Annotated in this window: 48 protein-coding genes, 1 tRNA gene and 3 pseudogenes (2 of these 52 only partly in view); 39 read left to right on the top strand and 13 right to left on the bottom strand. The window is 57.5% G+C overall.

What is annotated here, in order from left to right:
• The 13 genes from plsX to BFR47_RS16740 all read left to right on the top strand — a co-directional run.
• Positions 1–195, top strand: partial view of a phosphate acyltransferase PlsX gene (gene plsX / locus BFR47_RS16800; RefSeq protein WP_071474134.1) — the 3' portion only. The gene continues 816 nt to the left of window position 1, outside the view; the window shows 195 of its 1011 coding nt (coding positions 817–1011); its start codon lies beyond the left edge, outside the window; the stop codon is at positions 193–195.
• A 5-nt stretch (positions 196–200) separates the two neighbouring features.
• Positions 201–1160, top strand: coding sequence for a beta-ketoacyl-ACP synthase III (locus BFR47_RS16795; RefSeq protein ID WP_071474133.1), 960 nt, complete (start codon positions 201–203; stop codon positions 1158–1160).
• A 49-nt stretch (positions 1161–1209) separates the two neighbouring features.
• A complete protein-coding gene (gene fabD, locus BFR47_RS16790) occupies positions 1210–2145 on the top strand; it encodes an ACP S-malonyltransferase (RefSeq protein ID WP_071474132.1) in 936 nt (311 codons plus the stop codon).
• A 151-nt stretch (positions 2146–2296) separates the two neighbouring features.
• Positions 2297–3031 carry a 3-oxoacyl-ACP reductase FabG gene (gene fabG, locus BFR47_RS16785; protein WP_071474131.1) on the top strand — a complete coding sequence of 245 codons (735 nt, stop codon included), beginning with the start codon at positions 2297–2299 and terminating at the stop codon, positions 3029–3031.
• Positions 3032–3189: 158 nt separating this feature from the next.
• Entirely contained in the window at positions 3190–3426 is a 237-nt protein-coding gene (acpP, locus tag BFR47_RS16780; protein ID WP_071474130.1) for an acyl carrier protein, read from the top strand.
• Positions 3427–3498: 72 nt separating this feature from the next.
• On the top strand, positions 3499–4740 hold the full coding sequence (gene fabF, locus BFR47_RS16775) for a beta-ketoacyl-ACP synthase II (RefSeq protein ID WP_071474129.1): 1242 nt from the start codon (positions 3499–3501) through the stop codon (positions 4738–4740).
• 57 nt (positions 4741–4797) lie between these two features.
• Entirely contained in the window at positions 4798–5610 is an 813-nt protein-coding gene (gene pabC / locus BFR47_RS16770; protein ID WP_071474128.1) for an aminodeoxychorismate lyase, read from the top strand.
• Complete coding sequence (mltG, locus tag BFR47_RS16765; protein ID WP_071474127.1) at positions 5594–6601, top strand: endolytic transglycosylase MltG; 1008 nt, start codon at positions 5594–5596, stop codon at positions 6599–6601. The genes pabC and mltG overlap by 17 nt, the downstream gene beginning before the upstream one ends.
• Before the next feature lie 3 nt (positions 6602–6604).
• Positions 6605–7228, top strand: a complete 624-nt coding sequence (gene tmk, locus BFR47_RS16760; protein WP_071474126.1) for a dTMP kinase — start codon at positions 6605–6607, stop codon at positions 7226–7228.
• Positions 7213–8187 (top strand): DNA polymerase III subunit delta', encoded by a 975-nt coding sequence (gene holB / locus BFR47_RS16755; protein WP_071474125.1) that lies wholly within the window; start codon positions 7213–7215, stop codon positions 8185–8187. The genes tmk and holB overlap by 16 nt, the downstream gene beginning before the upstream one ends.
• Before the next feature lie 81 nt (positions 8188–8268).
• Positions 8269–9057, top strand: coding sequence for a TatD family hydrolase (locus BFR47_RS16750; RefSeq protein WP_071474124.1), 789 nt, complete (start codon positions 8269–8271; stop codon positions 9055–9057).
• A gap of 166 nt (positions 9058–9223) precedes the next feature.
• Positions 9224–9637 carry an NfeD family protein gene (locus BFR47_RS16745; RefSeq protein ID WP_071474123.1) on the top strand — a complete coding sequence of 138 codons (414 nt, stop codon included), beginning with the start codon at positions 9224–9226 and terminating at the stop codon, positions 9635–9637.
• A 13-nt stretch (positions 9638–9650) separates the two neighbouring features.
• Entirely contained in the window at positions 9651–10604 is a 954-nt protein-coding gene (locus tag BFR47_RS16740) for an SPFH domain-containing protein (RefSeq protein WP_071474122.1), read from the top strand.
• Positions 10605–10937: 333 nt separating this feature from the next.
• Here BFR47_RS16740 and BFR47_RS16735 read toward each other — a convergent pair whose 3' ends face one another.
• Positions 10938–12116, bottom strand: coding sequence for a Bcr/CflA family multidrug efflux MFS transporter (locus tag BFR47_RS16735; protein WP_071474121.1), 1179 nt, complete (start codon positions 12114–12116; stop codon positions 10938–10940).
• A 456-nt stretch (positions 12117–12572) separates the two neighbouring features.
• On the opposite strand from BFR47_RS16735, the gene BFR47_RS16730 reads away from it, so the two are divergent.
• Positions 12573–12893, top strand: coding sequence for a YebG family protein (locus BFR47_RS16730; RefSeq protein ID WP_071474120.1), 321 nt, complete (start codon positions 12573–12575; stop codon positions 12891–12893).
• A 28-nt stretch (positions 12894–12921) separates the two neighbouring features.
• Here BFR47_RS16730 and BFR47_RS16725 read toward each other — a convergent pair whose 3' ends face one another.
• Positions 12922–14709 (bottom strand): ABC transporter ATP-binding protein, encoded by a 1788-nt coding sequence (locus BFR47_RS16725; protein WP_071474119.1) that lies wholly within the window; start codon positions 14707–14709, stop codon positions 12922–12924.
• A gap of 74 nt (positions 14710–14783) precedes the next feature.
• On the opposite strand from BFR47_RS16725, the gene BFR47_RS16720 reads away from it, so the two are divergent.
• The 8 genes and pseudogenes from BFR47_RS16720 to BFR47_RS16685 all read left to right on the top strand — a co-directional run bounded on the left by BFR47_RS16720 (position 14784) and on the right by BFR47_RS16685 (position 27765).
• Positions 14784–15242 carry a GAF domain-containing protein gene (locus tag BFR47_RS16720; RefSeq protein ID WP_071474118.1) on the top strand — a complete coding sequence of 153 codons (459 nt, stop codon included), beginning with the start codon at positions 14784–14786 and terminating at the stop codon, positions 15240–15242.
• Between the two features lie 87 nt (positions 15243–15329).
• Positions 15330–15874: pseudogene (gene proQ, locus BFR47_RS16715) on the top strand (RNA chaperone ProQ).
• 10 nt (positions 15875–15884) lie between these two features.
• On the top strand, positions 15885–17891 hold the full coding sequence (gene prc / locus BFR47_RS16710) for a carboxy terminal-processing peptidase (RefSeq protein WP_083399199.1): 2007 nt from the start codon (positions 15885–15887) through the stop codon (positions 17889–17891).
• An 80-nt stretch (positions 17892–17971) separates the two neighbouring features.
• On the top strand, positions 17972–20578 hold the full coding sequence (pepN, locus tag BFR47_RS16705) for an aminopeptidase N (protein ID WP_071474117.1): 2607 nt from the start codon (positions 17972–17974) through the stop codon (positions 20576–20578).
• The gene (locus tag BFR47_RS16700) at positions 20578–20799 is read left to right on the top strand and encodes a DUF2835 family protein (protein WP_071474116.1); all 222 of its coding nucleotides are present in this window, start codon (positions 20578–20580) and stop codon (positions 20797–20799) included. The genes pepN and BFR47_RS16700 overlap by 1 nt, the downstream gene beginning before the upstream one ends.
• A 423-nt stretch (positions 20800–21222) precedes the next feature.
• Entirely contained in the window at positions 21223–26058 is a 4836-nt protein-coding gene (locus BFR47_RS16695) for an NAD-glutamate dehydrogenase (protein ID WP_071474115.1), read from the top strand.
• Positions 26059–26120: 62 nt separating this feature from the next.
• Positions 26121–27128: a quinone-dependent dihydroorotate dehydrogenase gene (pyrD, locus tag BFR47_RS16690; protein WP_071474114.1), complete on the top strand. Its 1008-nt coding sequence runs from the start codon at positions 26121–26123 to the stop codon at positions 27126–27128.
• 100 nt (positions 27129–27228) lie between these two features.
• Complete coding sequence (locus tag BFR47_RS16685; protein ID WP_071474113.1) at positions 27229–27765, top strand: cell division protein ZapC; 537 nt, start codon at positions 27229–27231, stop codon at positions 27763–27765.
• Between the two features lie 144 nt (positions 27766–27909).
• On the opposite strand, the gene BFR47_RS16680 is transcribed toward BFR47_RS16685, so the two are convergent.
• Positions 27910–27986: transfer RNA gene (locus tag BFR47_RS16680), tRNA-Met, on the bottom strand.
• 180 nt (positions 27987–28166) lie between these two features.
• Here BFR47_RS16680 and rlmKL point away from each other — a divergent pair.
• The 4 genes and pseudogenes from rlmKL (at position 28167) to rmf (ending at position 32907) form a co-directional block, all read left to right on the top strand.
• Positions 28167–30265, top strand: a pseudogene (gene rlmKL, locus BFR47_RS16675) (bifunctional 23S rRNA (guanine(2069)-N(7))-methyltransferase RlmK/23S rRNA (guanine(2445)-N(2))-methyltransferase RlmL).
• The gene (locus BFR47_RS16670) at positions 30265–30498 is read left to right on the top strand and encodes a glutaredoxin family protein (protein WP_071474112.1); all 234 of its coding nucleotides are present in this window, start codon (positions 30265–30267) and stop codon (positions 30496–30498) included. Before rlmKL ends, BFR47_RS16670 begins: the two are co-directional and overlap by 1 nt.
• Positions 30495–32396 (top strand): ATP-binding cassette ATPase Uup, encoded by a 1902-nt coding sequence (gene uup, locus BFR47_RS16665; RefSeq protein WP_071474111.1) that lies wholly within the window; start codon positions 30495–30497, stop codon positions 32394–32396. Before BFR47_RS16670 ends, uup begins: the two co-directional genes overlap by 4 nt.
• Positions 32397–32730: 334 nt before the next feature.
• Entirely contained in the window at positions 32731–32907 is a 177-nt protein-coding gene (gene rmf / locus BFR47_RS16660) for a ribosome modulation factor (protein ID WP_071474110.1), read from the top strand.
• Between the two features lie 74 nt (positions 32908–32981).
• Here rmf and fabA read toward each other — a convergent pair whose 3' ends face one another.
• The 3 genes from fabA to BFR47_RS16645 all read right to left on the bottom strand — a co-directional run bounded on the left by fabA (position 32982) and on the right by BFR47_RS16645 (position 36460).
• On the bottom strand, positions 32982–33512 hold the full coding sequence (gene fabA, locus BFR47_RS16655) for a 3-hydroxyacyl-[acyl-carrier-protein] dehydratase FabA (protein ID WP_071474109.1): 531 nt from the start codon (positions 33510–33512) through the stop codon (positions 32982–32984).
• Between the two features lie 88 nt (positions 33513–33600).
• Positions 33601–35556: a Lon protease family protein gene (locus BFR47_RS16650; protein ID WP_071474108.1), complete on the bottom strand. Its 1956-nt coding sequence runs from the start codon at positions 35554–35556 to the stop codon at positions 33601–33603.
• A 178-nt stretch (positions 35557–35734) separates the two neighbouring features.
• A complete protein-coding gene (locus BFR47_RS16645; RefSeq protein WP_071474107.1) occupies positions 35735–36460 on the bottom strand; it encodes a hypothetical protein in 726 nt (241 codons plus the stop codon).
• A gap of 300 nt (positions 36461–36760) precedes the next feature.
• Here BFR47_RS16645 and BFR47_RS16640 point away from each other — a divergent pair, with 300 nt between their 5' ends.
• On the top strand, positions 36761–37351 hold the full coding sequence (locus BFR47_RS16640; protein ID WP_071474106.1) for a biliverdin-producing heme oxygenase: 591 nt from the start codon (positions 36761–36763) through the stop codon (positions 37349–37351).
• A 27-nt stretch (positions 37352–37378) separates the two neighbouring features.
• Positions 37379–39445, top strand: a complete 2067-nt coding sequence (locus BFR47_RS16635; RefSeq protein WP_083399197.1) for a sensor domain-containing diguanylate cyclase — start codon at positions 37379–37381, stop codon at positions 39443–39445.
• 14 nt (positions 39446–39459) lie between these two features.
• On the opposite strand, the gene BFR47_RS16630 is transcribed toward BFR47_RS16635, so the two are convergent.
• The 5 genes from BFR47_RS16630 to BFR47_RS16610 all read right to left on the bottom strand — a co-directional run bounded on the left by BFR47_RS16630 (position 39460) and on the right by BFR47_RS16610 (position 44195).
• Positions 39460–40416, bottom strand: a complete 957-nt coding sequence (locus BFR47_RS16630; RefSeq protein ID WP_071474105.1) for a class I SAM-dependent methyltransferase — start codon at positions 40414–40416, stop codon at positions 39460–39462.
• A gap of 29 nt (positions 40417–40445) precedes the next feature.
• The gene (locus BFR47_RS16625; RefSeq protein ID WP_071474104.1) at positions 40446–41315 is read right to left on the bottom strand and encodes a substrate-binding domain-containing protein; all 870 of its coding nucleotides are present in this window, start codon (positions 41313–41315) and stop codon (positions 40446–40448) included.
• 34 nt (positions 41316–41349) lie between these two features.
• Positions 41350–42579 (bottom strand): DEAD/DEAH box helicase, encoded by a 1230-nt coding sequence (locus BFR47_RS16620; protein ID WP_071474103.1) that lies wholly within the window; start codon positions 42577–42579, stop codon positions 41350–41352.
• Positions 42580–42834: 255 nt separating this feature from the next.
• Entirely contained in the window at positions 42835–43743 is a 909-nt protein-coding gene (locus BFR47_RS16615) for a homocysteine S-methyltransferase family protein (RefSeq protein WP_071474102.1), read from the bottom strand.
• A 146-nt stretch (positions 43744–43889) separates the two neighbouring features.
• Positions 43890–44195 carry an MTH1187 family thiamine-binding protein gene (locus tag BFR47_RS16610; protein ID WP_071474101.1) on the bottom strand — a complete coding sequence of 102 codons (306 nt, stop codon included), beginning with the start codon at positions 44193–44195 and terminating at the stop codon, positions 43890–43892.
• 836 nt (positions 44196–45031) lie between these two features.
• On the opposite strand from BFR47_RS16610, the gene BFR47_RS16605 reads away from it, so the two are divergent.
• Positions 45032–45235 (top strand): cold-shock protein, encoded by a 204-nt coding sequence (locus BFR47_RS16605; protein ID WP_071474100.1) that lies wholly within the window; start codon positions 45032–45034, stop codon positions 45233–45235.
• 1716 nt (positions 45236–46951) lie between these two features.
• Here the strand turns inward: BFR47_RS16605 and BFR47_RS16600 are convergent.
• Positions 46952–48244 carry a tyrosine-type recombinase/integrase gene (locus tag BFR47_RS16600; RefSeq protein WP_071474099.1) on the bottom strand — a complete coding sequence of 431 codons (1293 nt, stop codon included), beginning with the start codon at positions 48242–48244 and terminating at the stop codon, positions 46952–46954.
• 157 nt (positions 48245–48401) lie between these two features.
• Between BFR47_RS16600 and BFR47_RS16595 the strand changes: the two genes are divergently transcribed.
• Positions 48402–49184 carry a dienelactone hydrolase family protein gene (locus tag BFR47_RS16595; protein ID WP_071474098.1) on the top strand — a complete coding sequence of 261 codons (783 nt, stop codon included), beginning with the start codon at positions 48402–48404 and terminating at the stop codon, positions 49182–49184.
• A gap of 46 nt (positions 49185–49230) precedes the next feature.
• Here the strand turns inward: BFR47_RS16595 and BFR47_RS18880 are convergent, their stop codons facing one another.
• The gene (locus BFR47_RS18880; RefSeq protein ID WP_245748976.1) at positions 49231–49467 is read right to left on the bottom strand and encodes a hypothetical protein; all 237 of its coding nucleotides are present in this window, start codon (positions 49465–49467) and stop codon (positions 49231–49233) included.
• 543 nt (positions 49468–50010) lie between these two features.
• Here BFR47_RS18880 and ccoN point away from each other — a divergent pair.
• The 9 genes and pseudogenes from ccoN to BFR47_RS16545 form a co-directional block, all read left to right on the top strand.
• Positions 50011–51435: a cytochrome-c oxidase, cbb3-type subunit I gene (gene ccoN, locus BFR47_RS16585; RefSeq protein ID WP_071474096.1), complete on the top strand. Its 1425-nt coding sequence runs from the start codon at positions 50011–50013 to the stop codon at positions 51433–51435.
• Positions 51436–51447: 12 nt separating this feature from the next.
• Entirely contained in the window at positions 51448–52056 is a 609-nt protein-coding gene (ccoO, locus tag BFR47_RS16580; protein WP_071474095.1) for a cytochrome-c oxidase, cbb3-type subunit II, read from the top strand.
• A 12-nt stretch (positions 52057–52068) separates the two neighbouring features.
• Complete coding sequence (locus BFR47_RS16575; RefSeq protein WP_071474094.1) at positions 52069–52284, top strand: cbb3-type cytochrome oxidase subunit 3; 216 nt, start codon at positions 52069–52071, stop codon at positions 52282–52284.
• On the top strand, positions 52281–53255 hold the full coding sequence (ccoP, locus tag BFR47_RS16570; protein WP_071474093.1) for a cytochrome-c oxidase, cbb3-type subunit III: 975 nt from the start codon (positions 52281–52283) through the stop codon (positions 53253–53255). The genes BFR47_RS16575 and ccoP overlap by 4 nt, the downstream gene beginning before the upstream one ends.
• 115 nt (positions 53256–53370) lie before the next feature.
• A complete protein-coding gene (locus tag BFR47_RS16565; RefSeq protein ID WP_071474092.1) occupies positions 53371–53856 on the top strand; it encodes a FixH family protein in 486 nt (161 codons plus the stop codon).
• 2 nt (positions 53857–53858) lie between these two features.
• Complete coding sequence (locus BFR47_RS16560; RefSeq protein WP_071474091.1) at positions 53859–56228, top strand: heavy metal translocating P-type ATPase; 2370 nt, start codon at positions 53859–53861, stop codon at positions 56226–56228.
• 5 nt (positions 56229–56233) lie between these two features.
• Positions 56234–56434, top strand: a complete 201-nt coding sequence (gene ccoS, locus BFR47_RS16555; RefSeq protein ID WP_071474143.1) for a cbb3-type cytochrome oxidase assembly protein CcoS — start codon at positions 56234–56236, stop codon at positions 56432–56434.
• A pseudogene (locus BFR47_RS16550) lies at positions 56418–57097 on the top strand (sulfite exporter TauE/SafE family protein). The gene ccoS and the pseudogene BFR47_RS16550 overlap by 17 nt, the downstream one beginning before the upstream one ends.
• A gap of 64 nt (positions 57098–57161) precedes the next feature.
• On the top strand, positions 57162–57671 hold the 5' portion of the coding sequence (locus BFR47_RS16545) for an FNR family transcription factor (protein WP_071474090.1). The gene runs 237 nt beyond the window's last position; only the first 510 of its 747 coding nucleotides appear in the window; it begins with the start codon at positions 57162–57164; its stop codon lies beyond the right edge, outside the window.

Here is a 57671-nt window from a genome sequence, read left to right as displayed (position 1 = left end):
CATCTGAACCCCGACCAGTATAACGGCGCAAGTCTGATAGGATTGCGCGCCAGTGTGGTCAAAAGCCACGGGAGTGCCGGCTCACCTGCCTTCTTAAATGCGATCTTGCAGGCCGTTTCCGAAATTGAACATGACCTGCCCGCGAGCATCGCGCATCGTTTTGACACTGCCCCACGGGACAGTCACGCAAGATAACGCCTATGAACAGTAGAATATTGGGAACTGGCAGCTACCTGCCTGAAGCGGTACGTACCAATGCCGACCTGGAACAAATGGTAGAAACCAGCAATGACTGGATTGTCGAGCGTACCGGTATCCGGGAGCGCCGTATCGCCGGGGCGGGAGAAACCGTCGCCACCATGTCTTATGGCGCCGCCCTGCGTGCGCTGGAAGCTGCCGGTATCGACGCGCAGCAGCTGGACATGATAGTACTGGCTACCACCAGTGGCGATAACGCCTTTCCGGCCGCCGCCTGTGAAGTACAGGCCATGCTCGATGTGCCCGGGATCCCGGCGTTCGATATCGCCGCCGCCTGTGCGGGTTTCAGCTACGCGCTGAGCGTGGCGGATCAGTTTATCCGCGGCGGCCAGGCCCGCCATGTGCTGGTGATTGGCGCCGACGCGCTGTCACGCATGTGCGAACCGGGCGACAGATCCACCATCATCCTCTTCGGTGACGGTGCCGGTGCCGTGGTACTGGGGGCCAGCGAGCAGCCGGGCATTCTGTCCACCCATCTGCATGCCGACGGCCGTTACGGCGAGCTGCTCAAGCTGCCCCAGCGTCAGCGCGGAGTCAGCGGTGGCGAGATGGATGCCTACATGAGCATGAAGGGGAACGAGGTGTTCAAGGTGGCGGTTTCGCGCCTGAGTGAAATCGTGACCCAGACACTGGACGCCAATGGTATCGACAAGTCCGAACTGGACTGGCTGGTGCCGCACCAGGCAAATTACCGTATTATCAATGCCACCGCGCGCAAGCTGAATATGCCAATGGAACGGGTGATCCTGACGCTGGACCGGCACGGCAACACCTCGGCGGCCAGCGTGCCCATCGCCCTCGACGAAGGCGTTCGTGACGGGCGCATTCAGCGCGGTCAGCTGGTGCTGCTGGAGGCCTTCGGTGGCGGTTTCGCCTGGGGCTCGGCCCTGGTTCGCTTCTGAAGACAGTTTCGTTTTTAAAGACTGATACGTTTTTAAACAAGGACAAACAATGACATTTGCCATTACCTTTCCCGGACAGGGATCTCAGGCGGTGGGCATGCTTGCGGGCGTGCTGACCGAGCATGATATTGTGAAACAGGCCTTTGCCGAGGCGTCCTCCGCGCTGGGTTACGACCTGGCCGAACTGGTGCTCAATGGTCCGGCCGAAGAGCTGAACAAGACCTGGCGTACTCAACCCGCCCTGCTGACCGCCTCGGTTGCCCTGTGGCGCCTGTGGCAGCAACAGGGTGGCGCTGCGCCTGCGGTGATGGCCGGACACAGCCTGGGCGAATACTCGGCGCTGGTCTGTGCCGGTGTGCTGAGCCTGGCCGACGGCGTCAAGCTGGTCGAGCTGCGTGGTCAGCTGATGCAGGAAGCCGTACCCGAGGGTACCGGTGCCATGTCCGCCATCATCGGTCTGGACAACGACACCATTATCGCCAACTGCGCCAAGGCAGAAGAGGGGGAAGTGGTGTCGGCGGTGAATTTCAATTCACCCGGACAGGTGGTGATCGCCGGTAACAAGGCGGCGGTAGAGCGGGCCAATGTGCTGATGAAAGCAAGCGGCGCCAAGCGTGCCTTGCCGCTGCCGGTCAGCGTCCCCTCTCACTGTGCGCTGATGCGCCCTGCGGCGGAGCAGCTGGAGCAGACCCTGGCCGGCATGACGTTCAACGAGCCGGTGGTTCCGGTGATCAACAATGTGGACGTCAGGATGGAAACTTCGGCGGCGGCCATCAAGGATGCGCTGGTACGCCAGCTCTACAGTCCGGTACGCTGGACCGAAACCGTGGAAGCCATGGTCGAGCAGGGCGTGACCCTGGCGCTGGAAGTGGGTCCGGGCAAGGTGTTGTCCGGCCTGGCCAAGCGTATCGACAAGCGGGTTGAAGGCCTGGCCGTCAACGATGACGCCAGCCTGCAGCAGGCACTGGCGGCAGTACAGGCTTAACTATACAACGCAGAATTGATGAGGGATGGCAGAGTGACAGCTAAGCCGACCGTGACATGCCAGGAACGGCATGTCCGAGCCCCCAGGGAGGGTTTATGGCGTGTCGGCGTGCTGCACTCTGCCAGCCCTTTGCACAATCGAAGGAGTCATTATGAGTTTTTCCGGTAAAGTGGTACTGGTCACCGGCGCCAGCCGGGGCATCGGTCGGGCGACCGCCGAGCTGTTCGCCAGCCGTGGGGCGACCGTTATCGGTACCGCCACCAGCGAAAAGGGTGCAGAGGCGATCAGCGCTTATCTGGGCGACAATGGTGCCGGTCTGGTACTGAACGTGACCGATACCGAGTCCATGAATCAGCTGCTTGATACCATCAAACAGCGTTATGGCGACATCGATGTTCTGGTCAACAATGCCGGCATCACCCGCGATAACTTGATGATGCGCATGAAAGACGACGAATGGCAGGATATTCTCGATACCAACCTGACCTCGGTGTTCCGCCTGTCCAAGGCGGTACTGCGTGCCATGATGAAGAAACGTCACGGTCGCATCGTGACCATCGGCTCCGTGGTAGGTACCATGGGCAATGCCGGTCAGGCCAACTATGCTGCTGCCAAGGCGGGATTGATTGGTTTCAGCAAGTCTCTGGGCCGGGAAGTGGCTTCTCGTGGCATTACCGTTAATGTGGTGGCACCCGGATTTATTGAAACCGATATGACACGCGCATTGAATGAAGAACAACGAGCCGCTATCTTGTCACAGGTTCCGGCACAACGTTTGGGCGACCCGAAAGAAATTGCTTCTGCCGTGGCCTTTTTGGCGTCGGAAGAGGCAGGTTATATCACTGGTGAAACGCTGCACGTAAATGGCGGCATGTACATGGTGTGATGAAAATCTCCGCAGTTAGTGGCTGTTTGACGGAAATTGCTGCATTTTTGGCATTTTTTCTGGTTAGACCAGACTCAAATAGTCTTGCAAACTACGGTTAATTTAATACACTACCGCAACGACACGCACTTGCGTATTTCTAAAGGAAAATACTGGTCATGAGCAACATCGAAGAACGCGTAAAGAAAATCATTATCGAGCAACTGGGTGTGAAGGAAGACGAAGTCAAATCCGAAGCCTCTTTCGTTGATGATCTGGGCGCTGACTCCCTGGACACTGTTGAGCTGGTAATGGCTCTGGAAGAAGAATTCGACACCGAGATTCCTGACGAAGAAGCGGAAAAGATCACTACCGTTAAAGCTGCGATTGATTACATCAACGCCAATCAGGAATAATAAACCTGTACCGAAGTGGCAATCGCCACTTCGGTTCTTTCCCCGTTTTAACCCCCATTCGGAGACGCTCCTGTGTCCAAACGCAGAGTCGTGGTGACTGGCCTCGGTATGCTCTCTCCTGTCGGTAACTCGGTCGATGCCAGTTGGCAAGCCCTGTTGGCAGGCCAAAGCGGCATCAGTAACATTGAGCACTTTGATACTACCGATTACAGCACCAAATTCGCAGGCCTGATCAAGGACTTCGATCCCGAAGCTCATGGTATCGCCAAGAAAGAAGCCCGTAAGATGGATTTGTTCATCCAGTACGGGGTGGCTGCCGGCTTGCAGGCGATGGCTGATTCCGGCCTTGATATCACCGAGGCTAATGCCGACCGTGTTGGTGTGTCCATTGGCTCCGGGATCGGTGGTCTGGGACTGATCGAACAGAATCACACCAACCTGATGGCCAGTGGTCCTCGCAAGCTCAGCCCGTTTTTTGTGCCGTCCACCATCATCAACATGGTGTCCGGTCATCTTTCGATCATGAGAGGCTTGCGCGGCCCCAACATTGCTGCAACCACCGCCTGCACCACCGGTACTCACAGCATCGGCCTGGCGGCGCGGATGATTGCCTATGGTGACGCCGATGCCATGCTGGCAGGCGGCACCGAAAAAGCCTCTACTACCATGGGGATGGGTGGCTTTGCCGCCGCCCGTGCATTGTCAACGCGCAATGACGAGCCGCAAAAGGCGAGTCGTCCCTGGGACAAAGAGCGCGATGGTTTTGTGCTGGGCGACGGTGCCGGCGTGATGATGCTCGAAGAGTACGAACACGCCAAGGCCCGTGGCGCCACCATCTATGCCGAGCTGGTTGGTTTCGGCATGAGCGGCGATGCCCATCACATGACGGCACCGCCCGCCGATGGCAGCGGTGCAGCCAAGTCGATGGCCAATGCCATCAAGGATGCGGACATCGCGCCCGAGCTTATCGGTTACGTCAACGCACACGGCACCTCGACCCCGCTGGGTGATGTGGCCGAGCTGCGCGGCGTAAAACAGGTGTTCGGCGATCACGCCCACAAGCTGATGGTCAGCTCCACCAAATCCATGACCGGTCACCTGCTGGGTGCCGCCGGCGCGGTGGAAGCCATTATCAGCGTGCTGGCACTGCGTGATCAGATAGCCCCGCCCACCATCAACCTGGATAACCCGGATGATGAGTGTGATCTGGATCTGGTGCCACACCAGGCCAAAAAGGGTCAGTTCGAGTATGCCCTGTCCAACTCCTTCGGTTTTGGCGGCACCAATGGCTCATTGATTTTCAAACGCATATAATGGCCTTTTGGCCAATCCAAGCCCGGCCCTAGCGCCGGGCTTTTTTATTGGGTGATCATGCAGACCATTATCACAGACCCCATTACTGCAGACGCGGCATCGCCGGCGGCCCTGAGCCGGGGCTGGCAGTTGGGTGATGCGCACTTTAGCACCCTGCACGCCAGAGCCGGCCGCTTGTGCCACTGGCCCTATCACCAGGCGCGTCTGGCGAATGCCTGCAGTCGGTTGCAGATGCCGGCGCCGGACTGGAATCGGCTTTATGCCGACGCGCAGGCGGCGCTGGATGGCAGCGATCAGGTGCTGCGCATCACCCTGATACGGGGCCCCGGCGCCCGCGGCTACGGCATCGCCGGTTGCGGGAACACCACAGTGGTGCTGAACAGCTCGCCTTTTCCCGCGCATTACTATCAATGGCGGGAGCAGGGCATCGCCATCGGCGTGTGCACCGGTCGTCTGGGGCTGAGTCCCTTGCTGGCGGGGTTGAAAACCGTGAACCGTCTGGAGCAGGTGCTGCTCAAGGCGGAGCTGGAGGCGAACGGCTGGCCCGAGGGCGTGGTACTCGACGGCGAGGGGCGGGTGATGGAGGCGGTGACCGCCAATCTGTTCTGGCGCGAAGGCGATCGGGTCTGTACCCCGGATTTGTCGAGCGGTGGCGTTTGCGGTACCTTGCGCGCCTGGTGTCTTGATTATCTGGGCACAGGGCTGGCGATGGTCGATGCCGATTTACCCCGGTTGCTGGCGGCCGATGAAGTCTGGCTGACCAATGCCCTGATGGGCGTGGTACCGGTGACGGCAATCGGCGAGCGATGTTTTGCATCCGACTTTAACATGGCGAGGGAATTACAGCGGGCTTATGAAGAGAAAGACTAAATGGTTGGGCCGGGTGTTGCTGGTCGCGGCGCTGAGCCTGGGTGGGCTGGCCACATACGGCTATCAGCAATGGCAGCAACTGGAGCAGATGACAATCGCTCCTTCCGATGAACCGCTGTTTGTGGTGGCGCGGGGAGAAACGACTTTCCGTCTGATCAATCGCCTGAGCGAGAAGCCGGTACCCGAGTTGTACCGTCGATTATGGCTGCGTTTTCATCCCGAACTGGCGGCGGTACGTCAGGGCACCTACAAATTCGAGCCGGGTACCCGGCTGCGGGAGGCGCTGATGACCATGGTGAACGGTGATGTCTATCGGTTGCAGGTGACCCTGGTGGAAGGGCTGCGGCTGAGTGACTGGCTGCAGCGCTTGGCCGAGGCCGAATATCTCGATGTGCAGCTGGCAGAAACCGACACCTCGGGACTCGCCGAGCGGCTGGGGCTGGAACCGGGCAAGCTGGAAGGGCTGTTGTTGCCGGAAACCTACAGCTATACCCCGGGCGACACCGATATTTCCATCCTGCAGCGGGCCCATCAGGAGATGGAGCGTTTTCTGGAAAATGCCTGGGCATCGCGGGATGACAACCTGCCCATCGATACGCCCTACGAGGCATTGATCCTGGCGTCCATTATCGAAAAGGAAACCGGTATCGCCGAAGAGCGACCATTGATTGCCTCGGTGTTTGTCAACCGTTTGCGCCGGGGCATGCGGTTGCAGACCGATCCCACCGTGATCTATGGCATGGGGGATGACTATGACGGCAACATCCGCAAGCGGGATTTGCAGACTCACACCCCCTATAACACCTATGTGATCCAGGGGCTGCCGCCGACCCCGATTGCCATGCCGAGCAAGGAGGCCATCATGGCCACGTTGCAACCGGCCGACAGTAAGTATTATTACTTTGTGGCCTCGGGCGAGGGCCGTCATCATTTTTCCAAGACACTGCGCGAACACAACAACGCCGTTCGTCGTTATATTCTGAATAGGTAACCCATGAGCCAGTTTATTGTGATTGAAGGACTCGAGGGCGCGGGCAAGAGCACGGTACAGCGCCATGTGGTGGCCTGGCTCGAAGCCCGGGGACTGCCGGTGGTGATGACCAGAGAGCCGGGGGGAACACCTTTGGCCGAAAAGATGCGTAGCCTGGTGAAGGAAGTGCACGAAGAGCCGCTGACCATGGAAGCCGAGTTGCTGTTGATGTATGCGGCCCGGGTGCAGCTGGTCAGGAATCGTATCGAGCCGGCACTGGCGGCCGGTACCTGGGTGGTGGGCGACCGGCACGACTGGTCCTCCCAGGCCTACCAGGGCGGTGGCCGGGGTATCGATACCGCCTTGATCACGCAGATCAAGCAGGCGGTACTGGGTGATTTCAAGCCCGATCTCATTCTGTACCTGGATATCGATCCGGCTCAGGGGCTGGACCGGGCCCGGGCCCGGGGGGAGCTGGACAGGATCGAGCTGGAGCAGCTTGGTTTTTTTGAGCGTACCCGAGCCCGTTATCTTGAGCTGGCCCGCCAGGATGCTCATTGTGAGCTGATCGAGGCCGGCCGGAGCGAAGCCGAGGTAAAGGCCGCAGTACTGAGTTGTCTGGAGCGTCGTCTGTGTATCCCTGGCTAAAGACCCACTGGCAGCAACTGCTGACCCTGGTACGGCAGGATCAGTTGGGACATGGTCTGTTGCTGAAAGGCGTGGAAGGGATTGGCAAAGGTGAGTTGGCGGCAGCACTGGCGAAGGCTTTATTATGCCAACATGCAAATGTGGCAGAAAACGAACAGGGTGCCCCCTGCGAACACTGTCATTCCTGTCAGCTGATCAAAGCCGGCAATCATCCGGATCTGCATGTCATCACCGGCAGTCAGCGCAGCATCGGGGTGGATGCCATCCGCCAGCTCATACAGGTTCTCAATGAAAGCGCCCGTTTGGGGCATGGCAAGGTGGCGGTGATCGAACAGGCGGAAAAGATGACCGAAGCCGCCGCCAATGCGCTGCTGAAAACGCTGGAAGAACCGGCGGGAGAGGCGACGTTGTTGCTGATCAGCGCTCATCCCGAACGGTTGCTGCCGACCATTCGCAGTCGTTGCCAGCAATGGCTGCTGCCGGTGCCCGAGCCGGACCTCGTCTTGCCGTGGCTGGCCGGTCAGGGGCTGGAGCCCAGCCTGGCGGCCCTGAATGTGAACCAGGGCTCGCCGCTGAACACCCGGGATTATCTGACCGCCGGCACCGATCAGCGGCGTCGTGACTTGCTGCAGCAGTTTGTCGAACTGGCTCGTCAACCGCGGACCCTGACCGAGGTGCAGAGTGGCCTGCTGGAGCAGCCGGTGCATCTGCTCTGGCTGCAGTTGCTGCTGCAGGATGCCCTGCAACTGGCGTTGGGCTTGTCCCCGGCCGGACTGCGCCTGAGCGACAGCGAAACCCTGAGTCGAACCCTGAGCCAACTTGGCCCGGATCGGCTCCATCAGGCGCAAAATCGCCTGCTGCAATTGCGCCAGACCCTGCAGTCCGGAACCGGCAGGCCGGTGAACGCCGGTCTGCAACTGGGCCAGTGGCTCAACGACTGGTTGATTAACATAAGGTGAGGGGTGAGGCGGAAGTACCATCCCCCTTAACGCCTCGCCCCTCAGGCTTCACCTTTCACGTTCTATTCAAAGGAGACGGTTTTGCTGGTTGATTCCCATTGCCATCTGGACAAGCTCGAATACGGAAAAAAACATCGCGACATGGCCGAGGTCATTCGCAAGGCTGCCAACCGCGGCGTCGATCACATGATGTGTATCAGCGTCGGCTTGTCATCCTTTCCCGCCATGCTGGAGGCGATCACGCCTTTTCCTCAGGTGTTCGCCTCCTGTGGCGTGCATCCCTTGCATCAGGATGACGAGCAGAATGATCCGGCGCTGTTGCAGCAGCTGGCGGCGCATCCCCGGGTGGTGGCCATCGGTGAGACCGGCCTCGACTATTTCTATGCGCCGGAAACCGCCGAGCTGCAGCGGCGCTCGTTCGAGCAGCATGTGGCAACGGCGGTGGCACTGAACAAACCCTTGGTGATCCATACCCGTAATGCCCAGGAAGATACTCTGAACATTCTGCGCCGGGGCGGGGCCGACAAGGTTGGCGGTGTGCTGCACTGTTTTACCGAATCGCTGGAAATGGCCGAGGCGGCCATCGAGCTGGGGTTCTATATCTCCATCTCTGGTATCGTCACCTTCCGTAGTGCCGAGGCCCTGCGGGACGTGGTGAAGGCGCTGCCGCTGGAGCGACTGCTGGTGGAAACCGACTCGCCCTGGCTGGCTCCGGTACCCTTTCGCGGCGAAGAAAACGAACCTGCCTATACCCGCACCGTGGCGGAGTTTATCGCCGAGCTGAAAGGCGTATCGGTCGAACGGGTTGCCGAGCAGACCACCGCCAACTTCTTCGAGCTGTTCAAACTGGCCAGGCCGGTCAACAGCTGAAAGTAAGGGGAGAGGAGTGAGGCGGGAAGCATCAATACGCCCGGCCTCGCTCCTCACCTTCACGCTTCCCCCTCAGCCCTCACATCGCATCCCTGTTTCCTTTCTGTCCGTCCGTCCTCTATAGTAACTTTGTTTCATTTGTGTCTTGTCTTCGGGAGGTCATACCTTGCTTGCCTGGCATTACTGGCTGATAGCCGCCTTGTTGTTGTTGTTACTGGAGCTGTTGGGTACCGGTTTCTTCGCCTTTGCGCTGGGACTGGCGGCGCTGGCCGCCATGGTGGCCGCCTGGCTGGACATGAGCCTCACCTGGCAGTGGTTTGTTTTTGCCCTGGCGGCAGCGGTGCTGGCTCCGTTACTCAAGCGGTTGTTTCGTCGTTTTGCGCCGTCGCGCCGGACCAGCTTTCTGGCCGGAGAGAGCCGTCAGCAACAGGGAGATATTGTGCAACTGGCGTCCGGTGAGTTTCGCCTGAAGCTGGAAGGCGACTTGTTTCTGGTTCGCAGTGCTTCGGGGGCGACATTGACGCCCGGCACTCGGGTCGACATCCGCCGTTTCGATGGTATTACCGCCATTATCGATTGAATAGGGGAAAGTTATGGATGCGATGTTAGTGATAGCACTGGTGTTTACCGTATTGATCCTGGTGCTGATCATCAAGGGGCTGATGATCATTCAGCAGTCGGAAGCGGTGGTGATCGAGCGCCTCGGTAGTTATAACAAGACCCTGACTCCGGGCGTGAACTGGATTATTCCCTTCGTGGACAAGCCCCGTTCGATCAAGGTGCGGCGCTATCAGGCTATCGGTGGAGAAAATGTCGCCGTGGTCCAGGAAGAAACCCGCATCGACCGGCGTGAAACGGTGCTCGACTTTCCCGGTCAATCGGTGATCACCGCCGACAACGTCAGCGTGACCGTCAACGGCGCCCTTTATTTTCAGGTCATCGATCCGGAGCGGGCCGTCTACCAGACCGAGAACCTGATTCAGGCGATCGAAATTCTGGCCAAGACGTCGCTGCGTTCGGAAATGGGCAAGATGGAGCTGGACAAGCTGTTCGAGTCCCGTCAGGAAATCAACGACAAGCTGCAGCTGGTGATGGACGAAGCGGGTAACAAATGGGGCGTCAAGGTCACCCGGGTCGAGATACAGGACATCCTCATTCCGACCGAAGTCGAAGACGCGATGCGCAAGCAGATGGCGGCCGAACGGGAGCGCCGGGCGCTGGTTTTGCGCGCCAGTGGTGAGCGGGAAGCCGCCATCGCCAAGGCTGAAGGTGAAAAACGTTCCAGCATCTTGGTGGCCGAAGGCAACAAGGAAGCGGCCATCCTGATGGCCGAAGGTCAGCGGCAGGCCATCGATCAGGTACTGGCCGCCGGTAACGAGAAACTGGAACCGCAACTGGTGGTCGGCTATTTGCTGGGGCTGGAATACCTGAAGACGCTGCCGGAAATCGGCAAGGAAGGGGACCGTATCTTTCTGCCTTATGAGGCCAGCAGCGTGCTGGGGGCGGTGGGCAGCATCGAAGCGCTGCTCAAGGGGCCGTCAAAATAAATCATGGTCGAAACAAACGATGATGAACGGGAAGCGCAGGCTTCCCGTTTTTTGATTGCTCCATTCATATCGGACAAAGGGCCCGCTCCTCCGACTTTCTCAAGCACATCCTTGTGACGCTCAGCATATGACATCCCTGTCATATGACGGTCGGTGGAGCAGATCCCTTTCTCCTCCTTGATGCATCGGTGTCGCCTGTTGGCACCGTTCGCGGGTAACTCGGAGCTCAAGAAGAGGCAAGCTCTGTTGCCTATGGGTTCAGGGCCCACATGATGATCAAAAAACGCTGAACGGATACTTCATCAATTTTACATAATCATGTCAGTGGCGTAATCAATCACTCTCGCACAGCAGACGATAGGCCAGCATTGATAGCAGGGCACAACCGCTCATGGTCAGCAGCATGTACAGCGGCGAGCTGTCGGGCAGGGCCGCGACCAGCGCCCCGATCAGGGCGGCGGTACCAAAGCGCAGGGTACCGGCCAGCGACGAGGCGGTACCCGCCAGATTCGGCAGGCTGCTGAGCAGGCTGGCCATGGTATTGCTGCCGATGGTGGAAATCAGACCCACATAGAGCATGATGGGTACCACCACCGACCAAAGTCCCCAACCCAGCAAGGGCCCGATGGGCATCAGCAGTCCGGCCAGCAGTTGCAGGCCAAGCGCCAGCCGTAGCATGGTTTTAGACCCCAGTCGTCGAACCCATTTGCCGTTGAGGGTGGTAAACAGCATCAGACTCAGCACGTTGAGACCGAACAGGTAGCCGGTATGCTGGGGGGAGACGCCGTATATTTCGATATAGATAAAGGAAGCCCCGGTGAGAAAGGCAAACATGCCGGCAAAGGAAAAGGCACCGCAGAGCATGAAGCCAAGGGCCTGTGGAGTGGAGAGCAGACGCAGGTAGCTGCGCAGGATAGACATCAGATGCAGCGGCTGACGGCGTTCTGCGGGCAGGGTTTCCGGCAGTCGCAGGCTGCATATCAGTGCCACCAGGGCGGTGAAGCCGGCCAGCACCCAAAAAATGGAACGCCAGCCAAACCAGTGGGCCAGATGGCCACCGAGCATGGGGGCGATCAAGGGAGCCAGTGTCATCACCAGGGTGATATAGGCCATGGTGCGGGCGAAGTCTTCCCGATCGAACAGATCCCGCACCAGCGCCTGTACCACTACCGCCGAGGCGGCGCCTGCAAAGCCCTGGGCTGCGCGCAGCCAGGTCAGGCTCTCGACGCTGGAAGCCAGGGCGCAGAGCAGGGCTGCCAGGGCAAAGACCAGCATGCCGCCGAGCAGGACCGGGCGCCGTCCGCGGGCGTCAGACAGCGGGCCGAACAACAGCTGGCCGAGGGCAAAGCCGCCGGTGTAGGCCGCGAGGGTGGCCTGTACCCGATGGGAATTACTGTTCAGAGCCTCGGCGATGGCCGGCATGGCCGGGAGGTACATATCGATGGCAAGTGGGGTGAGAGCAGAAACGGCGCCCAGCAGAATAATCAGCGGTAGGGTGGCACTGGATGGCATAACGCAGCAGGTTCCTCCGAGGTAACAACGTGGCTCCGAGCCTCCTGTTGTTGCAAAAGAAAGTTACCAAAAGTAACCAACAAAAAAAGCCAGGTACGAAATCCTTGTACCTGGCCTAGGGGAATGGCTCATATGCTGAGCCGTGCGCTAGTGTGAAGGCACCAAAAGGCACACTTCGATTAAACTATCGGCCAGAATGCGTCGGCTCGCCAGCAAGAGGCCAAAAAAGTTCCTGTTCCCATCGGCAGAGTCGTGGTCGATGGCCAGAGGTCGGCAGGGCACTCCCCCGGTTTCGGCTGGAGACTTTACACTAAATCGGCGGCGTTGGCTGCATGACTGGATTCATTCAGGTTTCTCATTCCGGTGCCATGGCAAGCAGCCGTTTTCAGACCAGATGCCTCTTGCAACCAGGGTGACATAATATTACTGTATATATATACAGAATAGGAGTCAGATATGGCAGTCACAATACAGTACCTGGTGGTAAGAAACGGAATCGATAAAATGACGTTTACCAATAAAAAAGACGCAGACGCCTACGACCGTCTGCTCGACCTGGCCGAGCATCTCGATGATTTGCTGGCCGATGGCCCGGTCAGCCTGAATGAAGCGGACCGGGAGGCACTGGCCCTGTACCTGGCTCAACATCAGGACCAGTTGAGCGGTCCCAAAAAGAAGCCGGCCAAAAAAGCCGGCAAGGCGGCGGACAAGACCGGGGCCACCCCATCTGCTCCGGCATCCACCGAGGATGACGACAAAATTCAGGCGGTGGCCTGAATTTCGCCATGGCACCCGTCATGCGGCCTCAGTAATAGAGGGTGCGGTATAAACCGGGTTGTTCCAACAGCTCGTGATGGGTGCCTGACTGGGTGATCTTGCCGTCTTCGAATACCAGTACCCGATCCGCCTGGCGCACCGAGCTTAAGCGGTGCGCCACAATCAGGGTGGTTCTGCCCCGCAAGAAGCCGGCCAGTGCCTGATGCAGCTTCTGCTCGGTTTCGGTATCCAGCGCCGAAGTCGCTTCATCCAGGATCACGATGGCCGGGTTCTTGAGTACCATGCGGGCGATGGCCAGGCGTTGTTGCTGGCCGCCAGAGAGTTTGACGCCTCGCCTTCCCACCTGAGTATCCAGCCCCTGCTCCATGGTTGCGATCACCTCGTCCAGCTGCGCTACCCGCAGCGCCTGCCATAGCGCCTCATCATCGTGCATGTCACCCAGGCTCAGGTTGGAGCGTACCGTGTCGTTGAACAGAATGGGCTGTTGCAAGACTGTGGCCACATGTTCGCGGATGGTCGGAAAGCCGATTTTTTCGCTACTGACGCCGCCGAAGCAGATATCACCGGCATCGGCCGGATACAGGCCCAGCAGCAGCTGAATGAAGGTAGACTTGCCGCCGCCACTGGCGCCGACCAGCGCTACCTTTTCACCGGCCCGGATCTGCAGACTGACATCATCCAGTACCTTGCGCTCGCCGTTATAGGAAAAACTGAGGTCATGCACCGTTATCGGCAGGGTAGTGACGCCGTTGAACGGGTTGATGCTGCCCTGTGGCTCGGGCTTGCCCCCGAGCGATAACATCCGGTTGATGCGCTTGAGCGCGGCGGTAGCGGCATAGTAGGAATACTGCATGTTGAGCAGATCCTGCACCGGTCCCATCATGAACCACAGGTAACTGAACACCGCGAAGATCTGGCCTACGGTCAGATCGGTATAAAGCACCATGATCATGCCGGTAGCCCTGAACAGCTCGACTCCGGACAGAAACAGCAGAAAACTGGCGCGGCCGGCCGCCTCGCTCTTCCAGGCGTAGTCGATGGCGGTATCGCGCACGCCGCGGGCCCTGTCGATGACCCGCAACATATAATGTCGTTCCCGGTTGGCGGCCCGAATTTCGTGGATGCCGTCCAGCGTTTCCACCAGCGCCTGCTGGAATACCTCGAAGGCACTGTTCTCGTTGCGCTTCAGGTGCTTGACCCTGGCTCCCAGACGACTGGAGAAATACACCACCACCGGATTCAGCAGCAGAATAAAGAGCCCCAGCTGCCAGTTGAGCAGCAGCAACACCACTGCCGTGCCTACCACACTCAGTATGCTGATCAGCAGTCGGCTGAGGGTTTCACCCAGAAATTTATCCAGGGTTTCCACGTCGGTGACAAAATGCGAGCTGACGCTGCCGGCGCCGATGCTCTCGAAAGTGCGCAGAGGAGTGCTGGTCAGCTGGCGAGCCAGACGTCGCCGGATCTGAAAGGTCAGGTGCTTGGCCACCCTGGCAAACTGCCGACCTTGAATGATATTGAACACCAGTGACAATGAGCGCAGCAGCAGGGTAATGACCAGTACCGCCAGAATATAGCCGACCCCGCTCTGCCAGTGCTCCGGCAGCAGCCAGTCCAGGCCGCTCAGCAGGCGACCGGGGCTGTCCAGCAGTACTTCGTCGACCAGCAGCGGCATCAGCAGGGGCACCGGCACGGCCAGCAGGGTACCGCACAAGGCAAACAGATGAGCATGGATCAGCAGGGTTCGATGGCGTTTCATCATCCGGATCAGGGTCGGCCACTGCAAAAGCGGGGCATTCAGCGTTTTTTTATCCATCAATCACCATCATCGGGTTTTCATTTGGAGAAAGGGCAGGTAAGTTAAGCAAAAATTAACGGTACTCTCTTTTTATGTCTGAAAAATCTGCATTTTACCAAAGCCTCACCGCCCAGGCACTGGCCCTCTGCGAAGGGGAACCCAATCGTATTGCCAAGCTTTCCAACCTTTCTGCCTTGCTCAATCTGGCGCTGGAAGAGATCAACTGGGTCGGTTTTTACCTGCGTGAGCAGGACAGTCTGGTACTGGGCCCCTTCCAGGGCAAGCCGGCCTGTGTACGGATCCCGGTAGGCAAGGGGGTCTGCGGTACCGCCGTTTCCACCGCCAGCGTGCAACGCGTTGCCAATGTACATGAATTTTCCGGCCATATCGCCTGTGACAGTGCCAGCAATTCTGAGATTGTGTTGCCGCTGGGTCAGGGCGATGATGTCTGGGGCGTGCTGGATATCGACAGCCCGCTGTACGGACGTTTTGATGAGGAAGATGAAGCCGGTTTGCGGCAGTGGGTCGCCGCGGTGTTGCCACTGCTGTAACGCCGGGGTCGCTTTTGTCTGTGTGCGCTTTATAATATGCATGTTTCAATGGGCGGTGCGCCCTCAGGTCTTACACCAAGGTATTTCATGGAAAACTCGGAAAAATTGAAAAACAGTAAAGAAGTCATCGCCTATCTGGCCGAATGCTTCCCTCAGTGCTTTGTCGCGACCGGTGAAGCCAAGCCGCTGAAAATTGGCATCTTCAAGGATCTGGCCGAGCGTCTGGCGGAAGACCCCAAGGTATCCAAGACCTTGTTGCGCACGGCGTTGCGCCAGTACACCTCCAGCTGGCGTTATCTGCATGGCCTCAAGGCCGGCATGAGCCGGGTGGATCTGGATGGCGAGCCTGTGGCGAACTGACCCAGGAGCATGTCGACCATGCCAAGGGTGCACTCAAGGAAAGCAAAGAGAAGGTGTTTGGCCCGCGCAAGGAAAAGCCCGCCGCCAAGAAGCCCCGTCCCAAGCCGCGCAAGGTGGATCCGGCCAGCCTGACCGTAGAGCAGAATGTGAAAGTATTGCTGGGCAAGTCACCGGTTCCCGCTACCATTAAAGAAGTGACCCGCGATGATGTTCAGGTGGAACTGAGAACCGGGATGTCGATGCGCGTCAAGTTTGAGCATCTTATTCTTTAAGGAGTAGGGTTTGACCAGTCACGTAACTCGTTTGTCTCTGGTAGCCGCCGGCATCATGGCTGCAGGGATGGCCTGGGCTGTGCCCCCGGCCATCGATGCTTCCGCCATTCCTGTCCTGGCACCGGAAAGTCAGCATGCGGCTGCCAGCAAGCGGGTTACCGCGCTGTTCACCCGTTCTCATTACCAGCAATTTCAGCTCGACGATGCCTTTTCGGAGGCCATCTTCGATCGCTTTATTGAAAGTCTGGATTACGGAAAAAACATCTTCACTCAGGCCGATATCGCCCGCTTCGAACGTCATCGCCACAGCTTTGACGATCTGTTGAGAGTGGGCCGGCTCGATACGGCGTTCGAGATGTATAACGACAGCCTGCAACGGCGCTACCAGCGCCTTAGCTATGCACTGACGTTGCTTGATACACCGATGACCTTTGATGGTCAGGAACAGTATCAGTTCGACCGTAGCAAGGCCGACTGGGCCAAGGATCAGCGTGAGCTTGACGAGCTCTGGTATCGGCGCGTCAAGTATGACGCCCTGAGTCTGGCGCTGGCCGATAAAGACTGGAATGAAATCCGCGATACCCTGGGCAAGCGCTACAATAACGCCATCAAGCGTCTGGCCCAGAGCGAAAGTGAAGATGCCTTCCAGAGTTTTGCCAATGCCTTTGCCCGGGCCATAGAGCCGCACACCAGTTATCTGAGCCCCCGCAATGCCGAACGGTTCGAGACCGAGATGAATCTGTCTCTCGAAGGTATCGGTGCCGTGCTGCAGGCCGAAGACGACTATACGGTGATTCGCTCTCTGGTGCCGGGTGGCCCCGCTGCCAAGTCCGGCGAGTTGCAGCCCGAGGATCGTATTATCGGGGTGGGACAGAGCGCGGACAAAGTCACCGACGTGATCGGCTGGCGGCTGGACGAGGTGGTGGACCTGATCAAGGGCCCCAAAGGCACTCGGGTCTGGTTGCAGATTCAGCGTGGCAAGGCGGTGACGGTTACCCCCAAGATCATCGAACTGACCCGTGATACGGTGCGGCTCGAAGACAGGGCGGCGAGCGGCAAGGTGTTGAAGGTGGACGGCGACAACATCGGCGTGATCGAGATTCCGAGCTTCTATGTCAATCTCAGCGTGGACGTGGCCGAGGAAATCAGCAAGCTGAAAGAGCGGGGCATTAAGGGACTGGTCATCGACCTTAGAGCCAATGGTGGGGGGGCCCTGACCGAGGCGTCAGCCTTGACCGGGCTCTTCATCGACAGCGGTCCCGTGGTGCAGATCCGTGATGGCCTGGGTCGTATTTCGGTGAATGGCGATGAGGACGACCAGCTGGCTTTCGATGGTCCCATGGCGGTGCTGGTCGACCGTTATTCGGCCTCGGCGTCGGAAATTTTTGCCGCCGCCATGAAAGACTACGGCCGAGCGGTGATCCTGGGTGAAAACACCTTTGGCAAAGGCACGGTGCAGCAGCATCGCAGCCTGTCGCGTATTTACGATCTGTATGAAAACCCCATGGGCTTTGTCCAGTTCACCATTGCCAAGTTCTACCGCATCAATGGTGGCAGTACCCAGAACAAGGGAGTACAGCCGGACATTCCGTTCCCGACACCGATTGAACCAGATGAAACCGGTGAAAGCATGGAGAAAAACGCGCTGCCCTGGGATCAGATTGCCAGTCTCGACTTCAAACAGCTTGGGGATCTGAAACCCCTGCTGGGCAAGCTTCGTCAGCGCCATCAGGCCAGAATCGAGCAGGATCCGGAGTTTACTTATATCTTTGAAGACATCAAAGAATACAAGAAACTGAAAAACAAGGATGCGATCTCACTTAACCTCGCCGAGCGCAAAGCGGAGATGGAGGAGCAGGACGCCAAATCCCTAGCTCGCCTGAACGACCGTCTGCGTCGTGCCGACAGAGAGCCGGTTGCTTCGCTCGACGAAGCCCCCAGCGATTTTGAGCCGGATGACGGCTATCTTAAAGAAGCGGCGCGTATTACCGCCGACCTGGCCAGATTACTCGGCTGATCCCCCGCCCGGGCCCGGTTTGACCGGTTCCGGGCTTTTTCATTAAAGTCCCCTCCGATGATGTTAACGAGATCTCCGCTATGACCCAAATAAAACCCCAAGTGCAATATCGCGAAGATTATCAGCCGCCCCATTACTGGATTGATACCCTGGATCTGGACATTCAGCTGGATGAGCATGCCACCGAGGTGGTGGCCATCAGCCGGGTGCGCCGTAATGGCGAACACGGCGAGCCGCTGGTGCTGGATGGCGAACAACTTGAACTGCTGCAAGTTGCCATCAATGGAGTGGACACCACGCAGTACCAGCAGACCGATACGGCGCTTATCCTGTCCCAGTTGCCGGAAGAGTTCGTGCTGACCATCAAAACCCGACTCGACCCGGCCGCCAACACCGCGCTGGAGGGCTTGTACAAGTCGGGTTCCGCGTTCTGCACCCAGTGCGAAGCACAAGGGTTTCGCCGTATTACCTATTATCTGGACCGGCCCGATGTGCTGGCGCGATTCACCACTCGGGTCACCGCCGAGGCGGCGAGTTATCCCTATTTGCTGTCCAACGGTAATCGTATTGATCAGGGCGTGCTCGATGACGGCCGACATTGGGTGCAATGGCAGGATCCCTTTCCCAAGCCGGCCTATCTGTTCGCCCTGGTGGCAGGCGATTTCGATGTGCTGCGCGACAGCTACACGACCCAGAGCGGACGCGAGGTGGCACTGGAAATCTATGTGGACAAGGGCAACCTGCATCGGGCCGGACACGCGATGGACAGCCTCAAGGCCTCCATGGCCTGGGACGAGCAGCGCTGTCATCTGGAATATGATCTCGACGTCTACATGATAGTGGCGGTGGATTTTTTCAACATGGGCGCCATGGAAAACAAGGGCCTCAACGTCTTCAATGCCAAGTTTGTGCTGGCCGATGCCAACACCGCCACCGACAGCGATTATCTGGATGTGGAGCGGGTGATCGGTCACGAATATTTCCATAACTGGACCGGTAACCGGGTCACCTGTCGCGACTGGTTTCAGCTGTCGCTGAAAGAGGGGCTGACCGTATTCCGAGATCAGGAGTTTTCTTCCGATTTGGGTTCGCGAACCGTTAACCGAATTCAGAATGTACGTCTTATCCGCGGCCCCCAATTTGCGGAAGACGCCGGTCCCATGGCGCACCCTATTCGTCCGGATGCGGTGATCGAGATGAACAATTTCTACACCCTGACCGTGTACGAGAAGGGCTCGGAAGTGATCCGCATGCTGCATACCCTGCTCGGCGAGCAGGCGTTTCAGCGTGGGCTGGCGCTGTACCTGCAACGCCACGATGGCCAGGCGGCCACCTGTGACGATTTTGTGGCGGCGATGAGCGAGGCCAGCGATCGGGATCTGAGCCGCTTCAAGCGTTGGTACAGCCAGTCCGGGACTCCGGTGCTGACCGTCACCGATGACTATGATGCCGAGCAGCACACCTATACCCTGACCGTGCATCAGCACACACCGGCCACCGGAGATCAGCCGCAAAAACTGCCGCTGCATATTCCGCTCAGCCTGGCACTCTACAGCGACCAGGGGGAGCCGCTGTCATTGCTGGCAGAGGGCGAGGCGATTGGCCCGGTACTGGATGTGCTCGAAAGCGAGCAACGGTTTGTGTTCGAGCAAATCCCTTCCCGGCCCACGCCGGCACTGCTGCAAGGGTTCTCTGCACCGGTCAAACTGAACTACCCCTACAGTGATGACCAGCTGACATTGCTGGCCAAGAGCAGCATCGACGAGTTTGTGCGCTGGGACGCGGTGCAGATGCTGATCAACAAGGCGGTGGTGGACAACCTGTCTCGGCTGCAGCGTGGTGACGCCGTGGTGGTGCCGCGTACGCTGATAGATGTGTTTCGCACTACCCTGGAAGATGCCGCCCTGGATCGGGCCCTGCAGGCGCAAATGCTGAGTTTGCCGGATCTGGGCAGCCTGCTCGAGCTGTTCGAACAGGTGGATATCGGCTTGCTGGGCCAGGTGCACGAGCAGTTGCACGCCGGCCTGTCCGAAGCGCTGCAACCGCTGTGGCAGCAGGCCTATGAGCAGAACCTGACCCCCGAATACCGTATAGATCATCAGGATATCGCGCGGCGGGCGATGAAAAATGTCGCCCTGGGATATCTGGCGCAGGCCGGCGATGCCGAGCGGGTACAACGGCAATATCAACAGGCCGACAACATGACCGACACCCTGGCGGCGATGAAGGCTGCGGTGCGGGCGGGCCTGCAAGGGGCCGAGACCATGCTGGCCGACTTCGAAGCCAAATGGCGGCATGATGGTCTGGTGCTTGATAACTGGTTCCGTCTGCAGGCAACGGCGCCGGGCGAGGGGACGCTGGCGCAGGTACAGCAGCTGATGGGTCACCCTACCTTCAGCCTCAATAACCCTAATCGGGTACGAGCACTGATTGGGGCATTCGCCGGGGCGAATCCGGTACAGTTTCATCGTCTGGATGGTGCCGGCTATGACCTGCTGGTCTCGGTGCTTGAACAGTTGAACAAGAGTAATCCTCAGGTGGCCTCCCGGTTGATCACGCCCTTGATCCAGTTTTCCCGGCTGGACGATGCTCGTCAGGCCATGATCAAGGCACGGCTGCAGCAGCTGATGGCATTGCCGGCACTGTCGCGGGATCTGTTCGAGAAAATCAGCAAGGCCCTGGCCTGATGCAGCGGCTGCGTTTTCGTCTTGCCATCACCAGAACGCAGCTGCTGCAGTACTATCAGGGCCGCACTGCGGCCCTGTCGGTCACCACCGAACAGGGACTGCGCCTGCAGGTGGCCCTGCATCATTTTCGCGCTTTTGTCGGCCACGATGGTCTGAACGGACGCTTTGAAATCGAGCTGACCGAGCAGCACCGGCTGCATCGACTGAGCCGGTTATCCTGACGGCAGGGTACTAAACAGCTTGTTATCCCTGTTGTCACGCGGGTGACGGCGAGGGTGACGCCTGGACAGGATCTGCGCTTTTCACCCCTTCAGTGACGGTGCCGTAAATCAAGCCGGCGATAGTTATGCAACCCTCCGATATGCGTCTTTGCTGCGTTATTCGTTAATCACTCATACTCAATAAATAACTCGCCTAATTATTCAAAATAACTTTGAAACAATTCATTTACGTTTAGATGATTATCTCGTGAATGTTTTTTTATACTTTGTATATATTCTGCACACTAGTGATCGGGTCGATATTTTGAGACCTTTTTACGCTGCTTTGCTCGCATTCGAAATATACCAGGCTTACACTGTCTCGGTCCCGTTGGGGCTCCACTTCCCCCATGGTCATTGCCTGTATCCGAGGAACACGACGCCATGATATTTAAAGACGCAGCAACGTCTGTTTTGCTTGAAAACGTCAATCAACTGGTAGAAAACAAATTTCCTGAGCATACCGCCCCCCTGGTGAAAACTTTCGTCAGCAAGCTCTATAGCGGTATGACCCATGATGATCTGAATCATCGTAACGATAGCGATCTGTACGGTGCTGCGGTCAGCCTATGGGGTTCTTTTGAGGCCCGCCCCGATCAGGCTTCTTATGTCCGGGTCTACAACCCCGAGCTGTCTCGCCACGGTTGGCAGTCACCTCACACCATTGTCGAGCTGATCATCAAGGATGTGCCGTTTCTGGTGGACTCCATCCGGATGGCGCTGACCCGCCTGGGCATTACGTCACACCTGATGCTGCACCAGCCGATGCATCTGGTACGTGACGAGCAGGGTAAACTGCAGCAGATCCTGACCGGCGATGAACAGAAAAAGCAAAACCGGGTAGAAACGGCCTTCCTGATCGAGATCGACAGGCAGTCTGATCCCGATGCCCGTGAGCGGCTGCGTGACGAGCTGTTGTCGGTGGTTGAAGAAGTGGCGCTGGCGGTGGGTGACTGGCAGCCGATGGTGACCCGGCTGGCCGACATCATCAAGGAACTGCCCAAGCAGGCCAAGGCGTTGAACCCGGACTCCCTGAAAGAAACCCTGGCCTTTCTGAGCTGGGTGGCCGACCACAACTTCACTCTGATAGGCTACCGTCGCTACCATATTTCCGCCATCGAAGGTGACTATGAGCTGGTGCCCGATCTGGACTCCAGCCTGGGTTTGCTGCGTCGTATACAGCAGGGCGATGGCCTCAAACTCAGCAGTCTGACGACCACGGCGCGCGAAGCGGCGCTGAGCAAAGACATGCTGGTACTGACCAAGAGCAATCACAAGTCCCGGGTACACAGACCGGCCTACATCGATTATATCGGCGTCAAGCGTTTCGATGAAAAAGGCAATGTAGTCGGTGAAGATCGTTTTATCGGTCTGTACGCTTCCAGCATCTACAACACCAGTGCCATGCAGATACCGTTGATCGGTGCCAAGCTCAAGCGCATCATCGATGCCTCCGGTCTGGACCGCGGTTCTCATGCCTACAAGGCGCTGCTCAATATTCTGGAAACCTACCCGCGGGATGAACTGATCCAGGCCACTGAAAAAGAGCTGCTCGAGATCGGCCTGGGCGTACTGGGCATGCAGGAACGGGACATGACCCGGCTGTTTGTGCGCCGGGATCTGTTCGGCCGTTATTTCTCCTGCATGGTGTATGTCACCAAAGAGCGTTACAACACCGCCCTGCGGGAAAAAACCCAGCGTATTCTTCAACGTTACTTCGGCTCCGAGGAAGAGGTGGAGTTCACCACCTATTTCTCGGAAGGCGTACTGGCCCGCACCCATTACCTGATCCGGGTGCAGAATAACTCTATGGACATTGATGTGAACGAAATCCAGGCAAACCTGATTGAAGCGGCCCGCAGCTGGGACGACAAGCTGGAACAGTCGTTGTCCGCCAGTTTCGGCGAGGCCGAGGGCAATCGTCTCAAGAATAAATACCACAATGCCTTCCCCCGGGCCTACACCGAAGAGGTGATGCCCGGCTCCGCGGTGGCCGATATCGAGAAACTGGAAGCGCTGAGCGACAACAACCCGCTGGGCATGCTGTTCTATCGAGCTCAGGAAGAAGAGCGTGATTCCAACCGGGTGCGTCTCAAGTTGTATCACCGTGCCGAGCCGATTCACCTGTCCGACGTCTTGCCGATGCTGGAAAACATGGGTCTGCGGGTGATCGGTGAAACGCCACATGAAATCGAGTGTACCGATGAAACCTTCTGGATCCTCGACTTCTCCATGTATTACACCGGCGCCCCCCTCGATCTGGACAACAGTCAGGAGCGTTTCCAGAAAGCCTTTGCCCAGGTATGGAACAACGAGCTGGAAAGCGATGGCTTCAACCGCCTGGTACTGGCTGCGGGACTGACCGGTCGTGAAGTGACCATACTGCGTGCCTATGCCAAGTACATGCGCCAGACCGGTGTGACGTTCAGCCAGAGTTATATCGAAGAAACTCTGTCCCGTTATCCGGAACTGGCCAGTCTGTTGTTCAGCCTGTTCCAGCGTCGGTTCTCACCCAAACTCAAGCAGGATCCCAAGCTGCAGCAAAAACTGCATCAGCAGCTGATCGACGAGCTGGACAAGGTTGCCAACCTGGACGACGACCGTATCATTCGCCGTTACATGGAGATGATAGAAGCGACCCTGAGAACCAACTTCTACCAGCCCGCCAAAGACGGTAGTGACAAGGCCTACATCTCGCTCAAGATGGCGCCGGAAACCATCAGCGACATGCCGTTGCCGTTGCCGAAATTTGAAATTTTCGTCTATTCACCGCGGGTGGAAGGGGTGCACCTGCGCTGGGGCAAGGTCGCCCGGGGCGGCCTGCGCTGGTCCGATCGCCGGGAAGACTTCCGTACCGAAGTGCTCGGCCTGGTCAAGGCGCAGCAGGTGAAGAACACCGTTATCGTGCCGGTCGGCGCCAAGGGCGGTTTCGTCTGCAAACAACTGCCGGTCGGTGACCGTGCCGCTTTCCTGACAGAAGGCCAGAATTGTTACCGCATCTTTATTCGTGCCCTGCTGGACGTAACCGACAACATCATTCAGGGTGAGGTGATTCCGCCCAAGAATGTGGTACGTCACGACGAAGACGACTACTACCTGGTGGTGGCGGCTGACAAGGGCACCGCGACCTTCTCCGATATTGCCAACGAAATCAGCGCCGAATACGGTCACTGGCTGGGCGATGCCTTCGCCTCCGGCGGCTCTGTCGGTTACGATCACAAGAAAATGGGCATTACTGCCCGTGGTGCCTGGGAGTCGGTCAAACGTCACTTCCGTGAAATCGGCATCGACTGCCAGAAGACCGACTTTACCGCCGTGGGTGTCGGTGACATGGCCGGCGATGTGTTCGGCAACGGCATGCTGTTGTCCGAACATACCCGCCTGATCGGCGCCTTCAACCATCTGCACATCTTCATCGATCCGGAGCCAGATGCTGCCAGCACCTACAAGGAGCGGGTACGGCTGTTCAACCAGCCCGGTTCCAGCTGGGATGATTATGATCGCAGCCTGATCTCGGAAGGCGGCGGCATCTTCCTGCGTTCGGCCAAGTCCATCAAGCTGAGCCCGCAGATGAAGAAGCTGCTGGGCACCCAGAAAGCCAGTCTGACGCCGACCGAGGTGATCCGTCACCTGCTGATGGCCGAATTCGATCTGCTGTGGAACGGTGGTATCGGCACCTACGTCAAATCACGTCGGGAAACCGATGCCGATGTGGGCGACCGCGCCAACGACGCGGTACGGATCAACGGTGAAGACCTTCGCGCCCGTATTGTGGGTGAGGGTGGTAACCTGGGATGTACCCAACTGGGTCGAATTGAATATGCCAGCAAGGGCGGACGCATCAACACCGACTTTACCGATAACGTCGGTGGGGTGGATTGTTCGGACAACGAAGTCAACATCAAGATCCTGCTCAATTCCCTGGTCGACAAGGGTGAATTGACCAAGAAACACCGTGATCAACTGCTGTATGACATGACCCAGGACGTGGCTGATATCGTGCTGACTAACGCCTATCGTCAGTCCCAGACCATCTCCATTACCGAACATCGTGGTGCCAGTCCGCTCAAGGAGCACCAGCACTTCATGCACTGGCTGGAGCGCGAAGGGAAACTGGATCGTAATCTGGAATACCTGCCGAGCGACGAAGAACTGGCCGAGCGCATGGCCTCCGGTCGTGGTCTGACCCGGCCCGAGCTCGCCATCCTGGTGGCCTACGGCAAAATGGTGCTGAAAGATCTGCTCAACATATCCGAGCTGACCGATAACGACTACATCGCCCGGCTGTTGCCGTCGAGCATGCCGGCCCAGCTGGTGGAGCGGTTCGGTGAGGCGCTGATGGAGCATCCGCTGCGCAGTGAAATCATTGCCACCCGTCTGGCCAACATCATGGTCAACGACATGGGCTTCAACTTCGCCAACCGGCTGCAGGATGAAACCGGCGCCAGCATGTGCGACATCGCCATCAGCTTCATGATTGCCCGCGAAGTGTTCGGCATGAACGAGTTGCTGCGTGATATCGAAGCGCTGGACAACAAGGTATCCGCCGATACCCAGCTGGACATGTTCCATCAGGCGCGGCGCATGGTTCGTCGGGCGACCCGCTGGTTCCTGCGCGCTCGCAACCGCAATCTGAGCATCGAAGAAACCATTGCCCAGTTCAAGCCGGTCTATACCACGCTGGCGGAACATCTGTATCAGGTGATGGTGGAGTCCGAAGTCAAAGAGCACAAGAACGAGGTAGAAAAGCTCGAGAAACAGGGAGTCCCGACTTCCATCGCCGAGCGAGTGTCTCAGATGAGCAGTCTGTTCTCGGCCCTGGATCTGGCCCAGGTAGCGGCCGAGCAGGATCGGGATATCCGGGTCGTCGCCGAGCTGTATTTCCACCTCGGTGCCGAGCTGGAACTGCACTGGTTCCTCGAGCAGATCAACAAGCAAGCCGTGGGCAACCACTGGCAGGCGCTGGCCCGGGCCGCCTTCCGCGAAGATCTGGATTATCAGCAGCGCAGCCTGACCTCGGTCGTCCTGAAGCACTGTAAAGGTAAGGATGAATGCGCTAATATGCTTGATCAGTGGCTTAACGAGCATGAGCAGCTACTGAATCGCTGGCGCCATCTGCTGGCGGACTTTAAAATGTCCGGCAGTCACGAGTTTGCCCAGTTCTCGGTCGCCTTGCGCGAGCTGAACCTGCTCCAGCTCAATTGTATGAACGCCGTCTGATCTAACGGTGTAAAACACAAAAGCCCCGGCCATGACCGGGGCTTTTTTATAAGGAAAAATACGTGTACTCACTGGCTAAATCCCTGCTTTTTCAATGTGACCCCGAACATGCCCACGAACTGACCATCAAGGGGCTGGCCAAGACTCAGCACGGCCCGCTGGCGGCGCTTTATCGCCGTCCGAAAATTCATAACCCGGTACAGCTGATGGGGCTGACGTTCGATAATCCGGTAGGACTGGCCGCCGGACTCGATAAAAACGGGGACTGTATCGATGCCTTTGCCGCCATGGGATTCGGCTTTATTGAAATTGGTACCGTCACGCCTCGGCCTCAGGACGGAAATGAAAAACCCCGGCTGTTTCGCATCAAACAGGCTGATGCCATCATCAACCGCATGGGCTTCAATAATAATGGCATCGACTATTTAATCGAAAATGTCCGACAGTCCCGTTATAAAGGTGTGCTCGGAATCAACATCGGAAAAAACAAAGATACCCCCATCGAACACGGCAAAGACGACTATTTGATCTGCATGGAAAAGGCCTATGCCCATGCCGGTTATATTACCGTCAATATTTCTTCACCCAATACGCCGGGTCTGCGCTCGCTGCAATACGGCGAGGCGCTCGACGATTTGCTGTCATCGCTCAAACAGAAACAACGCCAACTGGCCGAGCAACATCACAAGCAGGTACCACTGTTGGTCAAGATAGCACCGGACTTGTCGGAAGAAGAAATCGAACAGGTCGCCGACAGCCTGGTACGCTTCGAGCTCGATGGGGTTATCGCCACCAATACCACCCTGGATCGGGAGCTGGTGTTCGATCTGCCTCATGCCCATGAAATGGGAGGATTGAGTGGTCGTCCGGTACAGAACAAAAGCACCCAGGTGATAAAGGAACTATCGCGTCGGCTGAATGGCCGTTTGCCGATCATCGGGGTAGGGGGGATCGATTCTCTGACGGCCGGCAGAGAAAAAATGGCTGCAGGTGCCAGCCTGGTACAGGTGTATTCCGGCTTTATCTATCAGGGACCGGCGCTGGTTCATAACCTGGCGAAAAATCTTTAATTATTTATTGTCAATGATAATTTGCTCCCTACTCCAAAATGCAATATACATTAAGGTATTGGGGAGCAAATTTTATTTCGCTATCAAAGGTGTGACTGGGATGTTACTACAACCAAACGATTGCTGGCGCTGGTTTATGGGCGATAATCGACACCTGATGCTGGATTTGGGTGCCGAAATGCTGTTCAGCACGCCTTATTCCGAAAAACAGCTGGTGTGCCCGGAAGATATGGAGCAGTGTTTTTCGGTGGAAGATACCGGCCTGTATTACAGTTTTCTCGATAAGCTGACCTCTATCCGTGCACCGGCGCAACGGGTACAAGCGGCCTTGAACGGCGTGGCCGTGGCCCGTTTTTATAAACCGCTGATGCCACAAAGCTGGTTTTTCGAGCCTCAGGCCGATTATCATCAGCCACAATTGGGCGAGCTGATTGCGCTCGATATACAAACCGAGTTGCTGACCATGATGGTAGTGGACACGTCGCCGTCGGCAACGACCTGCATGTCATTATCGGCAAACCAGCTACTGGCGGAGACCAAACAATTACCGACCTTTGGTGCCATCAAGGTGATGAACGATCGGATTATCAGCCTGGAGAGATCGTATCGGGAAGAAGAAATCAGGAAAGTGGGTTAAACAAAATAAAGATCAACGGCAAGAAAAACAACGATGGGGTTTTATCGTCTGGCAGATAAACTAATTTGATAGCTGATAGCTGATAGCTGGATAATGAATGAGAAAAGAGGTAATTCAGGGGGAGGGTAGGCGTACATAACAAGTTGGTTGCGGGAGCCGGATTTGAACCGACGACCTTCGGGTTATGAGCCCGACGAGCTACCAGACTGCTCCATCCCGCGTCCTCAGGCTGCGTATACTAGTGATCCGTATCACTGAATGCAAGGGCGATGGCAGAACTTTGTTTCGTATGATGGATAATGCGTCAACCTGCCGATATTGCGTGCAATAAGCGGCAATTTTTACAGACCGACAGCGGTTTAAGGTATAATGTCGCCCTCTTTTATCTGAAAAGCCTGACTATGCTGCCGTTTTTTGCTACCTGCCCCAAGGGCCTGGAATCCTTACTCACCGACGAACTGAAAAACCTGGGCGCCACCTCGCTTCAGGAAACCGTGGCCGGTGTGGCCTTCAAGGGTGAACTGGCCACCGCTTACCGTGCCTGTATGTGGTCTCGGCTGGCCTCGCGTATCATGTTGCAACTGGCCGACTTTACCATGCGCGATGATATGGACCTTTACCTGGGCGCGGCCAACATCGAGTGGGAGCAGCATATTCAACCAGGGCAGACCTTTGCCGTGGATTTTTCCGGTGGTAACGATGCCATCACCAATACCCAGTATGGTGCGCTCAAGATCAAGGATGCCATCGTCGACCGGCTGACCAAACGCCGGGGCGAACGGCCGAACGTGGACAAGCGCACCCCGGACATCCGTATTCTGGCGCACCTCAAGCGCAACCAGCTCAGCATTACCCTGGACCTGTCCGGCCCGGCCCTGCACCAACGGGGTTACCGTCAGCAGGCCGGTGAAGCACCGCTGAAGGAAAACCTGGCCGCCGCCATCCTGTTGCGTAGCGGCTGGGATCTGAATACGCCGCTGGTCGATCCCATGTGCGGCTCCGGTACCTTATTAATAGAAGCGGCATTGATGGCGGCCGATCAGGCGCCGGGTCTGTTGCGGGTGCGTTTCGGCTTCATGGCCTGGAGCGGCCACGACCGCGCCCTGTGGCAGGAGATCAGCGCCGAGGCGACGGTACGCGCCACCCGCGGCCTGAAACAGGCCAGCACCCAGCTATATGGTTTCGATCAGGACAAGCGGGTACTGGCGTTCGCCCAGGAAAACGCCGAGTCAGCCGGGGTAGCGGGGCTGATCCGCTTTGCACCGGGCAGCGTCACCAGCCTGATCAACCCGGCCGCCACACCCGGCTGGCTGATTTCCAATCCGCCTTACGGTGAGCGACTGAGCGAGTTTCCGTCCCTGCTGGGTCTGCATCAGCAATTGGGCGATACCCTGCGCGATCAGTTCAAGGCTGGCACGTCAGTCTGATTTCCAGCTCTCCCGAACTGCTCAGCTGCCTGCGTCTGCGCCACGAAAAAATCTATAAGCTGTTCAACGGCGCCCTGGCCTGTGAATTGCGTAATTATAAAATTGCCGAAGATGCCAAGGCGGCGCGGCCGCTGGCGGAAGACTTTGCCAACCGGCTGGCCAAGAACATCAAGGCGCTGGAAAAGTGGGCCCGTAACGAGCAGATTGACTGCTACCGGCTCTATGATGCGGACTTGCCGGAATACAATGCCGCCATCGACCGTTATCAGGACTATATCGTCATTCAGGAATACGCCGCGCCCAAAACCATTCCCGAATACAAGGCCCGGGGTCGTTTCTACGATCTGGTACAGGCGACCATGGCGGTCACCGGGGTAGAGGGCAGCAAGGTGATACTGAAAGTCCGGTCGCGCCAGCAGGGCAGGGAGCAGTACGAAAAACTGGACCGCCGCGATCAGTGGATGGAAGTCCAGGAGCACAACACCCGGTTGCTGGTGAACCTGTACGATTACCTCGACACCGGCCTGTTTCTGGATCACAGGCCCATCCGCAAACAGCTGGGTGAGCTGGCCAGGGGCAAGGATTTTCTCAACCTGTTTGCCTACACGGGCACCGCCACCGTGCATGCCGGTCTGGGCGGCGCCAGATCGACCACCACCGTGGACATGTCCAGAACCTATCTGGGCTGGGCCGAGCGCAACATGCAACTCAATGGTCTGACCGGTCGTCGCCACCAGTTTGTGCAGGCCGACTGCCTGAGCTGGCTGAGCAAACCCGGCGACGATTATGACCTGATCTTCGTCGATCCGCCGACCTTCTCCAACTCCAAGCGGATGGAAGATGCCTTCGATGTGCAGCGCGATCATATCGAGCTGCTGGGCTTGCTGAGCAAACGACTGCGTCCGGACGGCCTGCTGATCTTTTCCAACAACAAGCGTCATTTCAAGATGGACATGGCCGGGCTGGAAGAATTGGGCCTGGTGGCGAAAGACATTACCAAGTCCAGCCTGCCGAAAGACTTTGCCCGTAACCCGCAGATCCATAACTGCTGGGAAATTCGCCGGAGTCAATGATGAGCCTGACGCTGTTTTCTACCGATGGTTGCCACCTGTGCGAACAGGCCTGGGCGCTGCTGGAGCAGTGCGGCCTGAGCGGTGACACCGAGCAACAAGATATTATCAACAACGAGCAATGGCTGGCCGCTTATGCGGTACGGATCCCGGTGTTGCGCCGCCAAGACGGTGCCGAACTGGACTGGCCCTTTAGTGCCGCCGATATTATTGCCTTTAACCGAGTAACGTCATGAGTTTGTTAACCCTGCAAAACGCCCAGCTGGCGTTTGGTGATGCCCCGTTACTGGATGGGGTGGAATTCAATATTCAGGCCGGAGAACGGGTCTGTATCGTGGGTCGTAACGGCGCCGGCAAGTCGACACTGATGAAAGTGATTGCCGCCGAACTGCAGCTGGACGACGGTCGTCGCCAGCTGCAACAGGGCATCAATATCGCCCGACTCGAGCAGGATCCCCCCAAGGTCGCCGACGATCAGACCGTGTTCGACTATGTTGCCGGTGGTCTGGCCGAGATGGGGACTCTGCTGGCCAAATATCATCATCAGCTCGAGCGGGTCTGTCACGATACCTCCGAAAAAGCCATGAACGAGCTGATGCGACTGCAAGAACAGGTTGAGCACGCCAATGGCTGGCAGTTCGACACCCGCATCAACCAGAGCCTGACCCTGCTCGGCCTGAACGGGGACACCCGGCTGAACGACCTGTCGGGCGGCTGGTTGCGCAAGGTGGCTCTGGCCCGCGCACTGACCAACGATCCGGACATTCTGCTGCTGGATGAGCCGACCAACCACCTGGATATCGACGCCATCGCCTGGCTCGAAAGCTTTCTGGTGGATTTCAGAGGCGCCATCGTCTTCGTCAGCCACGACCGTGCCTTTATTCGCAAGATGGCCACCCGTATCGTGGATCTGGATCGGGGCAAGCTGTCCAGCTGGCCCGGCAACTACGACGATTATCTGGTCAACAAGGAGGAAGCGCTGCGGGTGGAAGCGGAACAGAATGCGCTGTTTGACAAGCGCCTGGCGCAGGAAGAAGCCTGGATCCGTCAGGGCGTCAAGGCACGACGCACCCGTAACGAAGGCCGGGTAAGAGCCCTCAAAGCCTTGCGCAACGAGCGCAGTCAGCGCCGTGAAAGCCTGGGTAAAGTCAGCGTGACCCTGGACGATGTACGCCGTTCCGGCAAAATCGTGTTCGAGGCCGAGAACCTGGACTTCGCCTACGAAGGCAAGCCCTTGCTCAAGAACTTTTCGACGCTGGTGCAGCGTGGCGACAAGATTGCCCTGGTGGGTCCCAACGGTTGTGGCAAGAGTACCCTGATCAAGTTGCTGCTCGGTAAGCTGGAAGCCCAGCATGGCAGCCTCAAGTGTGGTACCAAGCTGGACGTGGCCTATTTCGATCAGTACCGGGAACAGCTCGATCCTGAGCGCACCGTGATGGATAACCTGGCCGAAGGCAAGCAGGAAGTAGAAGTCAATGGCCGCAGCCGCCATGTGCTGGGTTACCTGCAGGATTTCCTGTTCGAGCCCAAGCGAGCCCGCACCCCGGTCAAGGCGCTGTCGGGCGGTGAGAAAAACCGGCTGCTGCTGGCGCGGCTGTTCCTCAAGCCCAGCAACCTGCTGGTGCTCGATGAACCGACCAACGATCTGGACGTCGAAACCCTGGAACTGCTCGAAGAGTTGCTCGCCGACTACAAAGGCACCCTGTTGCTGGTGAGCCACGACCGGGACTTCATCGACAACACCGCGACTCATTGCTGGCTGTTCGAAGGCGAGGGCAAGGTCAGCGAATTTGTCGGTGGTTATCAGGACATGCAGCATCAGTTGTCCTACCAGACCGAAGTGGCGGCGGCGAAAGAAAAAACCGACAAGCCGGCGGCCAAGGCTGACAACAAGCCCAAGCCTGGCAAGAAACTGTCGTACAAGCTGCAGCAGGAGCTGAGCGGCCTGCCGTTGAAACTGGAACAGCTGGAGCAACAGATAGCGTCATTGCAGCAAGCGGTGAATGCCCCGGACTTCTTCACCCAGTCCGAGGAGCAAACGCAGTCGACCCTGCAGCAACTGGCCGAAGCGGAAGCCGAGCTGGAAGTGGCCTTTGCCCGCTGGGAAGAGCTGGAAGCCATGGCTGCCGGCTAAGTCACCGATCCTCGCTTTTTAATCCGGACATGCCCGCTATTCGCGGGCATGTTGTTATCTGGCTGTTCATCATTCATCAATTACTATCAATCACCATCAATGGCATTTTACACGGTCATTGATGCGATACGGCCTGCCATGATCGGAGTGAGATTGCTCACATTTTGATATTTTTATCTTCACTAAAATGTCATAGAAATCAGTCGTTAACACGGTCGCCGTAGACCATGCTCAAAAATTAGCCTTGATCTCGAGGCTCAACTCATTTATTCATAAGGGACGGCGGTGGTAACGCCGCCGTGCACTTTTTGTTGATTATATGAGGGTTGTATCTATGAAGAGACAAAAACGTGACCGCTTGGAAAGAGCGCGTACCCGCGGTTACCAGGCCGGAGTCAGTGGTCGAGCCAAAGAGCAATGTCCCTACAATGATTTTGATGCCAAAGGTCACTGGTTGGGTGGCTGGCGAGATGCCATGGAAGACAAGGGCTCGGGCCTCTTCATAAAGTAAGTTAACGATACCTTCAACAAAAAGGCCCCGACATGTCGGGGCCTTAACGTTTTCTGCTGCCGTCAGGGGATCGATCAGAAGCTGGAGGTATCGGTAAAGAGACCGACTTTCAGATCCTTGGCTTCATAAATCACGCGGCCGTCCACTTCCACGATACCGTCGGCGATACCCATGACCAGCTTGCGCCAGATCACCCGCTTGAGGGTAATTTTATAGGTCACTTTCTTGGCCGTCGGCAGGATCTGGCCGGTAAATTTCACTTCACCCACGCCCAGAGCGCGACCCTTGCCGGGGCCGCCTTTCCAGCCCAGGAAGAAGCCGACCAGCTGCCACATGGCATCCAGACCCAGACAACCGGGCATCACCGGGTCGCCGGGGAAGTGGCAGTCGAAGAACCACAGATCGGGGGTGATATCCAGCTCGGCGATGATCTCGCCCTTGCCGTGTTCGCCACCCTCGTCGCTGATGTGCATGATGCGGTCCATCATCAGCATGTTGGGCGCCGGCAACTGGCTGTTGCCCGGGCCGAATAACTCACCCTGGCTACAGGCCAGCAGTTCTTCTCTGGTAAAGGAATGTTTACCCAGTTCTTTTTGTGAAGGCATTTCACTATTCCATTTTGTTCAGGCAGGGCCTGGATTGCAATTGGCGTCACTTTAGCGAACAGTTGTTCACCATACAAGTCCGATCACTTCAGCGTCGGAACAAGCGCCGTAAAAAGCCGCTTTCCACGGTATGGCCGTTAAGCTCGTCGAGGCGATCACGAATACGGCCGAACAGCGTATCCGGTTGCTCGACATCACCGGCCACACTGCCGGTCAGTAGTTCGATGGCCTGTTCGACATGGGCCACCGGATAAATGTGGAACTGACCGGCCTGGATGGCGGCACTGACTTCATCCGACAGATTGAGCTGCAGCCGGTTACTGGCGGGGATCAGAACCCCCTGTTCGCCGGTCAGTCCCTGAATCTTGCATAGCCGAAAGAAGCCTTCTATTTTCTCGTTCACACCGCCCACCGGTTGCACATGACCAAACTGATCCACGGCACCGGTCACCGCAAAGTGCTGATATATCGGCTCCTTGGCCAGGGCCGAGAGCAGGGCGCACAGGCCGGTCAGCGAGGCGCTGTCGCCGTCGATTTCATGGTAAGACTGCTCGAACACCAGGTTGGCGGACAGCGGTGAAGGGTGCTCGGCACCGAACAGGTTGGACAGATAGCCGTGGATGATCATCATCGCCTTGGCATGAATATGACCCGCAAGATCGGCCTTGCGCTCGATGTCCACCACGTCGCCATCGCCCAGGTGCACGGTGGCGGTGAGTCGCACCGGCTCGCCGAAGTCGTAAGGGTGGCCGGTGATCTGAATCACCGACAGGCCGTTGATCTGGCCCACGATCTTGCCGCTTGTCTGCAGCAGATACTGGCCATCGCGCACGCCCAGATCCGATTGTTCCACCAGAAAGCTCAGACGGTGGTCCTGCTCCTGCTGGGCCAGTAGTACATGGGCTTCGGTAATCAGTTCGCTTTGTTCTCGTCGGGCGATGACATCCGACAGCTGCATCATGGCCACCAGCTGGGATTCGACCAGCGACAGCCGGTGCTGGTGCTCGGTCAGTCGGCAGCCATAGCGACACAGCCGCAGTATGGCGCTGCCGTCCATGTCCAGCAGCTGGTGCTTCTGCCGCAGATGGGACAGGAAGCCGAGGTAAGAAGGTAAATCCTCGCGCACATCCCACTCGGGAATGATGTCTGCCCGCAAAAAGGCCAGGGTATCCAGCTCCCGGTCGAGCAGATAGAGCTCGGCCACCGACAGACGATCGCCCACCAGGATCAGGTGAATATCCAGCGGGGGCGGCTCGGGCTGAAAATAAAACGACGCCATTTCTGCCGACCGGCTCCATTCCACCCGGCGAGAGGCGAGGGCATTTTTCAGGCGAAACCAGAGATTGGGCTGATCGAGCAGCTCTTCGATCGGCACGATCAGGTAACCACCGTTGGCCTGATGGATCAGCCCCGGCTCCAGCAGATGGTGGTGGCTGAATACCGACCCCTGTTCGGTCTGAAAGTGAATGGCACCAAACAGCTGTTCGGGGGTGAACTGACGGGCATAGACGATGGGAATGGTCTGGTCGTGTCGGTGCACCATCAGGTTGATCAGCACCGGGTGGCTGAACCCCTGACCGGCGGCCACATGCTGGGACAACAGCGACAGGTAGTCGGCTATCTTCTCGTCGTTGCCCTGCTTTTTCAGGATCCGCTGCACCACATGTTCGGCTTCCAGGTGGCGCGATGACAGCTCCAGCAACTGACCGACCAGCTCGCAGAACTCGATGCCGGTGCCGGCCTTCAGCCTCAGCCAGATGGGTTTTTGTGGGTGATGCAGGTTCTCGGCGTAACACAGATCGAACAAGTCGGCATGCTTGGCATGCTTTCTGACCAGATCCTGGACCAGCTCTTCATAATCTGCACCCGGAAAACCGTTGAGTAACAGCACCGGATTTACCGCATTCAATTCCGACAGGGTGGAGAAGGCGGAATCTACCCGGGCTTGCAGCGCGCTGAACGGCAGGCAGGGCACCTCGTTCAGGGTGGCGAGTTCGGGCAGGTTAAAAACGGGATTCAGTTCGACGGGACTCAGTGGTTGCACTCAAAAACTCATCAGCGTTGGTAAATTGCGGTCAGTATACTGCAGCGGAGCCCGGGGTCGACAGCGTGATGGAGAATATGCGGTAAAAAGCGCATATTCGTGCCGGTTTAGACGCTGCACTGTATGTAAATCAATCATCAACCGGGCGATATCACGGAGACATGGCTACCGATCGTTGTCATCGGTATTGCCGGTAATGGTCCAGCTGCACCACGTTATTGCGTACGGGCTGGTCCGGGTAAGGGCAGGGGAAGTCACCGACCCGGGTGTCGGGATAAGACGCAGCCGCCAGACCGCTGCCAAAGCGAAACAGGGCGTCGTCCAGCAGGCGAACCACCGGCCGGAAGGACGGAGCTCGGTTGCTGCCGGCCTTCTTGTGCCTCTGGTTGATATGCAGCCCCAGGCCGTAACAGTGATTATCATCCAGGTAGTCCAGGCCCTCGTGGGTCAGGGTCTGCTTCAGCCACTGTCCGGCATCGGCAACATGACCATTGACGCTGAGATCGTTGTTGTTGAACCAGTGGACCTGACGGGGCTGAGTGAGGTAGTTATCCGTCATCAGCGGCAATTCGTCGTCGTTGATGGCGCCACTTTCCAGTGCCAGATGCAGGGCTTCGTTACCCCAGCGTTCCAGCAGCACCTGTTCCAGCTCGTCCTGTGTCGGCCGCAGGCTGAAGGGCAGCAGGATGGCGTAGCGACTATAGGCCTCTACCGCGATCACCGTATGGTGGCGCCGAGCGCCCTTGTTGCCGTGTTCTACCAGATGACATTGCCAGGACACCCGGGCAAACCCGGTGCTCAACGGTTGGGTTCCCACGCGCTTGCCATCCGGGCTGGGAATTTTCGGCAAGGTGACGCCCAGCCAGTTGGTCAGTGCATTGCTGGCCGAGATAAAAATGTCCATGAGTTTCCTTATTGCTCGATACGGGGGCTTATACCTGCCCAATCCTCTTGGTACGACCATGTCGTGCCAAGAGGCGTGTTCGGGCGAATTAACGGCCTTTATTGCGTTTTATACGTGATAACGACCGGAATATCATCAGGCTGGCGCCTATTGCTGTTCGACCTGTTGGCATGACGGCAGGTGCCGTTATCAGCTAGCACCGACGGAAAACCCCGAGTCCTCGATTATGAATTGCGTTAACTCATTCTTTTCCTTGATAATAGCGCTCCATGCCATCGGCTCTGAAGAGGGATCATTATTGTGTCCACTACACTCGGCGCCTATCTCCGGCAGTCAACCCTGGATGCGCACCGCAATCTGGACCGCCATCGGGTATTACGCCCCCTGCTCAAACCGGGATTGCGCCAGGAAGAATATACAGGCGCGCTGCTGGCGCTTTATCCCGCACAATGTCAGCTGGAAGAGGCCATACATCGGGGGTTGCACCGACTGCAACTGGATTATCCCTTATTATCTCGTGTTTCGGCACTGGCGGGTGACTTGACCACCCTGGCGCAGCGGTTGCCGGTACATGACGGAACGGCGTGTCTCGACGTTGGTCGTCCCGGCCAGCTAATCGGGTTGTTGTATGTGCTGGAAGGGGCCAAGCTGGGCAGCCGGGTCATCGCGCACAACATTCATCGCACCCTGGGTACACAGGTGCCGAGCCGCTATTTTTCGGTCGCGCAGGAGGAAGACAACTGGAGAGATTTCTGGCGCTTTGCCGAATGTCACTGTACCGAAGAGGAATGGCTGTCGGCAGCTTCGGCTGCCAACAGCGCTTTTCGGCTGTTTCTGTCTTGCCTCGATGCTTATCAGGCGGCGGATACCGTCATGGGTACTCGTTGCTGATCTCTACCTGATGCGGGAAAGGATACTGTGCCCCTCAAGATAACCCCAGAACTGGCTGCGCTGCAGGCGCAGTGCAATCGTGAAGCGGTACATACTCCCGGCGCCATTCAGCCGGCGGGTTGTTTGTTTCACCTTGATCATGCCTTGACGACGACCATACAGGTCAGTGCCAATATCGGGCAGATTTTAGGTGTTAGCGTGACACAGGCGCTGGATGCGACGCCTTCCGGGCTGCTCGGCGCCAGACTGATCAACCGGCTGCGACGAGAACTGCAGGCAAATGAACGGTTGTCCGGCAGCCTGCTCATCAGCCGGCAGATTGAGGGCCATCGCCGGAGATTCCGGGTCATTGCCTATCGTCACCAACAGCGGGTGGTGATTGAGCTGGAACCGGTTCGCAGCGTGGAAGAACTGCGGCTGCTGCCGGCGGTGAATGAACGGCTGGCACGTATTGCCGGTGCCGAGACAACCGACAGTCTGCTGCAGGCGCTGGTGCAGGCGGTTCGCTCTCTGACCGGACATGACCGGGTCATGGTGTACCGGTTTGATGCCGACTGGCACGGGACCGTGGTTGCCGAAAGTCGCAGTGAGCAGGTTTTCGGCTACCTGGGACATTCGTTTCCTGCCAGCGATATACCGCCACAGGTGCGTGCGTTGTATCGCATCAACCCGGTACGCAGTATTCCCGATGCCACCGTGGCTGCGGTGCCGCTGGTACCGGCGATGGATACCTCGGCGGAGCCGCTGGACCTGTCTCCGGGCGTATTGCGGGCGGTGTCGCCCATGCATCTGCGTTACCTGCACAATATGGGCGTGAAGTCGGCGCTGTCGATTGCCATTCCGGGTGATCAGGATCTGTGGGGGCTGCTCGCCTGTCATGGACTCGAGCCGCTCGCCTTGTCCCCCCTGGTGCGTGATGCGGTCTATACCCTGGTACACATGGCCACCCAGCGACTGTTTTTGCTCCAGGCCCGAGATGAAACGGCCTATTTGCGGCGAGTTCAGGATTGCCGGGAACTGCTGGCGGATGATCAATTGGGTTTTCAGGATCCGCTGGAGCTGTTGCAGCGTCGGGGCCAGGAATGGCTGACTTTATTCAGCGCCAGCGGCGTGGCGTTGCTCCATCATGGACAGGCTTACAGCACCGGTCTGGTACCGGAGAACAACGCCTTGCTGCGAACAGGTCGCTGGCTCAACACGCATCATCAGGGATGCGGGATCTGGTGTAGCCAGCATCTGGCCGGTACTCCGCTGGCCACGGAGGTCGAGCTGACGGGTTATGGGGGCCTGCTGGCCGTGCCGCTGCCACTAGAGGCGGCACAGCGCGGCTGGTTGTTGCTGTTTCGTGTCGAACGGTTGAAAAATTATCGCTGGGCCGGCCGGCTGGATGCCTTGAGCCATTTCGAGAATGGCCAGCGCCTCTTGTCACCCCTGCGTTCATTCGAGACCTGGGTGGAGGAGGTGCAGGAGCAGAGCGAACCCTGGCTACTCAGGGAACAGCGGGCGGCACTGGATATCGGCGAAGATGTCACCGTCGCGATTCTGGTCAAGGCCATCAGTGACCTCAACGCCCGCCTGACCCAGGTCAACCGGAGACTGGAAGGCATCGCCACCACCGACGCCCTGACCCAGATCTGGAATCGTTATCGTATCGAGCAGGCGATCGAGCACGACATCAGTCTGGCAGTACGTGTTGGCCGGCCATCGGCGCTGCTGCTGCTTGATGTGGATTTTTTCAAACGCATTAACGATCATCACGGTCATGAGGCCGGTGATGCAGTGCTGGTCACCCTGGCGGCGGTCATCAACCAGACCCTGAGAGACAGTGACTATCTGGGACGCTGGGGTGGAGAAGAGTTTGTCATCCTGGCATCCGGTTGCAGTCTTGCGGACGCGAGAACACTGGCCGAACGGATCAGGCAAGCCGTCGGGGCCACCGATTTCGGCAGCGTAGGTACCGTGACGCTCAGCATAGGTGTCAGTCTCTGGCGACCCGGTGATAGCCGCAAGAGCCTGGTCACCCGTGCCGATATGGCGATGTATGCCGCCAAACAGGCGGGGCGGAACCGGGTAATGACCGAAGAGGATCTGTGAGGCTGGCGCCGGTATTACCGGGAGCAGCGGCCGAACACCAGGGCCTTGAGCCCGGCTTCCAGGTCTATGTCTTCAAACTCGGGGGGATTGTCCAGCCGTTCGACGAAGCGTAATGCTGGCGCCTGCTCGGCCATGTTGTCGATTAAAAAGCGGCTGGGAATATCGGGATCGTTGACACAGGCCAGCACCTGGCCGCTCTCGGTCAGCAGCTCGGGCAACCGTCGCAAAATCTTGTGGTAATCCTGGGTGAGGGCAAAGCTGCCCTTCTGAAATGAAGGCGGATCGATGATGATCAAATCATAAGTCCCCAGCTTGCGTACCTTGCCCCAGGATTTGAACAGTTCATGACCGAGAAACGTCACCTTGCTCAGGTCGTGATCATTGAGCCGATGATTGTCCCGGCCCCGGCTCAGCGCCGCCCTGGCCATGTCCAGGTTGACCACCTGCTCGGCGCCACCCTGAATGGCCGCCACCGAAAAGCCGCAGGTATAGGCAAAGAGATTCAGCACCCGCTTGCCCTGCGCCTGTTGCCGCACCCAGCTGCGTCCGAGGCGCATATCTAGAAAAAGCCCGTGATTCTGGTTGCGGCCCAGCTCCAGCTGATAGTACAGCCCCAGCTCCCGTACCTGGGGGCGAGACTCGAGCTCGCCCCAGAGTACTTCTATCGGTGCACCTTCCCGACTGCGATGTTGCAATAACAGGGCACGGGCACCGCGCTGATGCCATGCTTCCTGCTCGGTCAGCTGCAGCAACAAGGCCTTGAGCCGAGACAGAAATTCGGGTTCCGGCTCCTTGAACAGAGACACCAGCAACTGACCATCCAGCCAGTCTGCGGTCAGTTGCTCCAGCCCCGGCCAGCAGCGCCCGCGGCCATGAAACAGCCGTCGGATTTCATCGGGGTGTGCATTCAGCCCGTGATCCAGGGCCTGATGCAACTGGTGATAAAAGACGGGCAGGGCGGTGACATCCATGAGATTCTCGGGCAGGCGAAACAGGGACGTTATTTTAGCGAGCCGATGGGGATAAGGCTACCATTGCCCGGGACCGGTTCTGGGTCAACGGACATCCGCTGGCCAGCGGATAGGGAGGGGTGGGCTGTCGCACAGCTGATGCCACCTGCGCCGGCGGGCAGGCTGATGTGCCAGGGTGCCGTCATGGGCTGATAGGTCTGGCCGTTGATGTTCATCAGCTCTGCAATCTGGATTGAGGCGCCCGCCTGTTCGATGGCACAGTCCAACGCTGTGCGTATCAACGCCGCGCCAATGGGGCTGCATCGGTGCATTACGAAGGGCGGGGTCGGGGCCTCTGTACTTCTGCCGATGATGGTGATGCCGCGGGTGTCCAGCAAGGGCCAGCTGTGGGCGTCGATGGCCGCCAGATCCGCCCAGCCATGGCGCAGATAATCCAGGCTGCTGGCATGGGCTCCACTGATCAGCACCTGGTCACAGTCAATCCCGCTGGCGGCTGCCCATTCAAACAGGGCGGCACCGCCGGAGCGGGAGCTGGCCGAATTAATCACGAAGCGTCCAGAGCCCCTATGCTCCCGACCCCTTGCGGTGACGATATGGCTGAAATACTGGCCCGGAGTACCGTCCAGATCGGCGAACACCGGCCGGGCAATCGGCACCAGTTCCTGTGCCTGGGGAGTGAACAGGTCCGGCCCACAGCACTGGCTGAGCAGCAAGGCGGGGTGGGCCCATTGCTCGACCAGCGGGGTGTGTCGGTTCAGTGTCTCGGGCAACGGCAGGCGGTCGGGCAACAGGGGCGCGCTCAATCGATGCAACTCGTTTCTCAACACCGACCAGAATGCATCCAGCTTCGGCTGCCGTACCGGCAAATCATACCAGGGTAAACTCGCGATCAGGCTCACGTGACCGTTTCCTTATGCATCGGGGACAAGAGATTCAACGTGGCGATTTAAACTGCTTGATGCTGCGCTTGCTGGCGCTGCGACGGTTGGCCTGTTTGTCCCGCGGAGGTCGTTTACGCTCGCCGCTGGCTGGTTGATCCGTGACCGGAAAACCGTCCAGTGCCTGCAGCGGCAGCCCCGCGCCCGTCAGGGTCCGGATGGCGGTCAATGCCTCCGCCTCGGCGTGGCAGACCAGCGATATCGCCAGCCCTTCCCGGCCGGCTCGGGCGGTGCGCCCCACCCGGTGTACATACACCGGCGCGCTGGCTGGCAGGTCCAGATTGATGATCACCGGCAGCGCCGCGACATCGATACCCCGGGCCAGCAGATCGGTGGCAACCAGCACCCGTAACCGGCCCGTTTTAAATTCGGTCAGCGTCTGTGCACGTACCTGTTGTTCCTTGTCGCCGTGCAAGGCGGCGGCATCGATACCGGCCTTGTTGAGTTTTTTTGCCAGCGCATCGGCGCTGTCCCGCGCATTGATGAAGACCAGCACCTGCGACCAGGCACCTTGTCTGAGCAGGGCGATCAGCGCCTGCGCTTTGCTGCCCTTGTTGACCAGATAACAACGTTGTTCAACCTCATCAACCAGGCTGTTGCCGGCATGGGCCTCGATACGGCGAGGGTCGATGAGCAACCGGGTGGCAATATCCTCCAGTTCGGCGGGCAGGGTCGCCGAGAACAGCTGTGTCTGCCGTTGTTCCGGCAGCCTGGCCAATATCCGCTGAATGTCGGGCCAGAAGCCCATTTCCAGCAGGCGATCAGCTTCGTCCAGCACCAGTTGCGAGACCGCATCCAGGCTGATCAGTTGTTGCTCCAGCAGATCCAGCAGGCGACCGGGCGTGGCCACCAGCAATTGCGGCCCCGTGGCGAGTTCGGCCAGTTGCTGCTCTTGCTCCACGCCGCCACAGAGGGTCACGATGCCAATGTTCATGGCCCGAGCCAATGGCTGCAGCACGGTACTTGTCTGCGTTGCCAGCTCTCGTGTGGGCACCAGTATCAGCGCCTGTACCGGGGCTGGCGCTGGTTGTATTCCCTGCACCTGTACTCCCTGAACCAATGGCAGGCCAAAGGCCAGGGTTTTGCCGCTGCCGGTCCTGGCCAGTGCCAGGACATCCTGGCCGGCCAGTGCCACCGGAATGGCCAGTTGCTGAATACGAGTCGGCGTATGCCACGGCAAGGCGGCCAACAGGTCAGGATGAAGCTTGAGCTCGGCAAAGGTCATGGGAATACCAATAGAGAAGGTGGAGCGGAAGTCTAAACAGCTGACGCAGACAAGTAAACCGCCTTGATTAATGACGATAAAGCAGCATAAACGTCTGCCTTGCCTGGTGCAGCCCCGGGAAAATTCGAGACCAGGCAGAATATAAAACTGAAATAGAGTGAAGTTGCCCGGCAGGGAGGCCAATCCGGCATTGGCCCCTGCATCAGATCACCCTCGGCTTGCTGTCCGGACCTCCATCCAGGGGCAGCAGGTGATTCAGTTTTCCCTGAGCGTGGTCAGTTCCTTGATATGGGCAGGGGTAATACCACAACACCCGCCAATGATGCTGGCGCCGGCCTGAATCCATGACCGGGCGAAGTCACGGTAGGCCTGTGGTGTTAACTCTTCCCTGAGCGCGCAGAGTCCGTTATTGGCCTGGTGCTCATGACCGATGGGCGAGAAGCTGTTGGCATAGGCGCCAAGCCGGATATGTTGCTCATCACCGGACTCGGTAAGTGACCGTCTGGCGGTGACAATGGCCTGCTCCATGACTTCGGCACGGCTGCAGTTGAACAGAATGGCGGAGATCCGGGTTTTATCCAGCTGGCGCACCACATCAAACACCTTTTCGCCGGAGCGCAGGCGGGGCGCTCCGTCCGGCTCGTCCTGAATGGTAAAGGCCATCCACAGTGCTTTATCAGTCGGTAAAACCCGGTTGGCAATCAGCTCGGCCTCGGCAAGGCATGACACGGTTTCGGCCAGCCAGAAGTCCACATATTCATTCTGGTTTTCTATCATGGCATCGATTAGGGGCTGTGCCGCTGCCGATGAAAACAAATCGGGTCGATACGAACCCAACACCGGGGGGATACAACCGGCCACCGACGCCGCCGGATAGTGCTTTGCACAGTCCCGGGCCAGGCCGGCCGCCCGTTTTATCAGCTGGCTGCCGGACGCGTTAAAGCGTTCTGCCCCGATATGAAAAGGGACCAACGCATAGGTATTGGTGGTAATGACCTCGGCCCCCGCCGCCAGAAAGTGTTCATGAGCCTGTGACACAAATTGCGGAGCTTCAATCAAGGCCTGAGCCGACCATTCCGGCTGTTTGAAGGGCGCACCGATACGCTTGAGCTCGCGCCCCATGCCGCCGTCCATGATGATCGGGATGTTTGGTTCTATTTTCATGTAATAACTATGTTTTTGTCGGCTAATTGCGGAATGATACCCTTTATTTGCATAGTACGACAGGGAAGAGGCTGGCGATATAACCGGGGCTGGCGAGGGTCCTTTCCCGGTTATATTGCATTGGCTGGATAGCAGGGGGCAACCCGTTATCGGGAGTCCAGTTTATCCTGCACACTGCTGACCTTATCGGCCATGGTCTGCTTGCGGTCTACCCGGGTGCCTACTTTCATGTGACTGGTAATGCGCACGGCTCCGGCCGCATGAAGATCTTCGTGGCAGCGTTTGACCGCGGCCATCACGTCTTCCCATTCACCTTCCACGTTGGTGCCGTAGCCGTGCATGGTGTGGGTGAGGCCGGCGTCTTCGAAAATTTTCTGGCACATGGCCACATAAGGTGAAACTGAGGTTCCCACGCCGCCGGGTGACACCATGATATCCATCAGTACGTACATTGCATCTTCCTCTATGATGACGGTGATAGGGTACTATTCGAGCTTGCCTGCCACGCAGGAACAAGGGCCAATCAGTACTTTTGGATTGGCCAGCCTGACGTAAATGTGCCGACCATTTTTTGGCCATTCGGGCAAATGGTCGGTCAAAGTGTGAGGATTCCCTACGTTAGCGTATATGGTCGGGGATCAAGGCAGCAGTCAGTGCCGGAGCCGAAGATATTGTAAGCAGGTAGCGCTGAGGAACAGCATTAACACATAATTATTATGCCAACATGCATATTATTACCAATAAACAACCTCACATAAGCATCTCAGCGCTATATCAGTTTTCACACCAACAAAAACGGAAAGGTCGCGACCATACTGGCACTGGCTGGGCTGCTTGCACATTGAAGATCGAGGCTTTGATTAACATTAGCTGTCTGAAGGCAAGCGGCGACTGGGGGAGGGAGTGACACCGTTCCGCCAGCGTCTGCACCATCTGCGAAAAGCTGCTCTCCAGCTGATTCATCAGGGCGGTATTGGGCTCCCTGGAATAAGTAACTGGTTGGCGTCTGGCGTCAGAAGCTTCTGCAATCTGACGGCTTGCCCTGCTTTACAGGCTGTTCCGATCCGTGAAGAATCTTCCCTGTATAAATGACGTACAAAGATTATCACGATAATGTTTGACGCCACCCTCTCGCTTCCGTAGAGTGCACGTCAGCAAGAGTTTCAAGTTAGCGCGGCCTTTGTATATTGTTTGTTCCTTACGGTACTGCAGTCACCAAACTTCCTTTCTTTGATATTTGTTGCATTTTCCGAGCATAAGCTCGTCACTAAAATAAAGGTAAGATAAAATGGCTAACGGCACCGTAAAATGGTTTAACGAAGCAAAAGGTTTTGGTTTTATTACTCCCGCTGATGGTGGCAAAGATTTGTTTGCCCATTTCTCCGAAATCGTCGGTGGTGGCTTTAAAACACTGGCAGAAGGCCAGGCAGTATCCTACACCGCTACTGAAGGTGCCAAGGGTCCTCAAGCTTCACAAATTCAGGCTCTGTAATTACCCTCCGGTAATTCAAGACCTAAAAAACCCGCTTCGGCGGGTTTTTTTGTGCCTGAAGTTTGGTAAAAAATCAGGCTGTCAGCTGGTCCACACTATGCGATATATCCGGTCTGACCGACATCGCAAAAATGCTGGCGCTGGCAACGTATTCAGCGGTGATCTGGCGAGCCTTGCAGCTTCGGTTTGCCTGGTTGTTGGTCACCACCAGATCAACAACCGGCTACACCAGGATCTTGCCGACCATAGCTCCCTATATATCACAGGGCTACAGTGGCTGTTAACAGTGATAAACAGGGCAGGGCGCTTGTTTTTTATGACATGCAAGCCCCAATCATAGGCTTGATCGGGAGTTTAAATAGCCATTAGTCAGTCCGCAAACATGGACATTGCTGCGTTATGGTAAATATTAAAGTGAAGTACCAGAGGAAAAGGGTATGCGGCCGGGATAATTGCATAACTCGGTTTATGGGGAGCCTGGATGTGAAGAGGCATTAGTAACCGTCGGAGCGAAAGCTTTAAAAAGCCTCGTAGCGGACTCGAGATGCAGAGTGAGCTCATCCTCGTTGTCTTCAGCCAGCGCCGTCAGCCACATAGAATACCAAGTCATCACGCCGCCTGGAGGAGATCTTTCGGTTTTAGGAAATACCGGCTCACCGGAACCAATTTTAATAGTGGACTTCAGATGCGTGTGAGTTCTGCTTTACGACGAGATTTTGTTAACTTTAAAATCAAGGAGTTAGCTTGAATTTCCAGTTAAGGAAAATAGAAATTCCGCTTGATTCTGATATTAACCGAAAAATTCCAGTTAACTTTGAGATTTACCGAACAGGAAAAAGAAGTTAACGGCGGTGAACAGGGCAGGGTGGGTGTCTTGCTGCTCCAGATACAAAAGGCCCGGTCATGGATAGCGCTGAGCGGGAATCTGGATAATCATAGCCAACCTGACATGACAATACGGGAACCCCGCGTTATGGTAAATGCAGTTTGTCGAAGTATCACCTCTGAGTCCAGACCAGAACCATGACATGGCGCTGAACGGGTTTTTATTGTTATCAGTAATGGATGGCGCCAGTGTAAATAGAAACAGACTGTGTTGAATCCCAGACTGAGCACCATAACCCAGAAGCAAACCAGGCAGTGAGCCGTGCCAGTTGAGTCTCCGGCTGTGGTCATTTGGGACAATGGTGGCCACGCGCATTTTCGATCAAAGCCTTGAGCAGGCACCGAAGCTGCGGATAGCCTGAGACGGTGTTGCTGTAATATGGCTGAACCCGGGAAACTCCAGCGACCATGAAATGCTGTTGCCAGCCAAAGCCAGTCTCGATGTGGACTTGGCCGTCGACCAACCGGATCTTCCTGAAGGATGAAGACCTGCGGGATTGTGTCGAACGGGTCTCGACGCACACAAAACCGGTCGTGTGCAGTCGGGGCTGAAAACGGATTCTGACATCGCACACGCCAATGCGTCGACGGGCCGCCGGTCACCACTGGCGACCCGTTTTTCATTTCGAACACCGACAACCTTGCACGGCGCCGCCAGGCAAGGTGGCTCGGGCGTGGATCTCACTGTGTTGTAAAAATCTCACTTTTAGCTGAAACCCACACTGATCTTCGTGAACTTAATATCCGTGGAAGTTTATTTAACATAATATACATTATGCGAAGTTGTATATTGCAGGGAAAATCTGTTTCGACGACCCCAACTTATTGGTGTCAGTCCTGAATATCAAGCCTGTCCAATCGTTTGCCGGCGGCACTTTCATGACGTTCCACCTTGCCGGTATGCAGATACTGCGACGTGGTGTCGATGCTGTCGTGGCCGGCGTCGGCTTGCACATGAGACAGTGGCCGGCCGTTGTAGTTGATGTCGTGGGTAATGCCGGTGTGACGAATGCTGTGCACGGTCAGGCTGCGCATTTCACTGGCATCCTGCTCGAAGCCGTCCTGTTCGGCGGCATCGGCGGCGGCGGCCATCAGTTCGTCAAGCTGATCCCGTAACTGCCGAATCCCCAGATTGGCATTGAGCAGGCCCTGGTCTCGTCCCCGGCCGGCGGCTTTGTGGCGTACAAACAACGGAGTGGCGTCGTTGGGGGCCGGCAAGGGTGACAACTTGAGATAACGGCGGTAGTGCTGCAGGGCCTCGAGCAATTCACGGGACACGGCCACGGTACGTTTTTTACCACCTTTACTCACCGGAATATGAAAGCTCCAGATCCCGGTGTGGCCGTCGCGGCGAAACTGGCTCATCACCGGCGAAAAACCGGGCCGGGCCGCCACTTCGGAGATACGCAGATAGCAGCCGTACATCAGGGAAATCAAAAACAGGGTACGCTGATGCCGTTCGGGAGCTTGCTCCGCCAGCAGGCGTGCGGTACTCATCACATAGGACCATTGCAGATCGCTGAATACCCGTACGTCGTCTTCTTCGCCGACTCCGGACAATACCACCGGGCTGGAGCCGAAGCGGCTGTGGCGCATCCACATTACCGCCGGGTTACGCTCGGTGACTTCCTCATTGATCAGATACCCATAGAAGGAAGACAGTATGGCCATCTTGGTTTTCAATGCCTTGTCGCTCAACCGGTATGGCTGTTCGATGCCGTCGATCTTCTTGCCCAGGAACGGCCGCCATTGTGGATTGGGCTGACGTTCGCCCCAGTCCTTGTTCAACACAAACTGGGCGACGTTACGGTAGGCAATCAACGGTTTTGGCGGTGCCAGACAATAGTCTACGTAACGGTTGATGCCTCGCCGGTTCAACTCCACCGGCGACACCTGCTCAACGTCGAAGCACCAGTGCAAAAACGTGGTCAGCTCGCTGCGGTAGGTTTTGTAATTATTCTCGTTGAACCGGCTCTCCAGCAGCCAGTCCATGGCGTGTTCATAGATGAAGGCCGCGTCAGCCACCCGGCTCAGGGTAACATCGGCGATATGCTGGTTAACGACGCTGTTACCCTCTTCCAGGTACTGGGGGGCATCAAACAGCGGTAGTACGGGGGTGTTCATAGGGCAGCTTTTTCTGATGTTAACTGTATGGATGAACAGTATAACGCATTCACAGCCACTAATGCCGATAACTGCATTTATCGCATTAGTGGCTATACACCGGCTCAAACACACTTGTTCTATGCTTAAGGCTTAATCATTTTCCCGGAACTGAGTGATGAACAGATACACCTTGCTTGTTGGCGCCGTAATTGGTTTTTCCAGTCAGGCGGCGGTGGTAACCGAGCCGTTAACCTATCAGGTTGATGGTCAGGAATTTAAAGGTTACCTGGCGTTCGATGACAGCCTGGCCTCCCCGGTGCCTGGTGTGCTGGTGGTACACGAATGGTGGGGACAGAACGATTATGTTCGTCTCCGGGCCGAGATGCTGGCCGAACTCGGTTATGTCGCCCTGGCGTTGGATATGTATGGTGACGGCAAACAGACCGGCCATCCAGAAGAAGCCGGTGCGTTCGCCAAGGCATCACTGGCTTCCCTCCCCCTGGCGGAACGGCGTTTCAACGCGGCTCGCGAGGTCTTGGCCGGCCATCCGCGGGTGGCCGGCAGCCCCATCGCGGCCGTGGGGTACTGTTATGGCGGTGGTGTCGTGCTGCACATGGCTCGCTCCGGTGCGCCTCTGGCTGCGGTGGCCAGTTTTCATGGCTCCCTGACTCCCAAGGCGGATCCCCTGCCCGCCGGCAGTAACATTCGTATCGCGGTGTTCAATGGCGCCGCCGATCCTATGGTACCCGGCGAGCAGGTCGCCGCCTTTCGACAGGAGATGGACGCAGCACAAGCCGATTACCTGCTGGTGAATTACCCCGGTGCCCTGCACGCCTTTACCAATCCGGATGCCGATCGGGTGGCGGCGGAGTTCAATATACCGGTAGGTTATAATCAAGCGGCCGATCAGGATTCATGGCGTCGGTTGCAGGATTTTTTGCAAGACAGTTTTGAATGAGTGATCTCCCTGTTGCCGTCATGGGCGGTGGTCACCCGGCGGCGTTTCAGTGTGCCACTTCAAACAGAAACTTCAGCTGGCGTGATTCGCCTTTATATTCGATGTCCAGAACCCAGGCCCATACCATACGGGCCTCGGTACAGGCTCCCACCAGGGCCTGACCTTGCCAGTGACCGGGAGCATCTTCGCTTATCAGGGCCGGCATCGTCCCCATATACATGGTTTCTCCTTCCAGTCGGCTGCGGGTCACCTTCACATCGGGTTCGGAAAAGGTCAGTTCCATTTGAAACGGTGATTCCGGCTGTAGCCGGTCGGCCTTTAACCGGGCCTCGGCCCACAGCTCCCCTTGCTCCACCCTGCAGTTTTTGCGACCTATGTCGCAATAATCAACATTCTCTTTCGCTAATTCAGCCTTGTCGTTGCTCTCGGTGCAGGTTCGCAGCCAAAATGCAGCCGATAAAATGCCCAATACCAGCAAAATCTGCGCCAGTTTAGGGCCAGTCAAACGATCTCTCATGCCAATTCAGTTCCTGTATTGCATACAATCCACTCCGCTGCTTGATCTGGATCAAGACAGTCCCTTATGACTTATGGGGGTCTGAAGTGGTAATCATATTACTGTTTATACTGTTATTTTTGCAGCCACTCATTTATCATCTGCGCCGTGTATTCTGAGCCTCCCGATCTGCTTTGTTAACATAAGGTTAACTAAGCGGTTCAGGTTGCCGATACCACCAATGAAAAACGGTTGTCTTCAATCCTTCCGACGTGATCACCCTGTGTGAGCGCAAACCTGAATAACAGCAGTGGAAGCGGAACTATAACGATGAGTCAAACTAATAATCAACCAAACTACAACTATACTGTAGTTCGCCAGTTTACGGTCATGACCGTAATCTGGGGTATTGTCGGTATGTCGTTGGGTGTGCTCATTGCAGCACAGCTTATCTGGCCTGCCCTCAATTTCGAAACACCCTGGCTAACCTATAGCCGATTGCGTCCATTGCACACCAATGCGGTTATTTTTGCATTTGGTTGTAGTGCGCTGATGGCCACCTCCTTCTATGTCGTGCAGCGCACCTGTCAGGCTCGCCTCTTCGGTGGCCCGCTGGCGTCGTTCGTATTCTGGGGCTGGCAGGCAATTATTCTGGCGGCGATTATCACCCTGCCTCAGGGTTATACCTCCTCCAAGGAATATGCCGAACTGGAATGGCCGATCGATGTCGCCATCGCCGTGGTATGGGTAGCCTACGCTATCGTCTTTTTCGGAACCCTGTACAAGCGTGCCACCTCCCACATCTATGTGGCGAACTGGTTCTACGGTGGTTTCATCCTGACCGTGGCGGTATTGCATATCGTCAACAGCATGGCGATTCCGCTGACGGGCATGAAGTCCTACTCCATGTATGCCGGCGCCGCCGATGCGATGATCCAGTGGTGGTACGGTCATAACGCCGTGGGCTTCCTGCTGACCGCCGGTTTCCTCGGCATGATGTACTATTTCGTGCCCAAGCAGGCCGGTCGTCCGGTGTATTCCTACCGTCTGTCCATCGTGCACTTCTGGGCGCTGATCACCCTGTATATCTGGGCCGGTTCGCACCATCTGCACTATACCGCCCTGCCCGACTGGGCTCAGTCACTGGGTATGGTCATGTCACTGATCCTGTTCGTACCCTCCTGGGGCGGTATGATCAACGGCATCATGACCCTGTCTGGCGCTTGGCACAAACTGCGTTATGATCCCGTTCTGCGTTTCCTGATCGTGTCCCTGTCGTTCTACGGCATGTCCACCTTCGAAGGTCCGATGATGGCGATCAAAACCGTGAACGCCCTCTCCCACTACACCGACTGGACCGTGGGCCACGTGCACTCCGGTGCGCTGGGCTGGGTTGCCATGGTGTCTATCGGCGCGGTTTATCACCTGATCCCCAACCTGTTCAATCAGGAACGCATGTACAGCACCAAGCTCATCAACATGCATTTCTGGCTGGCGACCATCGGTACCGTATTGTACATCGTGTCCATGTGGATCAGCGGTGTGATGCAGGGTCTGATGTGGCGTGCGGTGAACGACGATGGCACCCTGACCTACAGCTTTGTTGAAAGTCTGCAAGCCTCTTATCCGTTCTACTTTGTTCGCTTCCTGGGCGGCTGCTTCTTCGTGACCGGCATGTTGCTGATGGCTTATAACAGCTATCGCACCATTAAGGCGCCAAAAGGCTCCCTGCAAGCTATTCCCCAACCGGCATAAGGAGACTTGTGAATGAAAAATCGTCATGAACTCGTCGAGAAAAACGTTACCTGGTTGGCGGTACTCACCGTAGTGGCCATCAGCTTCGGTGGCCTGGTAGAAATCGTCCCGCTGTTTTTCCAGCAGCAGACCAACGAGCCGGTAGAGGGCCTGCGCCCTTATACCGCGCTGGAGATGGAAGGTCGTGATATTTATATCCGCGATGGATGTCATGTGTGTCACAGCCAGATGATCCGCCCCTTCCGTGCCGAAACCGAGCGCTACGGTAACTATTCCGTGGCCGGCGAAAGCGTGTGGGAGCATCCGTTCCTGTGGGGCTCCAAGCGTACCGGTCCGGATCTGGCTCGTGTCGGTGGTCGTTACTCCGACGAATGGCACCGGGTGCATCTGCTCAACCCGCGTAATGTGGTGCCCGAGTCGAACATGCCTGCGTTCCCCTGGCTGGAAACCAACACCCTGGATGGCAAGCAAACTGCCGCCAAGTTGACCCTGTTCCGGGACAGCTTCGGTGTTCCCTATACCGATGCGGACATTGAAGGTGCCGAGGCCGCGGTGAAGGGCAAGACCGAAATGGATGCCATCATCGCTTATCTGCAGTCTTTGGGCCACGCCCTTAAATAACCGGAGTCGATTATGGATATCAGTACCCTGGAGGCGCTCAAGCCAACCCTGATCAGTTATCAGACACTGACCTTGCTGGTGTTGTTTATCGGCATCGTCTGGTGGGCTTACGGCAAGCGTCGCAAAGACTCATTTGATGCGATAGCCAGCTCTATTTTTGATGAAGACGAGGCGAACGGAACCTCTTCGGGTACTGAGCAGGATCGCGCAGGAGCTAATAAAAAATGAGTACATTTCTAAGTGTGTTTGTAACCGTGATCAGCCTGGGCACCATTTTTGGTTGCCTGGCCCTGCTGATCTGGTGTTCCCGGGACAAAATGGGAATGGAAGAAGGCGCGCCGACCGGGCATACCTTCGACGGTATTTCAGAACTGAACAACCCGCTGCCCAAGTGGTGGAGCTACCTGTTTATCTTCATGGTGGTGTTCGCGCTGTTCTACCTGGCGCTGTATCCGGGTCTGGGCAACTTTAAAGGCCTGCTGGGCTGGCAGAGTTCCAACCAGAATGTTCGCTCGCTGGAGGAATACCATGCCGCGTCTGCCGACGCGCGCGAGCAGGGCAAGCTGGTGCAGTATGAGCGGGAAATGGTCAAGGCTGATGAAGTCTTTGGTGCCAAGTTCCGTGAGCTGGCCTATGAACCGGATGGCCAGACCTACCGTGCCATTGCCGATATCGCCATGGACGAAAATGCCACCAAGGTGGGCCAGCGCCTGTTCCTGCAAAACTGTGCCCAGTGTCATGGTTCTGATGCTCGTGGTGGCCGCGGCTTCCCGAATCTGACCGATGCCGACTGGCTGTACGGCGGTACCCCCGAGCAGATCAAGACCACGCTGCTCCATGGTCGCCAGGGTGCCATGCCGGCCTGGGAAGCCAGCCTCGGTGAAGACGGTGTGCGTGAAGTCGCGTCCTATGTGCTGAGCCTGTCCGGCCGCAAGGTCGATGCGGTGGAAGCCCAGAAGGGTCAGGCCCGCTTCGCCGTCTGTGCCGCCTGTCACGGTATGGACGCCAAGGGTAACCATGCCATGGGCGCCCCCAACCTGACCGACGGTATCTGGCTCTATGGCGGCTCTCGTGCCGCGGTGGAAGACAGCATTCGCAACGGTCGTAACGGCGTGATGCCGGCCTGGAAAGACATTCTGGGCGAAGACAAGGTTCACCTGTTGGCGTCTTACGTCTACAGCCTGAACAACGTGAAATAAGGCCCGCCGGGCTTTGATTAAAAAGCCCCGCTGGTTGGGGGCTTTGATTAAAAAGCCCCGCTGGTCGGGGCTTTTTGTTATATTAGGCACCGCTTTTTTGTCGTAGGAATTGGTTATGCAACGTCCCTGGTATCAGCAGTTCTGGCCCTGGTTTCTTATCGTGTTGCCGTTGTGCGCGGTAGCCGCCAGCCTTTATACCTTTCACCTGGCCAGTTCCGGGGCCGACAGCATGGTGGTCGATGACTACTACAAAAAAGGCCGAGCCATCAATCAGGATCTCAGCGAGGTGAAAAAAGCCGAAGAGCTGGGTCTGGTGGCCGAGCTGCGTTATCGGGACGGTCAGCTCGAACTCCACATGCAGGGCCGTCATAACAATGGTGAAGCGGTACGGGTGCTCTTCAACCACCCCACCCTCGCCAAGCAGGATCAGCAGTTGCTGCTGACCAGCGATGCGGCCGGTGTTTATCGCGAGCGGCTTGATCGCCCGCTGATAGACGGCCAGTGGAACCTGCAGATTGAAGCGTTCGATGGCCACTGGCGTATGCAAAAACGCATCAGCCTGCCGATTTCGGACCGGCTGATCATCCGCGCCGGGAGTTGATCATGGACGGCTGTTTTCACTGTGGTGAAGCCATTCCTGCCGGCAGCCGGCATCAACTGGAGCTGGATGGGATCAGTCAGTGTTTCTGCTGTCCCGGTTGTCTGGCGGTGGCCGATACCATTATCGAGTGCGGACTGGGCAGCTACTACCAGCACCGCACCGGTCCTGCCCCCAAAGCCGATGCGGTCCCCGACGAGCTGAAACAGCTGCAGCACTATGATCTGGCCGAGATACAGCAGGACTTCGTCAGTGAAAAAGACCAGCTTAAAGAAGTTCAGCTCTCTATTTCCGGCCTGAGTTGTGCCGCCTGTGCCTGGTTGATTGAACGTCATCTGGCACGGGTTCCGGGGGTGGCTCTTATCCAGGTCAATACCACCACCGAGCGGGCCCGGCTGCGCTGGCACGACGAGCAGGTTTCCTTGAGCCGGCTGCTGACGGCCTTTGCCGATATCGGCTATCAGGCTCGGCCCTTTCAACCCCATCAGCAGGAGCAGCTTTATAACCGGGAGGTTAAATCCTACCTGCTGCGCATGGGGGTGGCCGGCATCGCCAGCATGCAGGTGATGATGGTGGCACTGGCGCTGTATGATGATCTGTTTCCGGACACCGATGCCGCTCTGGTCGAGTACTTCCGCTGGATAAGCCTGTGGCTGTCTGTTCCGGTGATGGCGTACTCCGCCCTGCCCTTCTACCGCAATGCCTGGCGCGGTCTCAAAAACCGGGCATTGAACATGGATCTGCCGGTGTCGCTGGCGATGGTGTTTGCCTTTGTGGCCTCGGTCTATGCCACCGTGACCCAGACCGGCGATGTCTATTACGAATGTGTGTCCATGTTTGCCTTTTTGCTGCTGACCAGCCGTTTTCTGGAGATGCGCGCCAAACGTCGGGCCTCGGAAACCACCGCCAACCTGACGCTGTTGATCCCCATGCTGGCCCGGGTCGAAACCGACGATGGCGAGCGGGAGCTGGCCGCCAAAACCCTGCAGACCGGTCAGATAGTACTGGTGGCTCCGGGCGGTCGGATCCCGGCCGATGCCGAAATCCTCGATGGCCGCACCAGCGTGGATGAGTCGATGCTGACCGGCGAACACCTGCCGGTCAGCCGCCAGCCCGGTGACCCTGTCTTTGCCGGCACAACCAATGTCGAAGCGCCATTGCGACTGCGGGTACTGCGCCCGCTGGCCGAAGCCCGGGTGTCTGAAATTCTGCGCGCCCAGGACGACGCCCTGGCGGAAAAGCCCAGGGTGGCCATTCTGGCCGATCAACTGTCCCGCTACTTCGTGGCGGCGCTGTTGCTGGTCACACTGACGACCTATCTGGTGTGGCTGCAGCTCGATGCCGACAAGGCATTCTGGGTGATGCTGTCGGTACTGGTGGCCACCTGCCCCTGTGCCTTGTCGCTGGCCACTCCCACTGCGCTCACGGTCGCGACCTCCCGCCTGAGCCGCTCCGGCATTCTGGTACGCCGGGCCCATGTGCTGGATACCCTCCCCCGGGTCAGCCGTATCGTGTTTGATAAAACCGGCACCCTGACCAAAGGCGAGGTTGCCGTCAGCTCGGTAGCCCTGCTGGCCGAGCTGAGCGAGTCTGATGTCCTGGCGCTGGCCGCCGCATTGGAAGCCCAGTCGGAACATCCCATCGCCCGTGCCTTTGCACCCTACCGGCAGCAGGGATTAATGGTGACCGAACGGGAAAACCGGGTCGGTCGCGGTGTCAGTGGCCTGATTGACGGCCATCGCTGGCGGTTGGGCAGTGGTGCCTGGCTGGCACCGGATAATCAGGATGCGGAGCTCTGTGTCTATCTGGCCAATGAACGAGGGCTGGTGGCGCGTGTCGTGCTGACCGATCCGCTTCGGGAAGAAGCCGACACGCTGATTCGTGACTGCCGGGCGAAGGGCATTGCCACCACCATCCTCACCGGCGACAGCTCCGGTCAGGCCGAACAGGTAGCCGAGCGGCTGGGTGTCGACAAGCTGGTCAAGCATGCCAGCCCCGATGACAAGCTGGCCTACCTCCGACGCTGCGGCCGGGCCGGCGAGATATGCCTGATGGTGGGGGATGGCATCAACGATGCGCCGGTCCTGGCCGGCGCCCATGTGTCCTTTGCCATGGCGGGTGGCACCGACATCGCCAAGAACAGCGCCGATGCCCTGCTGCTCTCCGACAACCTGCAGCATATACTGACCGCCCGTCATATCGCCGCCCGCTGTCGACGGGTGATCAAGCAGAATTTCAGCTGGGCGCTGGGCTATAACCTGGTGGTATTGCCGCTGGCGGCCATGGGCCAGGTCTCCCCCTGGTTCGCCATGGCCGGCATGTCGGCCAGCTCGCTGATCGTAATGACCAACTCACTAAGGCTATCCCGGCTATGAACGATATCGAAATCTGGTACCTGATGATCCCCATTGCCATGGTCTTTGCGGCTATCGCCATCGTCGTGTTTTTCTGGTCGGTAAGAAGCGATCAGTTCGAAGACCTGGACCGGCAGGGCAACAATATCCTGTTTGATGATGACAAGGATGCCCATCGCCAGGCCCAGCGCGACCACGACAAGGACCCGCATGACCACTCAGCTTGATGCCTGGGCGGCGTTGCTGATTGGCCTGCTGGGTGCCGGCCATTGCATCGCCATGTGTGGCGGGGTGGCCGCCGCCTTTTCCATGGCCGTTCCGGCCACTCAGCGCCGCTGGCAATGGCTGTATCTGCTCAGCTATAACGCCGGTCGTATCCTCAGCTACGGCCTGGCCGGCGCCTGGTCGGTGGCGTGTTCGCCAGTCTGGCCGATGTCAGCCTGGGCAAGCAGGGGCTGGTGTGGTTGCGATTGCTGGCCGGCGTGATGACCATATTGCTCGGCTTGTATCTGGCGCGCTGGTGGTTTGTATTACTGAAACTGGAAAAGCTCGGCAATGGCCTCTGGCGTCATCTCAAGCCCCTGGCCGGGCGCTTCATCCCGTTCAAGCACCCCATGGCGGCCCTGCCCTTCGGCATGGTCTGGGGCTGGCTGCCTTGCGGGCTGGTGTACTCGGCGCTGACCTGGAGCGCGGTGTCGGGTGGCGCCCTGGAAGGCGCCCGGGTGATGGCCTTGTTCGGTCTGGGTACCCTCCCCACGCTGCTGGCGCTGGGCGGGCTGGCCGGTCAGTTACGGCACTGGCTCAACCACCCCGGCTTTCGACAGCTTTCCGGTATCTTGTTGATTTTTTATGGTTTGTTCACTCTGTTTCAGGCTTTTTCGCTGCTTTAACACGCTATTAAGGCCCTGGCATTGGTGCTATGATTGAACGGTGATACCACAACAGTGTTGAGCCATGGAAAATCAGAACAGAACAATGAAAACAGCTACCAGCGGTTGTGCTATCCACTGTCAGGATTGCAGCATCAGTCAGTTATGTATCCCACTCGGACTCAATTCCGACGAGCTGGATGAGCTGGATAATATCATCGAGCGCAAGAAGCCGATTCAGAAAGGACAGGAGCTGTTCAAGGCCGGCGACCCTCTGCAGGCGCTGTATGCCATTCGCGCCGGCTCGATCAAGTCTTATACCATTACCGAGCAGGGCGATGAACAGATCACCGCCTTTCATCTGGCCGGCGATCTTATCGGCTTCGACGCCATCAATAACGGTAATCACCCCTCTTTTGCCCAGGCGCTTGAAACCGCCATGGTGTGCGAGATCCCCTACGAGGTGCTGGATGAACTGTCCGGCAAACTGCCCCGCCTGCGGCAGCAAATCATGCGACTGATGAGCAACGAAATCAACGGCGATCAACAGATGATCCTGTTACTTTCCAAGAAAACCGCCGAAGAGCGTCTGGCC

Source organism: Oceanisphaera psychrotolerans (assembly GCF_001870485.1).
In the GTDB taxonomy this organism is placed as follows: Bacteria; Pseudomonadota; Gammaproteobacteria; order Enterobacterales; family Aeromonadaceae; genus Oceanimonas; species Oceanimonas psychrotolerans.
This window is presented reverse-complemented; position numbering and strand designations above follow the sequence as displayed.

Coding starts and splice junctions, on each gene's coding strand:
- BFR47_RS16795 (WP_071474133.1), top strand. CDS start 201: ATGAACAGTAGAATATTGGGAACTGGCAGCTACCTGCCTGAAGCGGTA.
- fabD (WP_071474132.1), top strand. CDS start 1,210: ATGACATTTGCCATTACCTTTCCCGGACAGGGATCTCAGGCGGTGGGC.
- fabG (WP_071474131.1), top strand. CDS start 2,297: ATGAGTTTTTCCGGTAAAGTGGTACTGGTCACCGGCGCCAGCCGGGGC.
- acpP (WP_071474130.1), top strand. CDS start 3,190: ATGAGCAACATCGAAGAACGCGTAAAGAAAATCATTATCGAGCAACTG.
- pabC (WP_071474128.1), top strand. CDS start 4,798: ATGCAGACCATTATCACAGACCCCATTACTGCAGACGCGGCATCGCCG.
- mltG (WP_071474127.1), top strand. CDS start 5,594: ATGAAGAGAAAGACTAAATGGTTGGGCCGGGTGTTGCTGGTCGCGGCG.
- tmk (WP_071474126.1), top strand. CDS start 6,605: ATGAGCCAGTTTATTGTGATTGAAGGACTCGAGGGCGCGGGCAAGAGC.
- BFR47_RS16740 (WP_071474122.1), top strand. CDS start 9,651: ATGGATGCGATGTTAGTGATAGCACTGGTGTTTACCGTATTGATCCTG.
- BFR47_RS16735 (WP_071474121.1), bottom strand. CDS start 12,116: ATGCCATCCAGTGCCACCCTACCGCTGATTATTCTGCTGGGCGCCGTT.
- BFR47_RS16730 (WP_071474120.1), top strand. CDS start 12,573: ATGGCAGTCACAATACAGTACCTGGTGGTAAGAAACGGAATCGATAAA.
- BFR47_RS16725 (WP_071474119.1), bottom strand. CDS start 14,709: ATGGATAAAAAAACGCTGAATGCCCCGCTTTTGCAGTGGCCGACCCTG.
- BFR47_RS16720 (WP_071474118.1), top strand. CDS start 14,784: ATGTCTGAAAAATCTGCATTTTACCAAAGCCTCACCGCCCAGGCACTG.
- pepN (WP_071474117.1), top strand. CDS start 17,972: ATGACCCAAATAAAACCCCAAGTGCAATATCGCGAAGATTATCAGCCG.
- BFR47_RS16700 (WP_071474116.1), top strand. CDS start 20,578: ATGCAGCGGCTGCGTTTTCGTCTTGCCATCACCAGAACGCAGCTGCTG.
- BFR47_RS16695 (WP_071474115.1), top strand. CDS start 21,223: ATGATATTTAAAGACGCAGCAACGTCTGTTTTGCTTGAAAACGTCAAT.
- BFR47_RS16685 (WP_071474113.1), top strand. CDS start 27,229: ATGTTACTACAACCAAACGATTGCTGGCGCTGGTTTATGGGCGATAAT.
- BFR47_RS16670 (WP_071474112.1), top strand. CDS start 30,265: ATGAGCCTGACGCTGTTTTCTACCGATGGTTGCCACCTGTGCGAACAG.
- uup (WP_071474111.1), top strand. CDS start 30,495: ATGAGTTTGTTAACCCTGCAAAACGCCCAGCTGGCGTTTGGTGATGCC.
- rmf (WP_071474110.1), top strand. CDS start 32,731: ATGAAGAGACAAAAACGTGACCGCTTGGAAAGAGCGCGTACCCGCGGT.
- fabA (WP_071474109.1), bottom strand. CDS start 33,512: ATGCCTTCACAAAAAGAACTGGGTAAACATTCCTTTACCAGAGAAGAA.
- BFR47_RS16645 (WP_071474107.1), bottom strand. CDS start 36,460: ATGGACATTTTTATCTCGGCCAGCAATGCACTGACCAACTGGCTGGGC.
- BFR47_RS16630 (WP_071474105.1), bottom strand. CDS start 40,416: ATGGATGTCACCGCCCTGCCCGTCTTTTATCACCAGTTGCATCAGGCC.
- BFR47_RS16620 (WP_071474103.1), bottom strand. CDS start 42,579: ATGACCTTTGCCGAGCTCAAGCTTCATCCTGACCTGTTGGCCGCCTTG.
- BFR47_RS16615 (WP_071474102.1), bottom strand. CDS start 43,743: ATGAAAATAGAACCAAACATCCCGATCATCATGGACGGCGGCATGGGG.
- BFR47_RS16610 (WP_071474101.1), bottom strand. CDS start 44,195: ATGTACGTACTGATGGATATCATGGTGTCACCCGGCGGCGTGGGAACC.
- BFR47_RS16605 (WP_071474100.1), top strand. CDS start 45,032: ATGGCTAACGGCACCGTAAAATGGTTTAACGAAGCAAAAGGTTTTGGT.
- BFR47_RS16600 (WP_071474099.1), bottom strand. CDS start 48,244: ATGAACACCCCCGTACTACCGCTGTTTGATGCCCCCCAGTACCTGGAA.
- BFR47_RS16595 (WP_071474098.1), top strand. CDS start 48,402: ATGAACAGATACACCTTGCTTGTTGGCGCCGTAATTGGTTTTTCCAGT.
- BFR47_RS18880 (WP_245748976.1), bottom strand. CDS start 49,467: ATGGAACTGACCTTTTCCGAACCCGATGTGAAGGTGACCCGCAGCCGA.
- ccoN (WP_071474096.1), top strand. CDS start 50,011: ATGAGTCAAACTAATAATCAACCAAACTACAACTATACTGTAGTTCGC.
- ccoO (WP_071474095.1), top strand. CDS start 51,448: ATGAAAAATCGTCATGAACTCGTCGAGAAAAACGTTACCTGGTTGGCG.
- BFR47_RS16575 (WP_071474094.1), top strand. CDS start 52,069: ATGGATATCAGTACCCTGGAGGCGCTCAAGCCAACCCTGATCAGTTAT.
- ccoP (WP_071474093.1), top strand. CDS start 52,281: ATGAGTACATTTCTAAGTGTGTTTGTAACCGTGATCAGCCTGGGCACC.
- BFR47_RS16565 (WP_071474092.1), top strand. CDS start 53,371: ATGCAACGTCCCTGGTATCAGCAGTTCTGGCCCTGGTTTCTTATCGTG.
- BFR47_RS16560 (WP_071474091.1), top strand. CDS start 53,859: ATGGACGGCTGTTTTCACTGTGGTGAAGCCATTCCTGCCGGCAGCCGG.